The 56,471-nt window shown below is 71.8% G+C and carries 53 protein-coding genes, 1 pseudogene and 1 riboswitch (2 of these 55 cut by a window edge); of the genes and pseudogenes, 38 read left to right on the top strand and 16 right to left on the bottom strand.

The annotated features are described in order from the left end of the window. Positions 1-325, top strand: partial view of a hypothetical protein gene (locus tag FLX07_RS29780; RefSeq protein ID WP_142575007.1) — the 3' portion only. 275 nt of this gene lie to the left of the window's left edge; the window shows 325 of its 600 coding nt (coding positions 276-600); the start codon falls outside the window, past its left edge; it ends in the stop codon at positions 323-325. A gap of 19 nt (positions 326-344) precedes the next feature. Here FLX07_RS29780 and FLX07_RS29775 read toward each other — a convergent pair whose 3' ends face one another. Continuing rightward, positions 345-1,769 (bottom strand): alpha,alpha-trehalose-phosphate synthase (UDP-forming), encoded by a 1,425-nt coding sequence (locus FLX07_RS29775; protein ID WP_142575006.1) that lies wholly within the window; start codon positions 1,767-1,769, stop codon positions 345-347. A gap of 103 nt (positions 1,770-1,872) precedes the next feature. Here FLX07_RS29775 and FLX07_RS29770 point away from each other — a divergent pair, with 103 nt between their 5' ends. The 5 genes from FLX07_RS29770 (at position 1,873) to groL (ending at position 7,057) form a co-directional block, all read left to right on the top strand. Beyond that, complete coding sequence (locus FLX07_RS29770; RefSeq protein WP_142575005.1) at positions 1,873-2,424, top strand: RNA polymerase sigma factor; 552 nt, start codon at positions 1,873-1,875, stop codon at positions 2,422-2,424. Between the two features lie 254 nt (positions 2,425-2,678). After that, a riboswitch (SAM riboswitch) is annotated at positions 2,679-2,818 on the top strand. 14 nt (positions 2,819-2,832) lie between these two features. Then, on the top strand, positions 2,833-4,119 hold the full coding sequence (gene thrC, locus FLX07_RS29765) for a threonine synthase (RefSeq protein ID WP_142575004.1): 1,287 nt from the start codon (positions 2,833-2,835) through the stop codon (positions 4,117-4,119). A 45-nt stretch (positions 4,120-4,164) separates the two neighbouring features. Continuing rightward, positions 4,165-4,440 (top strand): MoaD/ThiS family protein, encoded by a 276-nt coding sequence (locus tag FLX07_RS29760; protein WP_030509193.1) that lies wholly within the window; start codon positions 4,165-4,167, stop codon positions 4,438-4,440. A 256-nt stretch (positions 4,441-4,696) separates the two neighbouring features. Continuing rightward, positions 4,697-4,897, top strand: coding sequence for a cold-shock protein (locus FLX07_RS29755; RefSeq protein WP_142575003.1), 201 nt, complete (start codon positions 4,697-4,699; stop codon positions 4,895-4,897). A gap of 537 nt (positions 4,898-5,434) precedes the next feature. After that, positions 5,435-7,057, top strand: coding sequence for a chaperonin GroEL (gene groL / locus FLX07_RS29750; protein WP_142575002.1), 1,623 nt, complete (start codon positions 5,435-5,437; stop codon positions 7,055-7,057). 72 nt (positions 7,058-7,129) lie between these two features. Here groL and FLX07_RS29745 read toward each other — a convergent pair whose 3' ends face one another. Continuing rightward, the gene (locus tag FLX07_RS29745) at positions 7,130-7,558 is read right to left on the bottom strand and encodes a GNAT family N-acetyltransferase (protein ID WP_142575001.1); all 429 of its coding nucleotides are present in this window, start codon (positions 7,556-7,558) and stop codon (positions 7,130-7,132) included. Next, on the bottom strand, positions 7,555-9,540 hold the full coding sequence (locus FLX07_RS29740) for a HelD family protein (RefSeq protein WP_142575000.1): 1,986 nt from the start codon (positions 9,538-9,540) through the stop codon (positions 7,555-7,557). Before FLX07_RS29740 ends, FLX07_RS29745 begins: the two co-directional genes overlap by 4 nt. Positions 9,541-9,677: 137 nt before the next feature. Here FLX07_RS29740 and FLX07_RS29735 point away from each other — a divergent pair, with 137 nt between their 5' ends. After that, complete coding sequence (locus FLX07_RS29735) at positions 9,678-9,986, top strand: hypothetical protein (RefSeq protein ID WP_142574999.1); 309 nt, start codon at positions 9,678-9,680, stop codon at positions 9,984-9,986. Positions 9,987-10,595: 609 nt separating this feature from the next. Here FLX07_RS29735 and FLX07_RS29725 read toward each other — a convergent pair. The 3 genes from FLX07_RS29725 to FLX07_RS29715 all read right to left on the bottom strand — a co-directional run bounded on the left by FLX07_RS29725 (position 10,596) and on the right by FLX07_RS29715 (position 15,259). Further along, complete coding sequence (locus tag FLX07_RS29725) at positions 10,596-12,251, bottom strand: DNA repair helicase XPB (RefSeq protein ID WP_142574998.1); 1,656 nt, start codon at positions 12,249-12,251, stop codon at positions 10,596-10,598. Between the two features lie 75 nt (positions 12,252-12,326). Continuing rightward, positions 12,327-12,830, bottom strand: a complete 504-nt coding sequence (locus FLX07_RS29720; protein ID WP_142574997.1) for a DUF3824 domain-containing protein — start codon at positions 12,828-12,830, stop codon at positions 12,327-12,329. A 47-nt stretch (positions 12,831-12,877) separates the two neighbouring features. Continuing rightward, complete coding sequence (locus tag FLX07_RS29715; RefSeq protein WP_142574996.1) at positions 12,878-15,259, bottom strand: helicase-associated domain-containing protein; 2,382 nt, start codon at positions 15,257-15,259, stop codon at positions 12,878-12,880. A gap of 206 nt (positions 15,260-15,465) precedes the next feature. On the opposite strand from FLX07_RS29715, the gene FLX07_RS29710 reads away from it, so the two are divergent. Next, entirely contained in the window at positions 15,466-15,864 is a 399-nt protein-coding gene (locus FLX07_RS29710) for a cold-shock protein (RefSeq protein ID WP_142574995.1), read from the top strand. Positions 15,865-15,968: 104 nt separating this feature from the next. Here the strand turns inward: FLX07_RS29710 and FLX07_RS29705 are convergent, their stop codons facing one another. Continuing rightward, positions 15,969-17,228: an MFS transporter gene (locus FLX07_RS29705; protein WP_229689945.1), complete on the bottom strand. Its 1,260-nt coding sequence runs from the start codon at positions 17,226-17,228 to the stop codon at positions 15,969-15,971. Positions 17,229-17,334: 106 nt separating this feature from the next. On the opposite strand from FLX07_RS29705, the gene FLX07_RS29700 reads away from it, so the two are divergent. Beyond that, positions 17,335-18,132 (top strand): DUF3027 domain-containing protein, encoded by a 798-nt coding sequence (locus FLX07_RS29700; protein WP_142574993.1) that lies wholly within the window; start codon positions 17,335-17,337, stop codon positions 18,130-18,132. A gap of 2 nt (positions 18,133-18,134) precedes the next feature. Then, a complete protein-coding gene (locus FLX07_RS29695; RefSeq protein ID WP_142574992.1) occupies positions 18,135-21,161 on the top strand; it encodes a sacsin N-terminal ATP-binding-like domain-containing protein in 3,027 nt (1,008 codons plus the stop codon). Positions 21,162-21,389: 228 nt separating this feature from the next. Here the strand turns inward: FLX07_RS29695 and FLX07_RS29690 are convergent, their stop codons facing one another. Then, positions 21,390-21,599: a DUF2530 domain-containing protein gene (locus FLX07_RS29690; protein WP_229689944.1), complete on the bottom strand. Its 210-nt coding sequence runs from the start codon at positions 21,597-21,599 to the stop codon at positions 21,390-21,392. Positions 21,600-21,735: 136 nt separating this feature from the next. Here FLX07_RS29690 and FLX07_RS29685 point away from each other — a divergent pair, with 136 nt between their 5' ends. After that, a complete protein-coding gene (locus FLX07_RS29685) occupies positions 21,736-23,199 on the top strand; it encodes an NCS2 family permease (protein WP_208762452.1) in 1,464 nt (487 codons plus the stop codon). A gap of 90 nt (positions 23,200-23,289) precedes the next feature. Here the strand turns inward: FLX07_RS29685 and FLX07_RS29680 are convergent, their stop codons facing one another. Together FLX07_RS29680 and FLX07_RS29675 are read right to left on the bottom strand one after the other, a co-directional pair. Beyond that, positions 23,290-23,760: a hypothetical protein gene (locus FLX07_RS29680; protein ID WP_142574990.1), complete on the bottom strand. Its 471-nt coding sequence runs from the start codon at positions 23,758-23,760 to the stop codon at positions 23,290-23,292. A 38-nt stretch (positions 23,761-23,798) separates the two neighbouring features. Continuing rightward, positions 23,799-24,362 carry a TetR/AcrR family transcriptional regulator gene (locus tag FLX07_RS29675; RefSeq protein ID WP_142574989.1) on the bottom strand — a complete coding sequence of 188 codons (564 nt, stop codon included), beginning with the start codon at positions 24,360-24,362 and terminating at the stop codon, positions 23,799-23,801. Between the two features lie 101 nt (positions 24,363-24,463). Between FLX07_RS29675 and FLX07_RS29670 the strand changes: the two genes are divergently transcribed. The 5 genes from FLX07_RS29670 (at position 24,464) to thpR (ending at position 27,977) form a co-directional block, all read left to right on the top strand. Beyond that, on the top strand, positions 24,464-24,946 hold the full coding sequence (locus tag FLX07_RS29670; protein WP_229689943.1) for a helix-turn-helix transcriptional regulator: 483 nt from the start codon (positions 24,464-24,466) through the stop codon (positions 24,944-24,946). Positions 24,947-24,956: 10 nt separating this feature from the next. After that, entirely contained in the window at positions 24,957-25,382 is a 426-nt protein-coding gene (locus FLX07_RS29665; RefSeq protein ID WP_142574988.1) for a VOC family protein, read from the top strand. 360 nt (positions 25,383-25,742) lie between these two features. Next, complete coding sequence (locus tag FLX07_RS29660) at positions 25,743-26,186, top strand: MarR family winged helix-turn-helix transcriptional regulator (RefSeq protein ID WP_142574987.1); 444 nt, start codon at positions 25,743-25,745, stop codon at positions 26,184-26,186. 5 nt (positions 26,187-26,191) lie between these two features. Continuing rightward, complete coding sequence (locus FLX07_RS29655) at positions 26,192-27,445, top strand: MFS transporter (RefSeq protein WP_142574986.1); 1,254 nt, start codon at positions 26,192-26,194, stop codon at positions 27,443-27,445. Beyond that, positions 27,408-27,977 (top strand): RNA 2',3'-cyclic phosphodiesterase, encoded by a 570-nt coding sequence (gene thpR, locus FLX07_RS29650; RefSeq protein ID WP_142574985.1) that lies wholly within the window; start codon positions 27,408-27,410, stop codon positions 27,975-27,977. The genes FLX07_RS29655 and thpR overlap by 38 nt, the downstream gene beginning before the upstream one ends. A 100-nt stretch (positions 27,978-28,077) precedes the next feature. Here thpR and FLX07_RS29645 read toward each other — a convergent pair whose 3' ends face one another. Next, positions 28,078-29,046 carry an aldo/keto reductase gene (locus FLX07_RS29645; protein WP_142574984.1) on the bottom strand — a complete coding sequence of 323 codons (969 nt, stop codon included), beginning with the start codon at positions 29,044-29,046 and terminating at the stop codon, positions 28,078-28,080. 50 nt (positions 29,047-29,096) lie between these two features. Next, positions 29,097-29,666 carry a PadR family transcriptional regulator gene (locus FLX07_RS29640; RefSeq protein WP_223854339.1) on the bottom strand — a complete coding sequence of 190 codons (570 nt, stop codon included), beginning with the start codon at positions 29,664-29,666 and terminating at the stop codon, positions 29,097-29,099. A 55-nt stretch (positions 29,667-29,721) separates the two neighbouring features. On the opposite strand from FLX07_RS29640, the gene FLX07_RS29635 reads away from it, so the two are divergent. From FLX07_RS29635 to FLX07_RS29620, 4 genes are read left to right on the top strand one after another with little or no spacing between them, the layout of a single operon-like run. Next, positions 29,722-30,894, top strand: coding sequence for an FAD-dependent monooxygenase (locus FLX07_RS29635; RefSeq protein ID WP_142574983.1), 1,173 nt, complete (start codon positions 29,722-29,724; stop codon positions 30,892-30,894). A 37-nt stretch (positions 30,895-30,931) separates the two neighbouring features. Next, positions 30,932-31,513 (top strand): TetR/AcrR family transcriptional regulator, encoded by a 582-nt coding sequence (locus FLX07_RS29630; protein WP_142574982.1) that lies wholly within the window; start codon positions 30,932-30,934, stop codon positions 31,511-31,513. 26 nt (positions 31,514-31,539) lie between these two features. Then, positions 31,540-32,940, top strand: coding sequence for an MFS transporter (locus FLX07_RS29625; protein ID WP_142574981.1), 1,401 nt, complete (start codon positions 31,540-31,542; stop codon positions 32,938-32,940). Continuing rightward, positions 32,941-33,693, top strand: a complete 753-nt coding sequence (locus tag FLX07_RS29620; RefSeq protein WP_142574980.1) for an SDR family NAD(P)-dependent oxidoreductase — start codon at positions 32,941-32,943, stop codon at positions 33,691-33,693. A 17-nt stretch (positions 33,694-33,710) separates the two neighbouring features. Here the strand turns inward: FLX07_RS29620 and FLX07_RS29615 are convergent, their stop codons facing one another. Then, complete coding sequence (locus FLX07_RS29615) at positions 33,711-34,706, bottom strand: helix-turn-helix transcriptional regulator (RefSeq protein ID WP_142574979.1); 996 nt, start codon at positions 34,704-34,706, stop codon at positions 33,711-33,713. 62 nt (positions 34,707-34,768) lie between these two features. Here FLX07_RS29615 and FLX07_RS29610 point away from each other — a divergent pair, with 62 nt between their 5' ends. Both FLX07_RS29610 and FLX07_RS29605 read left to right on the top strand, forming a co-directional pair. Then, positions 34,769-35,878 (top strand): epoxide hydrolase family protein, encoded by a 1,110-nt coding sequence (locus tag FLX07_RS29610; RefSeq protein WP_142574978.1) that lies wholly within the window; start codon positions 34,769-34,771, stop codon positions 35,876-35,878. 94 nt (positions 35,879-35,972) lie between these two features. After that, the gene (locus tag FLX07_RS29605) at positions 35,973-37,118 is read left to right on the top strand and encodes a hypothetical protein (RefSeq protein ID WP_142574977.1); all 1,146 of its coding nucleotides are present in this window, start codon (positions 35,973-35,975) and stop codon (positions 37,116-37,118) included. A 173-nt stretch (positions 37,119-37,291) separates the two neighbouring features. Here the strand turns inward: FLX07_RS29605 and FLX07_RS29600 are convergent, their stop codons facing one another. Then, entirely contained in the window at positions 37,292-37,726 is a 435-nt protein-coding gene (locus FLX07_RS29600; protein WP_142574976.1) for a CBS domain-containing protein, read from the bottom strand. A gap of 62 nt (positions 37,727-37,788) precedes the next feature. Further along, positions 37,789-38,151 (bottom strand): hypothetical protein, encoded by a 363-nt coding sequence (locus FLX07_RS29595; protein ID WP_142574975.1) that lies wholly within the window; start codon positions 38,149-38,151, stop codon positions 37,789-37,791. Between the two features lie 88 nt (positions 38,152-38,239). On the opposite strand from FLX07_RS29595, the gene lhgO reads away from it, so the two are divergent. The 7 genes and pseudogenes from lhgO (at position 38,240) to FLX07_RS29560 (ending at position 44,495) form a co-directional block, all read left to right on the top strand. Then, a complete protein-coding gene (lhgO, locus tag FLX07_RS29590; RefSeq protein WP_142574974.1) occupies positions 38,240-39,424 on the top strand; it encodes an L-2-hydroxyglutarate oxidase in 1,185 nt (394 codons plus the stop codon). Between the two features lie 18 nt (positions 39,425-39,442). Further along, positions 39,443-40,165, top strand: a complete 723-nt coding sequence (locus tag FLX07_RS29585; RefSeq protein WP_142574973.1) for a response regulator transcription factor — start codon at positions 39,443-39,445, stop codon at positions 40,163-40,165. Between the two features lie 3 nt (positions 40,166-40,168). Continuing rightward, positions 40,169-41,560, top strand: a complete 1,392-nt coding sequence (locus tag FLX07_RS29580) for a sensor histidine kinase (RefSeq protein ID WP_280116558.1) — start codon at positions 40,169-40,171, stop codon at positions 41,558-41,560. 60 nt (positions 41,561-41,620) lie between these two features. Next, on the top strand, positions 41,621-41,992 hold the full coding sequence (locus FLX07_RS29575; RefSeq protein WP_208762451.1) for a hypothetical protein: 372 nt from the start codon (positions 41,621-41,623) through the stop codon (positions 41,990-41,992). Then, a pseudogene (locus FLX07_RS38750) lies at positions 41,967-42,425 on the top strand (HAMP domain-containing protein); the annotation flags it as partial. The gene FLX07_RS29575 and the pseudogene FLX07_RS38750, both read left to right, overlap by 26 nt. A 397-nt stretch (positions 42,426-42,822) precedes the next feature. After that, positions 42,823-43,920: a helix-turn-helix domain-containing protein gene (locus FLX07_RS29565; RefSeq protein WP_142574971.1), complete on the top strand. Its 1,098-nt coding sequence runs from the start codon at positions 42,823-42,825 to the stop codon at positions 43,918-43,920. After that, a complete protein-coding gene (locus FLX07_RS29560) occupies positions 43,917-44,495 on the top strand; it encodes a PIN domain-containing protein (protein ID WP_142574970.1) in 579 nt (192 codons plus the stop codon). Before FLX07_RS29565 ends, FLX07_RS29560 begins: the two co-directional genes overlap by 4 nt. Positions 44,496-44,523: 28 nt before the next feature. Here FLX07_RS29560 and FLX07_RS29555 read toward each other — a convergent pair whose 3' ends face one another. After that, positions 44,524-46,533 carry an efflux RND transporter periplasmic adaptor subunit gene (locus FLX07_RS29555; protein WP_142574969.1) on the bottom strand — a complete coding sequence of 670 codons (2,010 nt, stop codon included), beginning with the start codon at positions 46,531-46,533 and terminating at the stop codon, positions 44,524-44,526. Between the two features lie 144 nt (positions 46,534-46,677). Here FLX07_RS29555 and FLX07_RS29550 point away from each other — a divergent pair, with 144 nt between their 5' ends. The 9 genes in view from FLX07_RS29550 to FLX07_RS29510 are tightly spaced (at most 48 nt apart) and all read left to right on the top strand, a layout consistent with a single transcriptional unit that may run on beyond the window. Then, positions 46,678-47,829 (top strand): efflux RND transporter periplasmic adaptor subunit, encoded by a 1,152-nt coding sequence (locus FLX07_RS29550; protein WP_142574968.1) that lies wholly within the window; start codon positions 46,678-46,680, stop codon positions 47,827-47,829. Beyond that, positions 47,826-48,581 (top strand): ABC transporter ATP-binding protein, encoded by a 756-nt coding sequence (locus FLX07_RS29545; RefSeq protein ID WP_142574967.1) that lies wholly within the window; start codon positions 47,826-47,828, stop codon positions 48,579-48,581. Before FLX07_RS29550 ends, FLX07_RS29545 begins: the two co-directional genes overlap by 4 nt. Further along, a complete protein-coding gene (locus tag FLX07_RS29540) occupies positions 48,578-49,864 on the top strand; it encodes an ABC transporter permease (protein WP_142574966.1) in 1,287 nt (428 codons plus the stop codon). The genes FLX07_RS29545 and FLX07_RS29540 overlap by 4 nt, the downstream gene beginning before the upstream one ends. Positions 49,865-49,892: 28 nt before the next feature. After that, complete coding sequence (locus FLX07_RS37205) at positions 49,893-50,516, top strand: hypothetical protein (RefSeq protein WP_189105081.1); 624 nt, start codon at positions 49,893-49,895, stop codon at positions 50,514-50,516. After that, positions 50,516-51,202, top strand: coding sequence for a response regulator transcription factor (locus FLX07_RS29530; protein WP_208762455.1), 687 nt, complete (start codon positions 50,516-50,518; stop codon positions 51,200-51,202). Before FLX07_RS37205 ends, FLX07_RS29530 begins: the two co-directional genes overlap by 1 nt. Beyond that, the gene (locus FLX07_RS29525; protein ID WP_142574964.1) at positions 51,177-52,793 is read left to right on the top strand and encodes a sensor histidine kinase; all 1,617 of its coding nucleotides are present in this window, start codon (positions 51,177-51,179) and stop codon (positions 52,791-52,793) included. The genes FLX07_RS29530 and FLX07_RS29525 overlap by 26 nt, the downstream gene beginning before the upstream one ends. A 5-nt stretch (positions 52,794-52,798) precedes the next feature. After that, entirely contained in the window at positions 52,799-53,350 is a 552-nt protein-coding gene (locus FLX07_RS29520; RefSeq protein ID WP_142574963.1) for a hypothetical protein, read from the top strand. A gap of 48 nt (positions 53,351-53,398) precedes the next feature. After that, entirely contained in the window at positions 53,399-55,126 is a 1,728-nt protein-coding gene (locus FLX07_RS29515) for a P-loop NTPase family protein (protein ID WP_142574962.1), read from the top strand. Continuing rightward, positions 55,123-56,471, top strand: the 5' portion of a protein-coding gene (locus FLX07_RS29510; protein ID WP_142574961.1) for a YfjP family GTPase. 334 nt of this gene lie beyond the right edge of the window; 1,349 of the gene's 1,683 nt are visible here — the first part of the coding sequence; its start codon is at positions 55,123-55,125; the stop codon falls past the right edge of the window. Before FLX07_RS29515 ends, FLX07_RS29510 begins: the two co-directional genes overlap by 4 nt.

Here is a 56,471-nt window from a genome sequence, read left to right as displayed (position 1 = left end):
GGCGCTCGCGATCGGGCTCCACACGTTCCAGGCGTACAAGTCGAAGTACGGCTACGACCCCGCGACCGACGTCGGCATCTGCCCCAAGAGCTACAAGCTGTACAAGGGCGAGTGGAAGCTCGCGGACAAGGGGCTGCGGCAGGTCGGGCGCGGACACAAGGCGGACTACCACAGGTGGGCGGCGACCTGCGTGGACAAGAAGTGGCGGGTGAAGCTGCACTACAACCAGCGCGAGTGGTATCTGCCCACCTCGAAGATCCTGGTCCTCGACCAGTGGGACAACCCGCGGCTGAGCGCGATCCTCAAGAACGCGACCTGGAGCTGACCAGCCTTCGCCGGCCGGGTCAGCGCAGCGCGGCGAGCTGGTCGTCGAACCAGCGCTGGGGCGGCAGGGCGCAGGCGGCAGCACGCAGCCGCTGACCGCGCGCGAGCCGCTCCTGCTCCGGCAGCGTCAGCGCCTCGTGCAGCGCCGCCGCCGTGCCGGACACGTCGTAGGGGTTGACGAGCAGGGAGTCGGCCCCCAGCTCGGCCGCCGCGCCGGCCTCGCGGGACAGCACCAGCGCGCACCGGGGCGACAGGATCGGGCCCTCCTTGGCCACCAGGTTCATGCCGTCCCTGATCGGATTGACGAGCAGGACGTCGGCCAGCCGGTAGGCGGCGAGCGAGCGCGGGTAGTCGTCGTTCACGTTGAGGATCAGCGGGTCCCAGTCCTCGGTCGCGTACTCGTCCTCGATCTCCTTGGCGCAGCGCTGCACGGCCGCCGTGTACTCGCGGTACTCCGGCAGGTCGTGGCGGGAGGGATAGGCGAACGCGAGGTGGACGACCCGGCCGTGCCATTCGGGATGGGCGGCCAGGAACTCCTGGTAGGCCCGCAGGCCGCGCACGATGTTCTTGGACAGCTCGGTGCGGTCGATGCGCACGATCAGCCTGCGGTCGCCCACGAGGTCCTTGATCACGCTCATGTGCGACTCGACGTCCTGCTCGGCCGCCCGGGCCAGCAGCGCCTCGCCGTTCACGCCGAGCGGGTGGACGCCGATCCTGGTGGTCCGCCCGTCGTGCGTCACCGTCCGGGCGGCGTGGTCCACCCGGGCTCCGAGCAGCGTCTCGCAGCAGTCCATGAAGGCGCGGGCCCAGCGCGCGGTGAGGAATCCGGCGTGGTCGGCCCCGAGGATGCCGGTCAGCACCTCCGCCACGACGTCCTCGGGCAGCAGCGCGAAGTATTCCGGCGGCGCCCAGGGCGTGTGCGAGAAGTGGGCGATGCGCAGGTCGGGCCGTTCGGCCCGGAGCATCGCCGGGGTCAGCGTCAGGTGATAGTCCTGCACCATGACGCGCGCCCGGTGGGCCGCCTCCTCGGCCAGGGCCAGCGCGAAGGCGCCGTTGTACGTGCGGTACGACTCCCACTCGCGGCGGAACCGCGTGCCGAACTCGGGGGAGAAGGGCGTGTTGTAAAGCAGGTGGTTGACGAACCAGAGGGTCGAATTGGCCACGGCGTTGTAGGCCCGGTGGAATACCGCGGGCGGGATGTCCAGCATGCGGATCGGCCCCGTCGCGAAGGCCCGGTCGAGCCGCCCGCCGGCCGCCTGGCGCACCGCGCCCCGGTCGCCGTCCGACAGCGCCGCGCAGACCCACAGGACGTCGGCCTCCCTGACCACCTCGGACAGGCCGGAGACGAGCCCGCCCCCGCCCCTGCGCATGGTCAGGCCGCCGTCGTCCGACAGCGTGAAGGACACCGGGCCCCGGTTGGACGCGATCAGAACGGTGCTGCTCATCCTGGGATTCCCTCGATCAGAGCGGGCGCGCATGCCGGAAGATTAATAAAAACCGGCCTCCGTCAATAGGATGTCAACCGATCGCGGGAGGGCTGAATACGGCATGGCACTGGACGACACGACCGAGGACCTGGCCCGATCGGCTGCCCAGGGGGACCATCGCGCGCTCGGCGAACTGCTGCGGCGCATCGAGCCCGACGTGCTGCGGCACTGTGAGCGGCTTCTACCGTATCGGCAGGACGCCGAGGAGGCCGCGCAGGACACGCTTCTCGCCGTGGCGCGCAACATCGCGAGGTTCGAGGGGCGGGCCAGGTTCAGCACCTGGCTGCACATCGTGACCGTGAACTGCGCCAGGACCACCTACCGCTCGCTGAAGCGGCGCTCGTCGGAGCAGGCGGAGGAACTGCCCGAGCAGCGGCCCGATCCCCGGCGGGTGAGCGTCATCGCGGGGTCGCGGCTCGATCTGCTCGACGCGATGGAGGCGCTTGAGACCGAGCGGCCCGACCTCGCCCAGGCGCTCGTGCTGCGCGACATCTGCCAGCTCGACTACGCGGAGGTCGCCGACCAGTTGAAGATCCCCCTCGGGACGGTCAAGTCCCGTATCCACCAGGCGCGCAAGTACGTGCAGAACGCCCTCGGCGAGGCGTACGGCTGATACAGATCGTCTCGCGGTGTGAGACGCGGGAACGGACACCGAGGACGCCGGGGTACAGTGCTAGTGCCGCGACTGACAAGATTTGCCCGTACGGAGCGGTGGCCGCAGTGGTGTGTCGCAAGGCGGAGGAGCTCGTAGCCGGAGGCTGCGGGCGACGACGCCGCCGCGAGGTGCCGCTCTGGGCGACGCTCCGGGGCAGAGATCGGCAGGAGGGGCGCACAAGGACCTTCCTCGGAAGATCCCACAACTGAACATGCTCATCCAGAGGGGTGGAGGGACCGGCCCTGCGAAGCCCCGGCAACCTCCCCGGTGTCGAACTCGTGCCCACGAGGCCCGGCCGGGACAGGTGCCAATTCCGGCTCGCGGCCAGGGCGGTCGCGAGCGAAGATGAGGGAAAGGCCTCGCTTCATGGCGCATACCAGCACCGCCGCTAACACCGCCGCCGACACCTCTGTGAACACCGTCGAGTTCGGCCCCGCCACCGGTCTTTCGTGTCGCGAATGTGGCGCTCTCTACGATCTCGGCCCGATCTTCGCCTGTACGGAGTGTTTCGGCCCTCTTGAGGTGGCGTACGACTTCGGCGAGGTTCGTCGGGAGGACATCGCGTCCGGCCCGGCGAACATCTGGCGGTACCGCTCCCTGCTCCCCGTCCCCGCAGGTGTGGCGGCCAAGCCCAACCTGCAGCCCGGCTGGACCAAGCTCGTGAAGGCCGACAGGCTGGCGGCCGAGCTGGGCCTGCGGTCGCTGCACGTCAAGGACGACTCCGGCAACCCGACCCACTCCTTCAAGGACCGGGTCGTCGCGATCGCGCTGGAGGCCGCGCGCAACTTCGGCTTCCACACCCTGTCGTGCTCCTCCACCGGCAACCTCGCCGGCGCGGTGGGCGCGGCCGCCGCCCGGGCCGGGCTGGACTCCTGCGTGTTCATCCCCGCCGACCTGGAGCCGGCCAAGGTCACCATGGCCGCCGTGTACGGCGGACGCCTGGTCGCCATCGACGGCAACTACGACGAGGTCAACCGCTTCTGCTCCGAGCTCATCGGTGACGAGCTGGGCGAGAAGTGGGGCTTCGTCAACGTCAACCTCCGGCCCTTCTACGCCGAGGGCTCCAAGACGCTGGCGTACGAGATCGCCGAGCAGCTCGGCTGGCGACTGCCCGACCAGATCGTCATCCCGGTGGCCTCCGGCTCGCAGCTCACCAAGATCGACAAGGGCTTCCGTGAGCTGATCAAGCTGGGGCTGGTCGAGGAGCGGCCCTACCGGATCTTCGGAGCGCAGGCCGAGGGCTGCTCGCCGGTCTCCCAGGCGTTCAAGGCCGGGCAGGACGTCGTGCAGCCGGTGCGGCCCGACACCATCGCCAAGTCCCTCGCCATCGGCAACCCGGCGGACGGGCCGTACGTGCTCGACATCGCGCGGCGGACGGGCGGCGCGGTGGAGGACGTGAACGACCAGGAAGTGGTCGAGGCGATCCGCCTGCTCGCCAGGACCGAGGGCGTCTTCGCCGAGACCGCGGGCGGCGTCACGGTCGGCGTGCTGCGCAAGCTGGTGCGCGAGGGCCGCCTCGACCCCGACGCCGAGACCGTGGTGCTGAACACCGGTGACGGACTCAAGACGCTCGACGCGGTGGCCGAGCACGCCCGTCCCGCCGCCGTCATCCGTCCCTCTCTCGACGCCTTCCGTGCGGCATTCGCCAACTGAAAGCGTTTCAAAAAGCCCATCGGCAGCAACGAAAGCGAGCGAACAATGAGCGTTTCCGTGCGGATTCCGACGATTCTCCGGACGTACACCAACGGCGCCGCGGAGGTGAGCGGCGAGGGGGGAACGCTCCGCGAGGTCCTGCAGAAGCTGGACGCGGACTACCCCGGCATCGGCGGCCGCATCCTGGACGAAACGGGTAAGATCCGGCGTTTTGTCAACGTCTACGTCGGAGAAGAGGACGTCCGATTCGCCGACGGTCTGGACACCGCCACGCCGGACGGGGTGCAGATTTCGGTCATCCCCGCGGTCGCCGGAGGCTGAGCCGCCGCACCGCGCCCGAGCATCTGACATGCGCTTCTGCCGATGAAGAAGTCATGCGATGCCATGGCAAAAGGTGCAGCTCTCAACTATTCAACAGTAAAGTGAATATTCTGCGATCCTGCTTTGAGCGAACGCCAAGTAGTAGTTTGCGGATTGACTCTGTTGTCCTACGCCTTGACACGGGTATGGTCGAAGACGATCGACAAAACCGGGGGCTTCTTGGGTGTGGTCCCCAGCCCAGCAAGAGGAGTCGGAAGTGGCGCAGGGCACCGTCAAATGGTTTAACGCGGACAAGGGCTACGGCTTCATCGCGGTGGACGGTGGTAAGGACGTGTTCGTCCATTACTCGGCAATCATGATGGACGGCTACAAGGCCCTCGAGCAGGGTCAGCGGGTTGAGTTCGACATCACGCAGGGTCAGAAGGGCCCGCAGGCGGAAGCCGTACGATCCGTCTGATCCCGTCATCGACCTTGGAAGGCCCGGCACGCGGATTTCGCGAGCCGGGCCTTCCGCTGCTGTGTCGCCCGCTTCTTGCTGGGTCGCCCGGCTGCTCGGGTCGCCACACCGGCCGCGTCGTGCCGGAGGGGAGCGGAGAGCACGGCCTCGTCGCGGTTGATCGCTTCGCTCCTCGGTCCAGAACGCGGCCGTGCTCCTCGCCGCTCCCGTGCGCTCCTCGTCCGGAGGCTGGCAGCGCCGCTCGCGGCACCTGGGCGCTTCTCGGTCCGGGCCGGCGGCACGTCCTTTTGGGCACGTCGGTGCCCCCCGCTCCGCTCGTCGACTCGCTGATCTGGACATAACGTCCAAGCTGGTCAGCATGGCTCCCGCTTGCACTCGCAGGGGTAGAGTGCTAAATACTTGTTTGGCACTCTGAGGTCGAGAGTGACAACAACCGGGATCGGGGCGATGGGGCTCGCGCAGGGATAGCGGGTCCGCGCCGTCGCGGGCGTCGGCTCGGTCCGTTGAAGACACCCTGCTACTGGGAGGTCTAGCCTAATGGCAGCCAAGATGATCGCGTTTGACGAGGACGCCCGGCGCGGTCTTGAGCGCGGGATGAACCAGCTCGCCGACGCCGTGAAGGTGACCCTCGGCCCGAAGGGCCGCAACGTCGTGCTGGAGAAGAAGTGGGGCGCCCCCACGATCACCAACGACGGTGTCTCCATCGCCAAGGAGATCGAGCTCGAGGACCCGTGGGAGAAGATCGGCGCCGAGCTCGTCAAGGAAGTCGCCAAGAAGACCGACGACGTCGCCGGTGACGGCACCACGACCGCTACCGTGCTCGCCCAGGCGCTGGTCCGCGAGGGTCTGCGCAACGTGGCCGCCGGCGCCAACCCGATGTCGCTGAAGAAGGGCATCGAGGCCGCCGTCGAGCGCGTCAGCGAGGAGCTGTCGAAGCTCGCCAAGGACGTGGAGACCAAGGAGCAGATCGCCTCCACCGCCTCCATCTCCGCCGCCGACCCCGAGATCGGCGCCCTCATCGCCGAGGCGATGGACAAGGTGGGCAAGGAAGGCGTCATCACCGTCGAGGAGAGCAACACCTTCGGCCTGGAGCTGGAGCTCACCGAGGGCATGCGCTTCGACAAGGGTTACGTGTCCGGCTACTTCGTGACCGACCCCGAGCGCATGGAAGCGGTCTTCGAGGACCCGTACGTCCTGATCGTCAACTCCAAGGTCTCGGCGAACAAGGACCTGCTGCCGCTGCTCGACAAGGTCGTGCAGTCCGGCAAGCCGCTGGTCATCATCGCCGAGGACGTCGAGGGCGAGGCTCTGGCGACCCTGGTCGTCAACAAGATCCGTGGCCTGTTCAAGTCCGTGGCCGTCAAGGCTCCGGGCTTCGGCGACCGCCGCAAGGCCATGCTGGGCGACATCGCCACCCTCACCGGTGGCCAGGTCATCTCCGAGGAGGTCGGCCTCAAGCTCGAGAACGCCACCCTCGACCTGCTCGGCCGCGCCCGCAAGGTCGTCATCACCAAGGACGAGACCACGATCGTCGACGGCGCCGGTGACGCCGAGCAGATCGCCGGCCGGGTCAACGAGATCCGCGCCGAGATCGAGCGCACCGACTCCGACTACGACCGCGAGAAGCTCCAGGAGCGCCTCGCCAAGCTGGCCGGCGGCGTTGCCGTCATCAAGGCCGGCGCGGCTACCGAGGTCGAGCTCAAGGAGCGCAAGCACCGCATCGAGGACGCCGTCCGCAACGCCAAGGCCGCGGTCGAGGAGGGCATCGTCCCCGGTGGTGGCGTGGCCCTGCTGCAGGCCGGCGCCAACGCGTTCGACAAGCTCGAGGTCAACGGCGACGAGGCCACCGGTGCCGCGATCGTCCGCAAGGCCCTTGAGGAGCCGCTGAAGCAGATCGCCGTCAACGCCGGCCTCGAGGGCGGCGTCGTGGTGGAGAAGGTCCGCAACCTCCCCGCTGGTGAGGGCCTCAACGCCGCGACCGGCGAGTACGTCAACATGTTCGAGTCCGGCATCATCGACCCGGCCAAGGTCACCCGCTCGGCGCTGCAGAACGCGGCGTCCATCGCGGCGCTGTTCCTGACCACCGAGGCCGTCATCGCCGAGAAGCCCGAGAAGGAGAAGGCCCCCGCCATGCCCGGCGGCGGAGACATGGACTTCTGATCCATCTGCCTGCTTCGTCTCAACGGAAGGGCGGTTCCCCCTCGGGGGAGCCGCCCTTTCCCGTGGTGTGCCTCAGGCGAGGCCCCTGACCCAGCGGGCGCAGTCGGTCTGCATCGCGTATCCGGCAGAGGCCCAGGCGTGGTGCGCCAGCGTGTTGTCGTGCAGGACCATCGCGTCGGCACGGAACGCGCCGAACTTCCGGAACCGCTCCTCGGCGGCCCGGATCAGCAGCGATCCGATGCCCATGCGCCGGTGGGCGGGGTCCACGGCGAGCCGGTAGAGGTGGGCGCGCCAGCCGTCCCACCCGGCGATGAGCGTGCCGACCACGCGGCCGTCGATCTCCGCGACGAGCAGCGCCTCGGGATCGCGTTCGATCAGGGCCACGACCTTGCCGGCGTCGTCGTGCCTGTCGGTGTTCTCCGCGGCGTCCAGCCAGAACCGCAGCACGGTGGGGACGTCGTCGAGCGCTCCATGGCGGACGCGCACGCCGGGCGAGGTCATCGCAGCTCCTCGGGAAGGTCGCGGCTGTGCAGGACGGTCAGTGACGTTACCGCCCGGGTGAGGACCACGTAGAGACGGGCGAGGCCGCGCTCCTCGGCCTCCGCGATCGCGGCCGGCTCGGCGACGATCACGTGGTCGTACTCCAGGCCCTTGGCGAGCGTCGCCGGCACCAGCAGCACCCGGTCGTCGCCCGTCGAGTCCGGGTCGAGCACCGTGTGCGGCACCGCGGCGGTCTCCAGGGCCGCGGAGAGCGCGGGAAGGGCGGAGTCCGTCGCGATGACCCCGATGGAGCCCTCCTGTGCGATGGCCTGCCGTACGGCCTCGGGGAGGGCGGCGGTGACGTCGCTCTCACGGCGTACGGACAGGGAGCCGGCGCCGGCCCGCAGCGAGCGCGGCGGGGCGAGCTCCGGCGCGACGGAGGGCAGCAGCCGCGCGGCGAAGTCGAGGACCTCGCGGGGCACGCGGAAGCCGAGCGTGAGCTCGGTGACCTCGCCCGAGGGCTGGCCGAGGTGGTCGAGCACGGTCTTCCACGAACGCGCCGACCAGGGCGTGGTGCCCTGGGCGAGGTCGCCGAGCACGGTCGCGGAGCCGGTGCGGCAGCGGCGTCCGAGCGCGCGCAACTGCATCGCCGACAGGTCCTGCGCCTCGTCCACCACCAGGTGTCCCTGCGACGGTGTCCGCTCGATCAGGTCGCCCAGTTCGTCGAGCAGCGCCGCGTCGGCGGCCGTCCACTTGGCCGACCGGTGCGACTTGTACGGCTTGCGCCACACGATGAGCTGCTGCTCCTCCGGGGACAGGTCCGACCGGGCCGCTTTGGCCAGGAACTCGGGGTCCGACAGCAACCGGAACAGCACCTGCTCGGGAGTCAGCCGCGGCCACGCGGCGTCCAGCACGGCCTTGACCGGCTTCGACCGGGCCACCGCGTCCTGCACCCGGTCGTCGGGCGACTCGCCGCGCCGTTCCATCTGGACGAGCACGGCGTGGGCGAGCCGCTGGGCCAGGGTGGCGCGGCCCGGGCCGTACCTCGTCGTGCCGCGCAGCGAGGCGACGATCTCACTGACCTCGTGGTCGGCCACCCGGTAGCGGTTGATGCCCTTGGTGAAGAGCACCCCTTCGGCCGGCTTGGTGACGTGCAGCCACAGCGCCCGCCTGAGAACCTCGGCCATGCGGGCGTCGCCCTTCACGGCCGCCACCCCGGGGTCCTCGGGATGGGCGTGGTCGCCCAGGGCGCCGGCCACCGTCGTCTGGTTCACCTTCACCTCGCCGAGCGCGGGCAGCACCGAGGAGATGTAGGAGAGGAAGGCCCGGTTGGGCCCGACGATCGTCACGCCCGAGCGCGACAGCTTCTCGCGGTGGGTGAACAGCAGGTAGGCCGCGCGGTGCAGGCCCACGGCCGTCTTGCCGGTGCCCGGTGCGCCCTGCACGCAGACGGTCACGCCGAGGTCGGCGCGGACGATCTCGTCCTGGTCGGGCTGGATCGTCGCCACGATGTCCCGCATCGGGCCGGTGCGGGGCCGCTCGATCTCCTCGGTCAGCAGCCTGCTCTGCCCGAGCGCCCGGCCGTCGAGCGGTTCGTCCTCGTACGCGGTGAGGTCGCCGCCCTGGTAGCCGAACCTGCGGCGCAGCGCCACCCCCATCGGGTCGGCGGGGCCGGCCTGGTAGAAGGCGCGGGAGATCGGGGCGCGCCAGTCGATCACGAGGGGCCGGCTGCTCTCGTCGTGGACGTGCCTGCGGCCCACGTAGACCGTGCTCGGCAGGTCGTCGCCGGCCGTGCGGTCCAACCGGCCGAAGAACAGCGGCGCGTCGGGGTGGTCGGCCAGCGCGGCCACCCGCTGGTCGAGCAGACCCTGCAGAACCTGCTGCGACACCCAGTCGCCGGCGGCGTCGGCCGACAGCGACTGCGCGTGCTCGCGCATCGCTCGCAGCGCGGCGCGGGAGGCCGCGAGATGGGCGCGCTCGGCTTCGAGCACATTTCCGGGCATGCGGATGCTCCTCCGGGCATGGTGGGGACGGGACTGGTGGAAGCGGAAAGCACAAGAGCCTAGCTCTGGGCAGCGCGATGCCCAAACGGTATTTCTCTCGCGTGTCGTCGTTTCCCGGGACGGGTATCTGAACCCGGGTGACGCGCACCGTGGTTCCTCCGGCGATCCCGGCCGCGGCGAGCCTGCTGCTCGCCACGCTGTGGGGGTTCGCGATCTTCGGCGACTGGGGCAGACAGGCCTTCTGTATGACGAGCCTGGGAGCGTCGCCGGGCTGCGCGGACCGGATCGCCTCGGTGATCGCGCTGTCCGTGATGGTCGGGGTGGTCGCGGCGTGCGCCACGGGGGTCGCCTGGTTCGCCAGGCGCACGTCCCTGTACGGCCTCGCCGTGGCGGCCTGGGTCGTCGCGCTGGTGGTGCTGTTCGTCGGCGGCCTGGTCGCCCAGTGACCGCGTCCCGATGACCGGCACGAGAAGCTTCGCGACGGCGACGATGGAGCACTCCGTCGTCGCGCCGCCGGAGAAGCGGTTGCAGTGGGGTGTTTTGTCCTGATATGCCGCGCGTTGTCTGAGTCGCGAGTATGTGAGTCGCGAGCTCACCGGCGGCCAAGGTAGCGGGCAGCGAGAAACCAGGAGTAGGGCGAAAAATGCGTATATTGCGTGATTCGCCTTATTGCTGGGTATTGCCGCCATCACGACTGCATCATGTGAGGGTAAGGCGCGAGGCGAGGGGGGTGATGGGGTGACAAGGCCAAAGGGCATCTCCTGGACCTAGGCCGTGTCCGCGCAGGTTCCCAGGTCCGTGGGTGCGCGCACGGTCAGCGGGTCCGTGCTCGTTCGCCGGGTCCGCGGGTGCGCGCACGCTCGCCGGGTGCGCGCGACGTTCATCCGTTGCGCGGAGGTTCGCCGGGTCCGCGTGCGCAGGCGTTCAGCGCAGCGCCAGGTGCGCGCGGTGCGCCAGGCGAAGGAGCACCATGCGTCGGTTCTGCGGCCTGTCGTGCCGGAACCGGGCCAAGGCCGGCGTCTACCGCGCCCGGCGCCGTACGTGACCGGAGAGGGTCAGCGCGCCGGGTCCTCCTCGCCCACGTCGTCGGCGTCGATGATGTGGTAGGCGTACCCCTGCTCGGCCAGGAACCGCTGCCGGTGCGCGGCGAACTCCTGGTCGACCGTGTCGCGGCTGACCACTGAGTAGAACCGCGCGCCGCCGCCGTCCGCCTTGGGGCGCAGCACCCGGCCGAGCCGCTGGGCCTCCTCCTGGCGCGAGCCGAACGTGCCGGAGACCTGGATCGCCACGGCCGCCTCGGGCAGGTCGATGGAGAAGTTGGCGACCTTCGAGACGACCAGCACCCGGATCTCCTTGTCACGGAACGCCTGGAACAGGCGCTCGCGCTCCTTGACCCTGGTCTCGCCCTTGATGACCGGTGCGTTCAGGTGCTCGCCCAGCTCGTCGAGCTGGTCGATGTACTGCCCGATGACCAGCACCTGCTCGTCCGCGTGCAGCCGCACCAGCGCCTCGGTCACCCTCGTCTTGGCGGGCGTGGTCGAGCAGAACCGGTAGCGCTCGTCGCTCTCGGCCATGGCGTAGGCCAGCCGCTCGTCGTCGCCCAGCGTCACCCGGACCTCGACACACTCGGCGGGGGCGATGTAGCCCTGGTTCTCCATCTCCTTCCAGGGCGCGTCGTAGCGCTTCGGCCCGATGAGCGAGAAGACGTCGCCCTCCCGGCCGTCCTCGCGCACAAGCGTGGCGGTGAGGCCGATGCGCCGCCGGGCCTGCAGGTCGGCGGTCATCCGGAAGATCGGCGCGGGCAGCAGGTGGACCTCGTCGTAGACGACGAGCCCCCAGTCGCGGGCGTCGAACAGCTCAAGGTGCCGATAGGTGCCCTGCCGCCGGGTCGTCATGACCTGGTAGGTGGCGATCGTGACCGGCCGGATCTCCTTCTTGGTGCCGGTGTACTCGCCGATCTCGTCCTCGGTCAGCGAGGTGCGCTTGATCAGCTCCTGCTTCCACTGGTGGGCCGAGACCGTGTTGGTCACCAGGATCAGCGTGGTCGCGCTGGCGTGCGCCATCGCCGCGGCGCCCACGATCGTCTTGCCCGCGCCGCACGGCAGCACCACGACGCCGGAGCCGCCGTGCCAGAACGCGTCGGCCGCCTCCTTCTGGTACGGCCGCAGCGACCAGCCGTCCTCGCGCAGGTCGATGGGGTGGTGCTCGCCGTCGACGTACCCGGCCAGGTCCTCGGCCGGCCAGCCGAGCTTGAGCAGCGTCTGCTTGACGTTGCCGCGCTCCGAGGGGTGCACGGCCACCATGTCGGCGCCGTGGCGCTCCCCGACCAGCGGCTGGATCTTCTTGGAGCGCAGCACCTCCTCCAGCACGGCGCGGTCGATGCTGGTGAGCACCAGGCCGTGGACGGGATGCTTCTCCAGCCGCAGCCTGCCGTAGCGCGCCATGGTCTCGGCGACGTCCACGAGCAGCGCGTGCGGCACGGGATAGCGGCTGAAGCCGATCAGTGCGTCGACCACCTGCTCGGCGTCGTGCCCGGCGGCCCGGGCGTTCCACAGCGCGAGCGGGGTGACCCGGTAGGTGTGGACGTGCTCGGGCGCGCGTTCGAGTTCGGCGAACGGGGCGATGGCCTTGCGGCACTCGCCCGCCCTCGGGTGGTCGACCTCCAGCAGCAGCGTCTTGTCCGACTGGACGATCAGAGGCCCGTCACTCAATGCCTTGCTCCCCCACTCGTACGGCTGTCGCCTATCAAACACGAGGCCGGGCCGAATCAGTCCCAGTCGCGGGAATCAGTCCAGGTAGCCGTTGACCCCCGCCCACACGACCACGCCGATCCCGACCACGAACAGGACGACGTTGATGCCGATGGCGATCCACGCCCACTTCAGCAGCTTGCGCGCATGGTCCGGCGCGGTGTCCACCTTACTGAGCGCGATCCCGGACAGGATCGCCCCGGCGATGCCGCCGAGGGAGATGTAGCAACTCAACGTCAGCACGATGCTGATGACCAGGGCCACGATCGCGTGCGTGCGCGGGCCCTCCTGCCTCGGCGGATAACCGCCGGGCGGGTAGTAGCCGTACTGCTGCTGGTAGCCGTACGGCCCGTACTGCTGGCCTGGGTCGGGTCCCGGTTGCCCGTACGGTCCGTACTGCTGGCCGGGGTTCGGCCCCGGTTGGCCGTACGGCCCGTACTGCTGCTGTCCGTAGGGGTTGGAGCCGGGGGGCGGTCCGTAGGGATTGGACGGGGTCTGCCAATCCTGGGGTCCCTGCCCCGGCTGCTCTGGAGTCGTCACCCTGAAATCCTTTACTACGGGGGGCTTCAAGGTTTACCACGGATAGGTCATCGGCCGATCTCGGCGATGCCGGTGATGCGGTGCAGGGCGAAGCGGTGGACCGTCGCCCGGGTCTCGTCGTAGGCGGTGAGGTAGCCGCCCTCCATCCGGGCCGGTTCGAGGATGCGGCTGGTGGCGTGCCCCTGGGAGTCGAGGTAGCCGATCCACACCCGCGACCCCTGCCGGATGGCCTCCTGCAGCGCGCTGATCGTGGCGGTCGCGGGGGAGCGGGGCACCTGGCCCTCCGGCGCCTCCACGGGCCGCCGCCGCGAGTCCCCCGCCCGCATCGCCCGCACGGCCGCGTCGATCACCTCGGGATCGGGAGCATTGCTCGCGGTCACGCGCGCGGCGAGCTGCCCCTCGGTCCGCCGGGCGTCGGCCCGCGCGACGACCACGTCGCCCTCCAGCGACTCGGCCACCGGCGCGTACCCCATCGCCCGAAGGGAGTCGACCAGCGCGGCCCTGGACGTCTTGGAAGCCAGCACGGTCGGCGCGAGCCGCCGCAGTCGCAGCAGGTGGGCCCGCTTGTCGGCGAGCACCTCGTCGAGCAGGGCCGGGTCGTCGCACCGGATGTACGCCGACGCCGTGCCGACCCGGATGCGTCCGTGGCGGCGGGCGACATCGGCGACCAGATACCTCAGCGGCTGCGGGACCGGGGTGGCCGAGTGCCGTTCCAGCACGGCGAGCAGGTCGTCGGCGGAATGACCGGCGTCGAGCGCGCGGCGGACCGACTGCTCGGAGAAGCGGTACACCGTCGCGCCGCCCTTGCTCTCCACGTCGGCCGTGAGCGCGAGCCTGCGGCCGAGGTCGGTGGTCAGCGGGCCCGGCGCCACGGCCGTGAGGTCGGCCTGCAGCAGCACGTGGTCGACCGGCTCCGGCAGCAGCGGCGCCAGCAGGCCTGCCGCCGTGCCGTCGCCGCGGGCCACGGCACGGCCGTGCGTGGCCGGCACACCGAGCCCGGTCACGCCGATGTGCTCGGCCTCGCGCAGCGCGAAGCGTACGAGCCGGTCGCGCAGCGCGGGACGGCGGCGGGGCTGCTCCCAGGCGAGCCGGGCCAGCACCGACTCGGGCGTCGGCGCGAGGCCGGGCGGGGCCGACTCCAGCACGGCGAGCATGCGCGCCCGCATCTGTGCGGCGCCCGGCCTGCGCAGGTCGGGATGGAGGGCGTTCAGCGGCCGGTCGCGGTCGTCCCGTTCGCCGATCAGGCCGGGGGCGCGTTCCATGGCGGCCCACGCGACGGCGAGCACGGCCCAGCGGTCCTCGGTGGCCTTGATCCGCCAGCCGTCGTAGCCGCCCGTCGGCAGCCATTCCCCCTCGCCCGCCGCGACCAGCCCGGCCGCGTGCGCGACCTCGACCACCAGCCCCGCCGCCCACTCCGGCAGGTCGAGAAGCTGGGCCGTCCGCCTGAGGTCCCGTACGGCGAGGCCGCCCGCGCGCAGCACGCCCGGCGGGTCCACGCTCCACACCTCGCACAGATCCTCGACCGTGCGCACGAACGTGAACGCCTGCCCGGCGGCCGTGCGGTCGGCCAGGTCCTGGTCGCGTACGGGCCCTTCCAAAGCGGGCGGGCCGGGGGACAGGTCGCGGTGCACCCGGCCGTCGCGAAGCACGAGGGCGACCTCACGGGGGAGCGCGACGGTCTCCTCCCCGGTCGCGCCGAGCAGCCCGCGGGCCAGCAGTTGCTCGATGGGCGAGTGGGCGCTCGCGGCGTCCACCTCCCGGCGGGCGTTCGGCAGCCGCCCGCTCGACGGGCCCCAGACGAGCTCGTCCAGGGCCGCCCGCGCCTGGGGGGAGACCTCGCCGACGAGGCGCGCGACCGTCGCGGGGTCGGCCAGCAGCGCCGCGAGCCGCTCTCCGGCCGGTCGTCCGCCGTCCGGCTGTTCACCGCCGCTGCCGCCCTCGCCCGCCGGGTCGATGTCCCGCAGGAGCACGTCCAGCCGTTCCGGCGAGTGGTGGCGGAACACCTCGGCGGCCGGCGGCCCCAGGGCCGCCGGGGGTTCGAGCGCGTCGGTCACGCCCGGCGCGGGCAGCAGCGCATCGCCGGGCCCGTAGACCAGGGCGCGCGTGGTCAGCACGTCGAGCGCGGCGTCGAGGGCGCGACCGAGGGTCTCGTCGTCCCGGTCGCCGGGAACGGCACGGCGGAGCAGGGACGAGAGCGTCTCACGGCCGGCGGCGCCGGGCCGCAGGGCCAGCGTCTCCAGCACGGCGAGCGAGAAGCGGTCGAGCCGGTCGAGCGCCCGGCCGATGGCCGAGGGACTGCAGGCGCGCGCGGCCAGACCGTCGATGTGCGCGGGGACGGGCGTCACGAGTTCGGGCCGCGCCGCCACGAGCGCCCGCAGTCGCTCGTCGGAACGGCCGCGTAGCCACTCGCTGAAGTCCGTGCCCGTCATTCTCTCCATGGTAGGGCGGGAGCTTCGTCCGGCCGCCGGAGCGCCGGTGTGGCAGGGGTTCCGCGCGTCTGGGCGGCGCCGCGGGGAAAGATCCACACGAATCTGGTCATGGGACGCTTGAATCGCTTCTGGGTGGGTCCACGGGGCCGGTCTTGGGCATAACCTACATCCATCACCTTCACGACAGTCTGAACGAGGTCACCCCTGTGCCGAGTGGCAAGGTCAAGTGGTACGACGCCGACAAGGGTTTCGGCTTCCTCACCCGCGACGACGGCGGTGAGGTCTTCGTGCATTCCTCCGCTCTGCCCAAGGGAGTCGAGGCGCTCAAGCCCGGGCAGAAGGTCGAGTTCGGTGTGGCCGAGGGCCGCCGCGGACAGCAGGCGCTCTCGGTGCGGGTGATCGACCAGCCGCCGACGCTGGCCAAGGCCGCCAAGGGCAAGACGAAGCGGAAGAAGCCCGACGAGATGGTCGTGATCGTCGAGGATCTGATCAAGCTGCTCGACGACATCTCGAACTCCTACCAGCGGGGCAAGCACCCGGACGCCGCGCACGCCAAGAAGATCGCGACCGTGCTGCGCGCCGTCGCCGACGACCTCGACGCCTGATCTCCCGGCGGATCCCGTACGTCCCCGCCGCCAACGTCCCCGCCGCCCGTGCAGGTCACGGACGGCCAGGTCACGGACGGCGGGGCCACGGACGGCCCGCGAGCTCAGCCGGCCGTGGCGGCGCGGGCGGTGAGCCTGCGGCGGCGGAGCATGACGAGGCGGCCGAAGGAGAGCGCGAGGGCGGCGGACATCACGCCGAACCCGGCGGGGCCGGCCACGAACAGCGACATCACCAGGCCCAGCAGGCCGCCGAGCACCCAGGCGATCTGGAGCAGCGTCTCGGCGACGCCGAACGCCGAGGAGCGCACCTCCTCGCCGATCTCGCGCTGCACGATGGCGTCGAACGCGAGCTTGCCGAGGCCCTGGGCGAACGCGCCCACGAGGGCCACGGCGGCGGCGGTCCACAGGGTGAAGAAGAACGCCGCGGCGACGGTGGCGACCGTGGCCAGCGCGAGCGTGGCCATGACGGTCAGGTGCGGCGACCGGGAGCGGGACCGGGAGCCGGCGGCGGCCCCGGCCAGGCCGCCCGCGCCCGCGGCGGTGGCCAGCAGCGCCAGCGCGACCTTGGGGTCCACGCCGCGCAGGTGACCGTCCTGGACGAGGAACAGCAGGAAGAACACGAGGAAGCCCGACTGCACCCGGATCGCGGCGTTGGCGCCCATGGCCTCGCCCACCACGGGGCCCAGGTTGAGCACGGTGCGCCAGCGGGGGCGTGGCTCGGTCTGCTCCAGGTCGGGCGCGTCCACGTGCCGCGGCAGCCGTACGGCGAACATCCCGGACAGCAGGAACAGCGGCACGGCGCCGCGCAGCACCCAGTCGGCGCCGGCGACGGTCGACACGCCGGCAGCGACGCCGGCGCCCACACCGGCCGACACCAGCGCGAACAACGCGACCCTGGCGTTGGCCGTCACCAGCGGGATGTCGGCGGGCAGCACGCTCGGCATGATCGCCGCACGGGACACGTTGTAGGCCTTCGACAGAACCAGTACGGCGAGCGCCGAAGGGAACAGGGTGACCGCGTCGGAGGTGTGGACGGCGCCGGCCATCCCCCAGCACAGCAGGCCCCGCGCGAGCAGGGTGCCGGCCATGATGTAGCGGCGGCCGGAGCGGAGCCGGTCGAGCACCGGCCCGACGAAGGGCGCCACCACCGCGAACGGCAGCATGGTGATCAGCAGATAGGCCGCGACCTGACCGCGGGCCTGGCCGACCGGCAGCCCGAACAGCAGCGCCCCGGCGAGGGCCACGGTGACCAGTGCGTCCCCGGCGGAATGGGCGGCCGTCAGCTCGATGAGACGGCCGAGACCGGTGCGGCCCGCTCCCTGGGCGTGCGTCAGCCGGCGCGTCGCCCGCGCCGGCGCTCTCACAACACGCGCGACTTTCGCCCAAATCTTCACCATAGGCACCGAGGGTCCTTCCATGTTTGCCCATCGAGCCGGTGCGGTCCGCTCGCGGCGTGGGTGAAAATGGAGTGTGAGTCGTACCCGAATCCGTAGCACTCCAGTCGACCAGGCCTGTGCCGCGGCGGTCGACCTCGCCCGCCGGGCCGCGGAGAACATCGCGCGCCCCGGGGAGGTGGGAGAGCACCTGGGCTTCGACAACGAGGGCGACCGGGTCGTCACCCACTACTTCGAGTGCCTCGACCGCGCCTACCGCGGCTGGCGCTGGGCGGTCACCGTCACCCGGGCCGCCCGCGCCCGCGTCGTGACCGTGAGCGAGACCGTGCTTCTGCCCGGCTCGGGCGCGCTGCTCCCTCCCCGCTGGGTGCCGTGGAACGAGCGGCTGCGCCCTGGTGACCTCGGTGTGGGCGACCTGCTGCCGGTCGAGGCCGACGACGACCGGCTCGTGCCCGGGTTCGCCTCCGCCGACGAGGACATCGACAAGCAGGCGATCTTCGAGCTGGGCCTGGGGCGCGCGCGCGTCCTGTCGGTGCTCGGCCGCGACCTCGCCGCGCGGCGCTGGACCGCCGGTGAGCCGGGACCGCACACCCCGATCGCGCACGCCGCCCCCGCGCAATGCTCCACCTGCGGCTTCTACTGGCCGCTCGCCGGAGCGCTGGGCCTCGGCTTCGGCGTCTGCGCCAACGAGTACGCGCCGGACGACGGCCGCGTGGTGTCCGCCGATCACGGCTGCGGGGCGCATTCCGAGGCGACCACCGTGCCCTCGATGGTCGTGGACGCGGCGCCCCCGATTCTGGACGACATGGGATACGACATCATCGAGTCAGGCTCTGTGGACGAGGCCGGCTCCGAACCCCTGGGTCACGCCTGATCATGTTTGACACCGCACGCCTGCGTGACACCGTTCTCGCGGCCTGGACGGCCTCGCCCGCCCGCTTCCGCGAGGACGCCAACGCCGAGGAGGACTTCGCCCTCGGCGGCTACCGCGACCGGCTGGTCGTGGAGCTCGCCCAGAACGCCGCCGACGCCGCGCTGCGGGCCGGCGTGCCGGGCCGCCTGCGGCTGACGCTCGCCGACGGCGTGCTGCTGGCCGCCAACTCCGGGGCGCCGCTCGACCAGACCGGCGTCGAGGGCCTGTGCACGCTGCGCGTCTCGGGCAAGAAAGACGAGGCGGGAGCGGCCGGCCGGTTCGGCGTCGGCTTCGCCGCCGTGGTGTCGGTGACCGACACCCCCTCGGTCGCCTCCCGCGCGACCGGGAGCGCGTCTCGGGCCATCAACGGAGTCCGCTGGTCCCGGAAGGAGACCGCCGCGCTGGTCGCCGCCCGGCCGGAGCTCGCCGCCGAGCTGGAGGGCCGGGAGGGGCACGTCCCGCTGCTGCGGCTGCCGTTCTCCGACGACTCCTTCGACGTGCCCGAGGGTTTTGACACGCTCGTCCGGCTCCCGCTGCGCGACCAGGCCGCCGAGCAGGCCGTACGGCGGATGCTGGAGGAGGCGGGGCCCGCGCTGCCGCTGTCGATGCCGGCGCTGGAGACCGTCGAGATCGAGGTGGACGGGCGGACCCGCACGATCTCGGCCGAGGGCTGGCACGTGGTCGCCGAGTCGGGCACGTTCGGCCCCGAGCAGGTGGCCGAGCTGTTCGCCGACCGGCCGACCGAGGAGCGGGCCCGGCCCTACTGGGAGGTCCGCTGGGCCGTCCCCGCCGACCGCCGCGGCGATTCTCCCAAGGTGGTCCCCGGGGCGGTGCCCAGGGTGGTGCACGCGCCGACGCCGAGCGACGAGCCGCTCGACCTGCCCGCCCTGCTGATCGCGTCGTTCCCGATGACCACCGACCGGCGGCACGTCGCCCCCGGGCCGCTCACCGACTTCCTGGTCGCCAGGGCCGCCGAGGCGTACGTGCGGCTGCTGGGGGAGCTCCCGGCGACCCCGGACCTGCTCGACCTCGTGCCCGGCCTGATGGGCAAGGGCGCGCTCGACGCGGCGATCAGGCGGGAGATCGTCAAGGCGCTGCCGGACACGCCGCTGCTGCCGACGATCTCCGAGGGCGTCGTGCCGGGAAGCCAGGCGCGGGCGGTCGACGGGACGGCCGGCTTCCTGGCGAAGATCGCCGGCCTCGTCCCCGGGCTGCTTCCGGCGGGCTGGGCCTCCCGGCACCCGGCGCTGACCACGCTCGGCGTACGCCGGGTCGACCTGGCGGACGTCGTGGACATGCTGTCCGGCGAGGCGGTGGAGGACAAGGACCCGGCGTGGTGGCGGTCGCTGTATGAGGTGCTGCCCGCCGACGACCCGGAGGCGATCGGCGCCGTCGCGGTGCCGCTGGCCGACGGCCGCCTGGTGCGGGGCCCGCGCGGCACGCTCGTGCTGTCGCAGGAGTCGGGCACCTTTGACCCTGCCCTGCTCGCGCCGCTCGGGCTGCGGATCGTCCACCCGGACGCCGTCCACCCGCTGCTGCTGCGGCTGGGCGCGGCCGAGGCGGCCCCGCGTACGGTGCTGGAGGACCCGCTCACCCACGCGGCCGTGTCCGAGTCGCTGAACAGCGCCGACCCCGAGCCGGTGGCCCAGGCCGTGCTGGCCCTGGTCGACGCGGCGGGCCTGACCGCGGGGGAGGCCCCGTGGCTGGCCGACCTGGCGCTGCGCGGCGCCGACGGCGAGATGTACGCGGCGGGTGAGCTGCTGCTGGCCGAGGGCTCGCTGGCCGGGCTCATCGACCCGGAGGTGCCGTTCGGCGTCGCCGCCCCCGACCTGGTGGAGAAGTTCGGCCCGCACGTGCTGGCGGCGGCCGGGGTGCTCGACGGCTTCGCCGTGGTCAACGACTCCGACGTGCTGCTCGACCCCGCCGAGTGCGACCACGATCTCGACCTTGAGGACGAGTGGCTGGAGGCCGTGCTCGACCTGCTGCCCGGCCTGCTGAACTCCAGCCTGCCGAACCCCGGTTCGCCGAACGCCGGCCTCGACGTTCCGCCGGTGGTCCGGGAGTTCACCGCCGTACGCGACCTGGAGTACGTCGCCGACTGGTCCGACGCGCTCGCGCTGCTGTCGCGGCCCCCGCTGCGCGCCGCCCTGCGGCCCATGCGGGTGCTCGCGGCGGGGGAGACCGTCGAGGTGCCGTCGTACACGGCCTGGTGGCTGTCGCGGCACCCGGTGCTCGGCGGGCGCAAGCCGACTGAGCTGCGGCTCGCGACGGGCGACCCGCTGCTGTTCGGCCTGTACGGCGAGGCGCCGGCGGGGATCGACGAGGACGCACTGAAGATGATCGGCGTCCGGTCCACCCTCGCCGAACTGCTCGGCTCGCACGGCGGCCCGGAAGAGCTGCTCGACCTGCTGGCCGACCCGTCGCTTGAGGTCGACCGGGTTCAGCTGCGGTCCCTGTGGATCGCGCTGGCGGCCGTCGACCCCGCCCGGGTGAGCCCGCCCGAGGCCGTACGCGCCGTGCTGAAGGGCACGATCACGGTCGCGGACGCCGAAGACGGCCCGGTCGTGGTGGAGGCGCCCGACCTGCTCGCCCTGGTCGAGGACCGGCCGCTCGTGCTCGCGCCGTTCGACCTCGCCGAGGCGCTGTCGGAGGTGCTCGACCTGCCGCTCGCCGGGGAGGTCGTCACCGGCGCGGTCACCTCGGCTGGAGCCGACACGCCCGTGCCGCCCGAGGTGCGCTCGCTGCTGCCCGGCGCCCCCGCGACGTACGTCGAGCACGACGAGCTGCTGGTGGACGGCAGGCCGGTGCCGTGGCGGTTCTTCGAGGGCGTGGTGCACGCGACCGGCGTCGACGGCCTGGCCAGGGGTCTCGCCTGGGCGGCCGGCCAGTGGGGCGACCGCCTCGCCGTCGCGGCGCTCCTGCGTGACCCCGCCAGGGTGCCCCTGCTGCTCGCCGAGTCCGACCTCGACCCCACAACCTCACTGTCGTGATCTTGTAGTTTGTCGCGGGGAAGGCTCTGAACTGGGCCTCCGCCCTTCGTGATCTTGCAGTTGTGTCACGGTCGTGTGGCATGGCCTGTGTGTACGCGCTCCGTGATCTTGCAGTGCAAGATCACGGAAAGGGAGTGTGCAGGTCGGGCCAGGGCACCCATGACGGAGCGCAAGGTCACACACCGCATATGCGCAGGTCGGGCGTGGTGTCTGCAACAAACTGCAAGATCACGAGCGGGAGTCGCGGCGGCGGACGTAGAGGATGCCGAACAGGCCGAGGCCGATCCCGGCGACGCAGACCCAGGCCGGCCGCGGGTCGGCCGGTCTGACCACCAGCAGTACGACGGCCAGGGCGATCACCCACGCTGCCGTCCCGGCCAGGATCGTCACGGTGTCCCTCGTCCTGAGAGGCATGGGGTCCGGCCGGCGCTCGCTCACGTCAGCCAGCTTAGAAGGTCGCGGCAGTGCGCCGGTATCTTCATGACAAACCAGTCACGAAAGGACAACGCTGGTCCCCTGGCTCTTTCCGCGGATGGTAAGGGCCTGCGACTCTGCGCGCGTGAATGCGAACCCTATGAAGACCCCTGATTTCCTCGATCGATACTTCTCCATCTCAGCCCGTGGATCCTCCGTCGGACAAGAGGTCCGCGGCGGCTTCGCCACCTTCTTCACGATGGCCTACATCGTGGTGCTCAACCCGCTCATCATCGGCACCGTCGCCGACAAGACGGGCCAGTTCCTCGGCGACGGGAAGAACCCCAGCATCGCCCTGGTCGCCGCGGCCACCGCGTTCGTCGCCGGCATCCTCACGATCGTCATGGGCGTCTTCGGCCGGGTGCCGTTCGCCCTGGCCACCGGCCTCGGACTGAACGCCTTCCTCGCCTTCGGCATCGCCAGCCAGATGTCGTGGGAGGACGCGATGGGCCTGGTGGTCCTTGAGGGCATCGTCATCGCGATCCTCGTGGTGACGGGTTTCCGGGTGGCGGTGTTCCACGCGATCCCGGCCCAGCTCAAGACCGCGATCAGCGTCGGCATCGGCCTGTTCATCGCGTTGATCGGGTTCGTCGACGCCGGGTTCGTCCGGCGCATGCCGGACGCGAGCGGCACCACGGTCCCGGTCAAGCTCGGCGCGCTGGGCAACGGCTCGCTGACCGGGTGGCCCACGCTCGTCTTCGTCGTCGGCCTGCTCGTGACGGCCTTCCTCGTCGCCCGCAGGGTCAAGGGCGCCATCCTGCTCGGGATCGTCGGCACGACCGTGCTCGCCGTGATCGTCGAGGCGATCGGCAAGATCGGGCCGCAGACCCCGGACGGGAGCAACCCCAACGGATGGTCGCTCAACGTGCCCACGTGGCCGAAGAACTTCATCGAGCTGCCCGATCTGTCGCTGCTCGGCCAGTTCAGCCTGTTCGGCAGCTTCGCCAAGATCGGCGGACTGGCGGCCGTGATGTTCGTCTTCACCCTCATGCTCGCCGACTTCTTCGACACGATGGGCACGATCGTCGGCGTGGGCCGCCAGGCGAACCTGGTCCAGGAGGACGGGACCGTCGAGCGCACCAAGGAGATCTTGCTCGTCGACTCGCTCGCGGCGGCGGCCGGCGGCGCGGCCGGCGTCTCGTCCAACACCACCTACATCGAGTCGGCGGCGGGCGTCGGCGAGGGCGCGCGCACCGGTCTGGCGAGCATCGTCACCGGCGTGCTGTTCCTGCTGGCCATGTTCTTCGCCCCGCTGACGGAGATCGTGCCGTTCGAGGCGGCGACTCCGGCCCTCGTGGTCGTCGGCTTCCTCATGATGACCCAGGTCAAGGAGATCGACTTCAGCGACTTCGAGACCGCGATCCCCGCGTTCCTGACCATCGTGCTCATGCCGTTCACGTACTCGATCACCGCCGGAATCGGCGCGGGCTTCGTGAGCTACATCGTCATCAAGGCGTTCCGCGGCAAGGCACGCGATCTGCACCCCCTGATGTGGCTGGTGGGCGCGCTGTTCGTCGTGTACTTCGCGCTGGAGCCCATCAAGAGCCTGCTCGGCCTGAGCTGATCCGTGCCGTGGGGAGGCCGCCGTGGCGACGCCGGGACGACACCGGGACGACACCGGGACGACGCCGGGACGATGCCACGGCGGCGCGCGTCACAGGGTCATGGCGGCGGCGAGCGCGCAGCAGGCGGCCGTGAGCATGAGCGCGTGCAGGATCATGTGCTCAAGGTTGGGCCGCGGCGCGTCGCCCCGCCGGGGGAGCACGATGACGGTCTTCGCGTAGGTGCGCGCGTGCAGCGCGGCCCAGGTCTCGCCCGTGCCCGCCGTCGCCCACGGCACGGTCACCCCGGCCAGGTACGGCAGCCACCACAGGGCCAGGCCGCTCAGGACCGCGAGCAGTTCGACGGCCGCCCCGGCGTAGGCGAGGGCGGGCAGCCCGGCCGCGGCCGCCCAGACGAGCAGCAGGGCGGGGAGCGCCATGATCGGCCCGTTCACGGCCACCTCGGTCAGCTTCTCCGACCTCTTCGCCTCCCGCACGTTGTTGAACGGGAACAGGTCGGCGAGCGTGGTGACGATGAAGTAGGCGTCGGTGGCGACGACGAGGATCAGCGCGGCGAGAAACATGGTCGGACGTCCTTACTGAGCGGGGATCATCGGGGGAATCACGCGCCGTGCCGCGCCTGGATTCCGTCCAGGAACGTCGAGACGGCGGTGTCGAACCAGGCGTCGTAGTAGGCGGCGGGTGCGGCCGGCGGCTCCGGCGTCTCGCCGAACTCGGCCAGGGCGAGGCCGTTCACCAGGACGTACAGCGCCTGGACCAGGTGCAGCGCCTCGTCGTCGGTGACGCGCAGCCCTTCGTGCATGGCCGACAGGACGAGGGGCACGGCGTTCTCGAACACCTCCGGCGACGCGTTCCGCACGGCGACGACGGCCGCGGCCCCGGGATGGGCCCGCAGGGCCTCGCGCAGGTCGCGCGCCATGCGGTGAAGCAGCTCCCGCCAGGGCCGGCCGGGAACGAACGCCGTGACCACCTGACGCGCGACGCGGTCCGCGACCAGCTGGAGCAGGGCCGCCTTGTTCGGCACGTGGTAGTAGAGCGACGCCGCCTTCACCTCGAGGTGCGCGGCCAGCGTGCGCATGGAGAGCGCGGCGAAGCCCTCCCGATCCAGGACGTCGAAGGCGGCGTGGACGATCGCCTCGGTGTCGATACGTGCGGCCGGGCTCATGTCGCTCCTTTCTAACGTTGTTAGAATGACATCAACCTAACATCGTTAGAAAGCGGCGGCAAGTGCGGAAATCTGTCGGTGGGTCGGGCTAGGGTCGTGACGTGGCCGTGAGGGGACAGCGTTCGGTGCCGGTGGAGTTGCTGCCGCGGCTGCGCCTGGCGAGGGACCGCATGGACCGCGACTACCGGAGCGAGCTCGATCTCGACCGGCTCGCGGCCGTCGCCGGGGTCTCCAAGTTCTACTTCGTCCGCTGCTTTGAGGCGGCGTACGGCGAGACGCCGATGCGCTACCTCACCCGGCGGCGGCTGGAGCGCGCCCAGGACCTGCTGCGTTTCGCCAACCTGACCGTGACCGAGGTCTGCATGACCGTCGGATTCAGCAGCCTGGGCTCGTTCTCGGCCAAGTTCCGCCGGATGGTGGGGGAGAGCCCGAGCGAATACCGCGACCGGTGGGCGGCGCGCGGCGGCCCCCGCGTCCCCGGCTGCTACCTGTTCATGAATGGAGTGCTCCACCTCGGGGGCGCGCCGAAGCGGGACGACGATTGCGCAATTTCGGAGAAGCCCAGGTCAGAGGGGGCGCAGTAGCGTCTTCCGCATGATTCGGAACGTCTCCTTGATCACGCTCTACTGCCAGGACCAGGATGAGGCCCGCGACTTCTACGTGGACGTCCTCGGCTTCGTCTCCAACACCGATATCCAGATGGACGGGTTTCGCTGGGTCACCATCAACCACCCGGACCACCCAGAGCTCGAGATCACGCTGATGAAGCCGGGGCCTCCGCTCGACGACGAGGGCACCGACTTCTACCGCAGGCAACTCGACAAGGGCCAGGCGGGCGGCCTGGGACTGCGCGTGGACGACTGCCGCAAGACCTGCCAGGAGCTCACGGCCAAGGGCGTGACGATCCTGCAGGAGCCCTCGGAGCGGCCGTACGGGGTGGAGGCGGTCATCCGCGACAACCAGGGCAACTGGCTCGTCCTGGTCGAGCCGAAGGAGTTCACGCCGGAGGACTTCGCCTGACGCGATGCAGGTACGAGGCCCGGCCCCCACGCGGGGGCCGGGCCTCGATCGTTCGTGGGACCGTTCGTGGGACCCTTCGAGGGACGTTGGTGAGGCCGTTCGTGGGATCGTTCGTGGCCGGGATCGCGCCGGTACGGTGTGTCGCGATCACCCTGCAGAGCGGAAGCGCCCTGCAGAGTGGAAGCGCTGTGCAGAGCGGAAGCATCATGCGGAAGCATCGTGCGCAGCAGGGAGCATTGTGCGGAGCGGGGAGCATCGTGCGGAGCGGGGAGCATCGTGCGGAGCAGGGAGCATCGTGCAAAGAAGGACGATTTGGAGGAATGCGGACATGCGCCATATAGTTAGCAAAGGTAATGAGTCATGCTAACGAACGCCCAGAACTTGCGCAGCGACGCCGCTCTCGCGTCCGCCTTACGCGTGTCCCTCGCTCGGCTGACGCGACGGATGCGCAAGCAGGCCGCGCACCACTCACTGACGCCCACACAGCTCGCGACGCTCGTAGCCGTCGAGCGCCACACCGCGATGACCCCCGGCGAGCTCGCGGAGCACGAGAAGGTACAGCCGCCCTCGATGACCCGCGTGATAGCCAAGCTGGAGGATCGGGGTCTGCTGGAACGCAAACCTCATCCGACGGACCGCCGGCAGGTGACGGTGAGCGTGACGCCGCAGGGGGCGGCGCTGCTCAAGGAGGAGCGCCGGACCAAGGAAGCGTGGCTGGCGCAGCGGCTCAAGGACCTGACGCCGGAGGAGAGGGCGGCGCTGCGCGCGGCGGCGCCGATCCTGGAGAAACTGTCCACGATGTAGGCGGCATGTTCCGCTCGCTGCGGAACTACAACTACCGCCTGTTCGCCTCCGGCGGTGTGATCTCCAACGGCGGCACCTGGATGCAGCGCACGGCCCAGGACTGGCTGGTCCTCGACCTCGCGCACGGCCGCGGCTCGGCGCTCGGCGTCACCGTGGCGCTGCAGTTCCTGCCGACGATGCTGTTCGGGATGTTCGGCGGAGTGATCGCCGACCGCTACCCCAAGCGCCGGATCCTCGTGGTGGCCCAGACCCTCATGGGGGTGCTGGCGCTCACCATGGGCGTGCTGGTCATCACGGGGACGGCCCAGGTCTGGCACGTGTACGCCATGGCGTTCACGCTTGGACTGGTGTCCTGTGTCGAGGTGCCCACCCGGCAGTCGTTCGTGGTCGAGATGGTGGGCCGGCAGGACCTGCCGAACGCCATCGCGCTGAACAGCTCGACCTTCAACCTCGCCCGCGTCGTCGGACCGGCGGTGGCCGGCCTGCTGATCTCCTGGATTGGCACCGGCCCGATCTTCGTGCTGAACGCCGTGTCGTTCGCCGCCGTGATCACCGGGCTCGCGCTCATGCGGACGTCCGAGCTGCGCTCGCCGGAGCCCGTGCCGCGCGGCAAGGGCCAGTTGCGTGAGGGCCTGCGCTACGTCGGCGGCCGGCCCGACCTGCTGCTGCCGCTGCTGCTCGTGGCGTTCATGGCGATCTTCGCCCAGAGCTTCTCGACCAGCATCGCCCTCATGGCCAAGCAGGCGTTCGGCGCGGGCGCGTCCTCCTTCGGCGTGGCGTCCAGCGCGTTCGCCGTCGGAGCGTTCGGCGGGGCGCTGCTGGCCGCGCGCCGGGTCAAGCCGAGCCGCAGGTTCCTGATCGCCGGTGCGCTGTGCTTCGGGTTGTTCCAGGTCCTCGCCGGGCTCGCGCCCGCGTACGGGGCGTTCCTGCTGCTGCTCGTCCCCGCGGGCATGGCGATGATCACGGTCAACACGACCGCGAACACGATGGTGCAGCTCGGCGCCTCGCCCGAGATGCGCGGCCGGGTCATGGGCATCTACGTGCTGGTCTTCACCGGGGGAGCGCCTATCGGGGCGCCGCTGGTGGGCTGGCTGTCCGAACTGGCCGGTCCCCGGGTCTCGGTCGTGGCGGCCGGTGTGCTGAGCATGTGCGGCGTCTGCCTGGCGGTGCTGGTGACCCGGATGGTCGCGGCACGCGCGGCGGCCAGGGAAGAATCGGCACGTGAGCAGATTGTTCGTGGCGCTGCTGCCGCCGCCTGAGGCGCTGGCGGAGATCGCCACGGCGGTCGAAGCCGTACGTGCCGAGTGGGCGGAGCTGCGCTGGGTCGATCCGGCGCTGTGGCACGTGACCGTGGCCTTCCTCGGTGAGGTGCCCGACGAGGCCCGGCCCGAGCTAGGCCTGCGGCTGGCCCGTGCGGCCGCCCGGTATTCCCCCGAAACGGTCGCGTTCGGCGGCGCCGGGGCCTTCCCCTCCGCCTCCCGGGGACGCATCTTCTGGGTCGGCCTGGACGCCGGACCGGCCCTGACGAGGCTCGCCGGGTCGGTGGCGGCCGGCGCCCGGCGGGCCGGGGCGGCGCAGACGGACCGCAAGCGGTTCCATCCTCACCTCACCCTGGCCCGCTCCAGGACCCGTTCACGCCACGGCGACGACCTGCGGCCCCTGGTCGGCGCCCTGAGCGCCTTCGGCGGGCGGCGCTGGGAGGTGGCGTCGGTGCACCTCGTACGCAGCCACATCGGGGCGAGCGTGCGGTACGAGCAGGTCGAGGCGTACCCATTGGCAGTGCGCGACTAGGCTCCATGACGTGGATCGTCCTCGTCGCTGGTTGCTGCCCACAGTGCTCACGCTGCTCGTGGTCATCGTGATCGTCGGCGCGCTCATCAACAACGCCTGATCACCAGGCGTACTCCTCCGGGGCGGTCTTGTAGCCGGGGAAGATCTCGTCGAGCCGGGCGAGCGCCTTGTCGTCCAGCTCGATCTCCAGCGCCCGGATCGTGCCGTCGAGCTGCTCGATCGTGCGGGGACCGATGATCGGCGCGGTGACCGCCCGCTGGTGCAGCAGCCACGCCAGCCCGACGTTGGCCGGGTCCTCGCCGAGCTCGTCGCAGAACGCCTCGTACCGCTCGATCTTGTCGCGGTGCTTGTCGAGCTGGGCGGCGATCTGGTCGGTGGCGGAGCGGCCCTTGTCGATCTTGCGCAGGATGCCGCCGAGCAGGCCGCCCGCCAGCGGGCTCCACGGGATCAGCCCGAGGCCGTAGTCCTCACAGGCCGGGATGACCTCCAGCTCGGGCGCGCGGACGAGCAGGTTGTAGTGGGACTGCTCGCTGACCAGGCCGAGGGTGCTCCGGCGGCGGGCCGACTCCTGGGCCTTGGCGATGTGCCAGCCGGCGAAGTTCGACGAACCGACGTACAGGATCTTGCCCTGCTGCTTGAGGATGTCCATGGCCTCCCAGAACTCCTCGAACGGGGTGTCCCGGTCGACGTGGTGGGCCTGGTAGACGTCGATGTAGTCGGTCTGCATCCGGCGCAGCGAGGCCTCCGCCGCCCGCCGGATGTTCAGCGCGGACAGCTTCTCCTCGTTCGGCCAGTCGCCCATCGAGCCGAACAGCTTGGTGGCGATGACCGTACGCTCACGACGGCCGCCGCCCTTGGCGAACCAGCGGCCGATGATGTTCTCGGTGATCCCCTCGCCCTTCTTCCAGCCATAGACGTTGGCCGTGTCGAAGAAGTTGATCCCGAGCTCGTGGGCGCGATCCATGATCGCGAAGGAGTCCTCTTCCGTGGTCTGCGGACCGAAGTTCATGGTCCCCAGGCAGAGCTTGCTGACCAGCAGGCCGGTGCGGCCAAGGTGTCCGTATTCCATGCCCTCCACCCTAGATACCTGGAGTGGACTCCAGGCGAGCCCGGCACGCGTCAGATCTGGAAGTCCCAGGTGAGGCGGCCCTCGCTCAGGTCGTCGGCGAGGCCGCGGGCGAACTCCAGCTCCGTGGCGACCTGGGCCCGCTGATACTCGGACTCCACGAGGAAGAGGCGGGGCACGAAGCTCAGGTTGTCGGCCATCTCGGTGTCGAGTGCGGACAGCCGTGCCTCCAGCGCCGCGATCCGCTGCCGCAGCGCGGCCAGGGCCTCCTCCGGCCTCAGCACGGGCAGGAAGGCGAGCGCGGCGGGGAATTCGGGGAACTCCCTGGCCGGGGTGGACAGCATGGTCCGCATCCACTGCTTGAGCGTCTCACGGCCCGTCTCGGTGGCCTCGTAGACCGTCCGCTCCGGCCGGTTCTCCTCGCGGGTGGTCTCCCGGATCGCCAGCAGCCCGTCGCGGACCAGGCGCTCGATCGTCTGGTAGACGCTGTTGCGCTGCGCGACGTTGACCACGTCGTCCTGGTGCCGTTCCTTGATCAGCTGCTGCATCCGGTAGGCGTGCATCGGCGACTCGCAGACCAGGGCGAGCACGGCCGTGGCCAGGGGAGAGCGCCGCGTCGACATGGCGCCCATCATAGGGGCCCTGTCGTTGATTAGTCATAATATGTATAGTCATCTCATGACCAAGAAAGCTCTGATCATCGGCGGCGGGATCGCGGGTCCCGTGACGGCCATGGCGCTGCGGCGCGCCGGAATCGACAGTGAGGTCTTTGAGGCCTACGACCGGGGGGCCGAGGGCGTCGGCGCCTTCCTCACGCTCGCGGTCAACGGGCTGGAGGCCCTGCGCCTGCTCGACCTGCACGACCTCGTCTGCGGCCTCGGCATGGACACGCCGGTCATGGAGATCCGCAACGCGCGCGGCAGGCTGCTGGCGACCACGAGCCAGCCGAGCCGTACGCTCAGGCGCGCCGACCTCTACCGGGCGCTGCGCGACGAGGCCGTACGGCGGGGCGTGCGGATCCACCACGGCAAGCGGCTCGTGGACGCCTCGGTCACCTCCGGCGGGGTGCGGGCGGTCTTCGCGGACGGCGGCGAGGCCGCGGGCGACCTGCTGGTCGGCGCGGACGGGCTGCGCTCGCGCACCCGCGCGCTCATCGATCCCGGAGCCCCCCGCGCCCGGTACGTCGGGCTGCTGAACACCGGTGGTTATGCGAAGGGAGTGCGGCCGCCGGGCAGGCCGGGGGTCTGCTACTTCATCTTCGGCAGGCGGTGCTTCTTCGGCTACATGATCCACCCGGACGGGCAGGTGTGGTGGTTCGCCAACCCGCCGAGCCGCAGGGAGCCCACCTCCGAGGAGCTCGCGGCGATCACTCCCGAGCGGTGGCGGGCCCGGCTGATGGACCTGTTCGAGGGCGACGCGGGGCCGATGCGCGAGATCATCGCCGCGACCCCGCACATCCTGCCCGGCTGGAACACCTACGACTTCCCGAGGGTGCCGAAGTGGTTCACCGGGCGCATGGTCCTCGTCGGAGACGCCGCCCACGCCACCTCCCCGTCCTCGGGGCAGGGCGCGTCGATGGCGATCGAGGACGCGGTGGTGCTCGGCAAGTGCCTGCGCGACGTGCCGGATGTCGCGGGCGCGTTCGCCGCCTTCGAGCGGCTGCGGCGCGAGCGGGTCGAGCGCGTCGTGGCACAGGGCAAGCGCAACGGAGACGGCAAGGCGCCGGGGGCCGGCGGGGCCTTCGTCCGCGACCTGATCCTTCCCGTGATCATGCGGCAGGTGGAGAAGCGGAACGCGCTGGCCTGGATGCACGACTACCGGCTCACGTGGGACGACCGCGTCGCGGTTTGATTGACCGATCGTTCCAGATTGGTCTAGGGTCGAGGGCATGGCGAGGACCAAGGAGTTCGACCCCGACGTCGTGCTGGAGCGGGCCCTGGATCTGTTCTGGCGGCGCGGCTACGAGGCCACGTCGATGGCCGACCTGGTCGAACACCTCGGCATCGGCCGCGCCAGCCTGTATGCCACCTTCGGCGGCAAGCACGACCTCTACGTGAAGGCGCTGGAGCGCTATGCGCAGACGCGCGACCCGAACCTCGTCGAGCTGCTGTCGCAGCCCGGCCCCGCCCTGCCGGCCGTACGAACCCTGGTCGAGCGCTACACCGAGGAATCGATCCGCGACCGCGACCGGCGAGGCTGCATGATCGTGAACGCGGCGACCGAGCTCCTCCCCGACGACGAACCGGTCGCCCGGCTCGTCGAGGCCAGCTGGACGGGCCTGGAGACGGCGCTGACCTCGGCCCTCATCCGCGCCCGCGCCCAGGGGGAGATCTCCGCCGAGTCCGACCCCCGGGTGCTGGCGCGGTTCGTGCTCGTCTTCCTGCAGGGGGTGCGGGTGATGGGGAAGGGGCACGGCGACGCCGCCCGTCTCCGCGACGCCGCCGCCCAGGCCCTCGCCATGCTCCGCTGACCTCTCCGTGAGGAGTGCGCTTTTTCATGCCCTCATTCTTGACCGACCGATCCAGAAACGTGGCGGCGTTCGCCGTGCTCGGCGGGGCGCAGGTCACGCTCGTCGCGGCGATCACTCTTCTCACCGTGCCGCTGCCGGCCGTCCAGCGGGAGTTCGGCCTCGGACAGGGGGACCTGGCACTGCTGACCTCGGCGTACGGGCTGACCTTCGGGGGGCTGCTGCTCCTCGGGGGCAGGCTCGCCGACCGGTGGGGCGCCCGGGAGGTCTTCCTCGCCGGGATGGCCCTGCTCGCGCTGGCGTCGGCGGCGGGCGGGCTGGCTCCGGACCATGTCGTCCTGCTCGCCGCGCGCTTCGTCCAGGGAGTGGGCGCCGCGATGGCCGCCCCCGCCGCCGTCTCACTGGTGACGCGGCTCCGCCCGGACGCCCGGGAGCGCGAGCGCGCTCTGGCGGTGTGGGGCACCCTGTCGGTCACCGGGGCCGTCGCCGGCAGCCTGCTGTCCGGCCTCGTCGCCGCGGTGACCTCGTGGCGCTGGTCGTTCCTCCTGCCCGCCGCCGTCGGCGTCGCGGCCGTGGCCGCCGGAGCCTTCCTGCTGCCGCCCGCGACGCGGACGGCGGCCCGCCTCGACGTGCCCGGCGCGCTGCTCGCCACGGCCGGGCTGGTCGCGTTCGCCTACGGCCTGCTGGAGGGCGCGACGGCCGTCACCGCGACCGGCGTGTTGCTGGCGGCCGGGTTCGTCGTCCTCCAGGCGAGGACGCCGCATCCGCTGCTGCCGCTCCGGCTCGTGGCGCACCGCCGCAGGGGCGCCGCGCTGCTCGTCGTCTTCGTCACGGCGGCCGCCAGCGCGACGACCACGTTCCTGCTGAGTCTCTACATGCAGCAGGTGCGCGGGCTGTCGCCGATCTCCACGAGTCTGGCCTTCCTGCCCTTCCTCCTGGTCGTCGTCATGGGCCCGTTGAGCGGCCGTCTGCTGCGCCGATTCGGCGTGCGGCCCGTGCTGGTCGCCGGGCTGCTGCTCGCAGCGGTGTCGATGCTGCTGCTCGGCCGTGTCGCGTCCGAGGGAAGCGTGCTTGCCGGGCTGCTGGTCTTCCCGGTCGCCTCGGGACTGGCCTTCTCCGGCGCCACCGTGGCGGCCCTCGACGGCGTGCGCGCCGAGGACGCAGGGGCGGCCGGGGCGCTGGTCAACACGGCCATGGAGGCGGGGCCGACGGTGGGCCTCGCCGTGCTCGTGGCGCTCGCCGCCGCCCGCACGGGCGGCATACCCGCGGGCGGCGCCCGGGCCATGACCGAGGGCTACGGATTCGCCCTCACCGCCATGGCCCCGGTCTTCCTTCTCGCGGCGGCGACGGTCGCCGTCGCGTTCACGCACACAGCGTTCACACACACAGCGGCCGGGCGAACAGCGTTCGCGCAGACAAGGGAGCGATAGATGAGGTTCACGGACATGGTCGTGCTGGTCACCGGGGCGGGCACCGGCGTCGGCCGGGCGGTCGCCCGCGGGTTCGCCGGGGAGGGCGCCACCGTGGTGGCGGCCGGGCGGGGGCGGGAGTCGCTGGAGCAGACCGTCAAGCTGATCGAGGCCGGGGGAGGCCGAGCCGCCGCGATCACGGTCGACGTGACCGACTCGGCCGCCGTGGCCCGGCTCATCCGGGAGATCGTCGCGCGGTTCGGCCGCCTCGACGTCGCGGTCAACAACGCGGGGATCTTCGCGGCAGGAGCCGTCGCCGACATGCCGGAGGAGGACTGGGCGCGTGTCCTCCAGGTCAACACGACGGGCGTCTTCCTCGCCCTGAAGCACGAGATCGCCGCGATGCGCGCGCAGGGCTCCGGCGTGATCGTGAACATCGCCTCGAACATCGGGGCGCACATCCGGGTGCCCGGGGTGGGTGCGTACGCCGCGTCCAAGGCGGCCGTGAGCGCCCTGACCCGCACGGCCGCGCTGGAGAACATCGGGGCAGGCGTGAGGATCAACGCGGTCAGCCCGGGTCCGCTGGACACGGCGATGTCCCTGCGCCCCGGAGAGACCGAGGACGACCGGGCCGCCCGGGTGCGGGAGTCGCTGCCGATCGGCCGCGTCGGCGCTCTCGACGAGATCACCGGCACCGTGCTCTGGCTCGCCTCGGACGACGCCGGTTTCGCGGTGGGCCTCGACCTGGTGCTCGACGGCGGCGCCTCAGCCTGACCTCGCAGCCTGACCTCTCAGCGCGATCTCTCAGCCTGACCCTTAGGCCGATCTTCGGCGGCGGCGGTCGCGCGGGCGTAGCGGGCGGTGAGGGCGCGTAGCCGTTCCACCAGTTCCGGCGGGCCGGTGACCTCGAAGTCGAGGTCGAGCAGGCCGAGGTGGACGGCGAGCGAGTTCACGCTGTCGGCCCCCGTCACGAGCACGCAGGTATGGCCGTCGACGTCCTCCACGACGCCGACGGCGGGGTTGATCCGCGCGGCGACCACCTCGGCGGGGGCGTGGACGAGCACCCGGGCGTGGTGCCGCCAGGCCGCCGCCGACACGCCGCGGGCGACGTACGCCGCCGCGCCGCCCTCCGGGGGGTCGCGGGGCGGGAAGCGCGGGCCGGTGGGAGTGCGCGGCGCGATCCGGTCCACCCGGAACGTACGCCAGTCGTCGCGGTCGACGTCCCAGGCCACGAGGTACCACCGGCGGCCCCAGGACACGAGCCGGCAGGGCTCGGCCACCCGGGCGCCGGAGGAGCCGTCGTGGCCGCGGTAGTCGAACCGCAGCCGTTCACGGTCGCGGCACGCCGCGGCCAGCACGCTCAGCACGGCGGGGTCGACCGCCGGACCCGGCCGGTCGGGCGGCACCGGCTCGGTGTAGGCCTGCAGCGCGCCGACGCGGCGGCGCAGGCGTGACGGCAGCACCTGTTCGAGCTTGGCGGCGGCGCGATCGGCCGTCTCCTCGATGCCTGCCACGCCGGCGGCGGCCCGCAGCCCGATCGCCACGGCCACCGCCTCGTCGTCGTCGAGGAGCAGGGGTGGCATCGCCGTCCCGGCGACCAGCCGGTAGCCGCCGTCCGTGCCGCGGGAGGACTCCACCGGATAGCCGAGATCGCGCAGCCGGTCGACGTCGCGGCGTACCGTGCGCTCGCTCACGTCCAGCCGTTCGGCCAGGATCGCGCCGGGCCAGTCGCGTCTGGCCTGGAGCAGCGCCAGCAGGCGCAGCAACCGCGCCGAGGTTTCCAGCATGTTCTCAGTCTGGCGGGACTTCAGGACAGTACCTGTCCTGAAGGGTCCGTAATGTCGGCGTCATGAGCGAGAACACGCAGATCAGGCCCTTCCGCATCGACGTCCCGCAGGCCGATCTCGACGACCTGAAGGACCGGCTCGGCCGGACCCGCTGGCCCGACGAGATCCCGGGCGCCGGTTGGGAGTACGGCGTGCCTGTCGCGTACGTGAAGCGGCTGGCCGAATACTGGCGGGACGGGTACGACTGGCGTGCGCACGAGGCGGAGATCAACAAATATCCGCAGTTCATCACCGAGATCGACGGGCAGGACATCCACTTCCTGCACGTGCGGTCGCCCTATGAGGACGCCCTTCCGCTGATCCTCACCCACGGCTGGCCGGGCTCGATCGCCGAGTACCTCAAGGTCGTCGAACCGCTGACGAACCCCGAGGACCCGGCCCGGGCGTTCCACCTGGTGATCCCGTCGCTGCCCGGCTTCGGCTTCTCCGGCCCGACGCGGGAGCGGGGCTGGAACCGGTTCCGTACGGCCCGGGCGTGGGCGGAGCTCATGCGCAGGCTCGGCTACGACCGGTACGGCGCGGTGGGCAACGACGGCGGCTCGTTCGTCTCGCCCGAGGTGGGCCGGGTGGACCCCGAGCACGTCGTCGGCGTCCACGTCACGCAGATCTACTCCTTCCCCTCCGGCGACCCGGCGGAGATGGCGAACCTCACCGACGAGGAGCGGAAGGGACTGGAGGTGCTGCAGTGGTTCTACGAGAACAAGATGTCGTTCAACATGGTCCACTCGCAGCAGCCGCAGACGTTGTCGTACGGGATCTTCGACTCGCCGGCCGGGCTGCTGGGCTGGAACGCGCAGTTGTTCGGTGAGGACGTGGACGACGACTTCATCCTGACCAACATGATGCTCTACTGGGTGACCGGCACCGCCACGTCGGCCACGCGGTTCTACTACGAGGACGCCCGCGCCGAGCACCCCAAGGAGCCGACGACGGTCCCGCTCGGCCTGGCGATGTTCGAGGGCGACTTCGTGTCGATGCGCACCTTCGCCGAGCGCGATCACAAGAACATCGTCCACTGGCGGTCGTATGACGCGGGCGGCCACTACGCCGCCCACCTGCGGCCGGACGTGCTCGCCGCCGACCTGCGCGACTTCTACGCCGCTCTGCGGTGACGGATCGCCCGCAGACCCGCTCCTGACCGATTCCGGGACGACCGGGGGCATGCCGCCCGCCGCACGCAGGGCGGGCATCGGGAATGATGGCCGCATGGGGAGCGCAACGGGGCGGACGCGGACGAGCAGGATTCCGCGGGCCGCCCTGGCTCTCCTCGCGGTCGCGGTCGCGGGCACCGTGCTTCCGACAGCGACAGCGACAGCGACAGCGACGGCGACGGCAGCGGCGGACGCGGCGGACGCGGAGACGGCGGACGCGCAGACGGCTGAGACGGCGCAGACGGCGGCGCGGGCGGACGACCGGGAGCGGTTGCTGTTCCGGATCCGGGACGAGCGCGTCGGCGAGTCGAGCGGCCTCGCCGTCTCGCCCACCCACAAGGGCATCGTCTACACGCACAACGACAGCGGCAACGGACCGCAGATCTACGCGATCGGCCAGGACGGCCGCACGCGGGCGACCTTCACGATCGGCAACGCCGAGGCCAGGGACTGGGAGGGCATCGCGGCCTCCACCGATCGCGCGACCGGGCGCGGCGTGCTGTGGATCGCCGACACCGGGGACAACCTCGCGGACGGCGGGGGAGGCGGCTGGCCGGACGTGTCCGTCTACAAGGTCGCCGAGCCCGGGACGATGAGGGACGCGACGCTGCGGGCCGTGCGGTATCGCCTCCGCTACGCCGACGGCCCCCGCAACGCCGAGGGGGTGATGGTCGACCCCCGCACGGGCCGGCTGTACATCGTCAGCAAGGAGTTCTCCGGGGGCGTCTACGCCGCCCCCGCGAAGCTGCGCACCGACAAGGTGAACGTCCTGCGCCGGGTGGGGTCCGCGCCCCTCATGGCCACCGACGCGGCGTACGCCCCCGACGGGTCGAGCTTCGTGATCCGCACGTACTTCTCGGCGTCCGTCTATCGCTCGCCCGGCAAACTGATCGCGCATGTCACGATGCCGCCCCTCCGGCAGGCCGAGTCGATCGCGTACACGCAGGACGGCGCGGCCCTGCTCACCGGGAGCGAGGGGAAGGACAGCCCGGTCTACCGGGTGCCGCTGCCCGCCGCCGCCCGGCCGGCTCCGTCGCCCCGTCCGGCGCGGACCTCCGCCCGGCCGAGGGCGGTCAGTGCGACGAGCGGAGCGGACTCGGGGGACGGCGCGCTCGGCGTGCCGATGCCGGTGTTATGGCTGGCGGTCGCTCTCGGGGCGATCGGGATCATCGGGTTCATCGCCCACCGCGCGGGCCGCTGAAGGCTCTCGGGCGACCTCGGGCGGACTCGGGGCGGACGGGGAGATCCAGGCAGGCGGAGGGCCGACCAGTGGGAGGTCCGGGCAGAGAGGGGTTCAGGCGGGCGGAGGGCCAGGCCTGCAGAGGGCCGGGCCGCCGTTCCCGGCGACACCCGGCCCGAAGATCGCCGCGAGAGTCAGCCCCGCGCGTAGATCTGGTGGACGAACTCCGCGAGCTTGCTGTCGGGCAGCTCCTTGGCCAGGTCGGCCTCGGTGATCATCCCGACGATCCGGTGGTTGTCGATCACCGGCATGCGCTTGATCTGGTGCTCCTCCATCTTCGCCAGGGCGTCCTCGACGCCGGCGTTCGCGTCGACCCAGACCAGGCCGCGGGCCAGTTCGCTCGTCGTGGTCTGGTCGAGGTCCTTGCCTTCGGCGACACACTTGATCACGATGTCGCGGTCGGTGATGATGCCCTTGAGCCGGTCGTCCTCCCCGCAGATGGGAAGGGCGCCGACGCTCATGTCCCGCATCATCTCCGCGGCCCTGCGCAGGCTCTCGTGCTCGCCGACGCATTGCGCGCCCTCGTGCATGACCTGGCCGGCGGTCTTGTTCACTCCCTCAGTGGTCATGGCTAACCCCCGATTCCGTCTTTTGGGGTGTTATGCCCCATTTGTCCAGAAGTAAGAGCGGTTCACAGGCGAGGCAGGAAGTGCTCCCCGCGCAGGGCCCGCTCCACGAGCGCGACCGACTCGGCCAGCCGCACGAGCCGGGGGCCCTCCTGCCGGTAGGCGTCGAGGACCGCCTCGATCGCGTGCGGGGGCAGGTGCTCCTTCAGGTCCACCGCCGCCCCCCGGTATCCCTCCCTGGCCGCCTGGATCGAGGCCGCCACCTGCTGGCGGGCCATCCGGGCGAGCGCGAGCGGGTGACGGCGCAGCACGCCGTACGCACGGTAGTCCGGGGGCACCGCGTCGAGCAGCCACGACACGGCCGAGACCTTCCAGTCGGGGCTGCCGGGAGGGCGCACCTCCGCTGGCCAGCCGGGTGGGACGTACACGCCGTCATCGTACCGAACACAGGTTCGATCACCGTGGAGCGACTCCGGCTGCGACAATGTCCGACATGCTGTCGAGAGCCGTACAGACATGAGGATCGGGATCGTCGGCGCCGGAATCCTCGGTCTGGCCGTGGCCCGGCAGATGGCGCGGGCGGGCGCCGAGGTGACCGTGCTGGAGAAGGAGCCCCGGATCGCCGCCCACCAGACCGGGCACAACAGCGGGGTCGTGCACGCCGGGATCTACTACCAGCCCGGCTCGCTCAAGGCGACCCTCTGCCGGGAGGGCGCCGCCATGCTGCGCGAGTACTGCGCCGAGCACGGCCTGCCGTACGACGAGGCGGGCAAGCTCGTCGTGGCCTCCACCCGGGCCGAGCTGTCCGGGCTGCGCCGCATCGCCGAGCGGGCCAGGGAGAACGGCGTGCCCGGCATCGCCGAGCTCGACGCGATCGGCCTGCGGGAGGTGGAACCGCGCGCGGTCGGAGTCGCCGCCGTCCACTCGCCGCACACCGCGATCACCGACTTCCCCGCGGTCGCCCGCCGCCTCGCCGCCGACGTGACCGAGGCCGGCGGGTTCGTACGGCTCTCGCGTCCCGTACGCGCGATCAGGCAGACCACCGACGGCGTGGCGGTGGCGGCCGGGCCGGAGAGGCTCACCTTCGACCGGCTGATCTCCTGCGCCGGCCTCGGCACCGACGGCGTGGCGGACCTGGCGAGAGCGGGCGGCGACGTGCGGATCGTCCCGTTCCGGGGTGAGTACTACCGGCTCGCCGGCCCGGCGCGCGGCCTGGTGAAGGGGCTCATCTATCCCGTGCCCGACCCCCGCTACCCCTTCCTCGGCGTCCACCTGACCCGCAGGATCGACGGAGAGGTCCTCGTCGGGCCCAACGCCGTGCCCGCGCTCGCCCTGGAGGGCTACTCCTGGCGGTCGGCGTCGCTGCGCGACCTGCGGCGGATCGCGGCCTGGCCGGGCGCCCGGCGCATGGCGGCCGAGCACTGGCGCACCGGCCTGCGCGAGGTGTACGGCTCGCTGGCCAAGCGGGCCTTCGTGGCCGCCGCCCGGAGATACGTGCCCGAGCTGGCCCCGGCCGACCTCGTACGCGCCGGAGGCGGCGTGCGGGCCCAGGCCGTGGCGCGGGACGGCAGGCTGCTCGACGACTTCGTCATCGACGTGCGCGGGCGGATCGTACTGGTGCGAAACGCGCCCTCACCTGCCGCGACGAGCAGCCTGGCGATCGCGCGGCACATCGCTTTAACGGTTCCCTTAACTTTCTAGGTCTAGAGTGCTGCCGCAATGGTCGCTGAATCTTCCGAAGCCCGGCTGCTGGTCGTCGAGGACGAGCCGAACATCCTCGAACTGCTCGCGGCGAGTCTCCGGTACGCCGGATTCGAGGTCCACACCGCATCGAACGGCGGTGAGGCGGTCCTGGCGGCGCAACGGCACCGGCCGGATTTGATCGTGCTCGACGTCATGCTGCCCGACATGGACGGGTTCGACATCGTGCGCCGGCTGCGCGGCGGCGGAACCCACACCGCCGTGGTTTTCCTCACTGCGCGGGACGCCACCGAGGACAAGATCCGGGGCCTGACGCTCGGCGGCGACGACTACGTGACCAAGCCCTTCAGCCTTGAGGAGGTCATCGCCCGGATCCGGGCCGTGCTGCGCCGCACCGCCGGAGACCCGATGATCACCCCGCCGCGGCTGACCTTCGCCGACATCGAGCTGGACGAGGAGTCCCACGAGGTCTGGCGCGGCGGCCGGGCGGTGCCCCTGTCGCCGACAGAGTTCAAGCTGCTGCGTTACTTCATGTGCAACGCCGGCCGGGTGCTGTCCAAGGCCCAGATCCTCGATCACGTGTGGGACTACGACTTCCGCGGTGATGCCGGCATCGTCGAGTCGTACGTGTCGGTGCTGCGCCGCAAGCTCGACACCGCCCATTCCCGGAGCCACCCCCGGCTCATCCACACCCTGCGCGGCGTCGGCTACGTCATGCGGACACCGCCCAGCGGCGCCTGAGCCGTGTCGGGGCGCACGCCGCTGCGGATCCGGCTCAGCGCGGCCATGCTCGCGCTGGTCGCGGTCGCCCTCGCGGTCATCGGCGTGGGCAGCGTCTCGGTGCTGCGCGACTACCTGGTCGGCCGGGTCGACCGGAAGGTCGCCCTGCTGGCGCACGAGGCCGAAAGACGGCTCGACCGGGGTCCGGCGGTGTTCGCACGGCTCAGGCTGCCGCCCGAGGGCCGGGTGGAGATCCGCGACGGCGCAGGCAGGACGCTGCTCGCGCAGGCGGCCCTGGGGGCGGAGACCCTGCCGGGCCCCGGCGTCGTGACCTCCCGGAACCCCACAACGGTGCCCGCGGTGTCGGGTGACGGCCAGTGGCGGGCCCGGGTGGTGCCCGTGGAGGGTTTCGGTACGGTCGTCGTCGCGGTGGACATGGCCTCGGTCGGGCAGATCACCGGCCGGCTCGCCCTCATCGAGGCGCTGGTCGGCGGCGCCCTGATGGTCCTGCTGGCCGTCGTCGGCGTCGTGATCGTACGGCGCAGCCTGCGGCCGCTGGCGGAGATCGAGGCGACCGCCGAGGCCATCGCCCGGGGGAACCTCGGCAGCCGGATCCCCGACCGCGACCCGCGCACCGAGGTCGGGCGGCTCGCCCGCGCGCTGAACGGCATGCTCGCCCAGATCGAGGCGGCGTTCCAGGCCCGGGCGGCCTCCGAGACCGCGGCCAGGGAGTCGGAGGCGCGCATGCGCCGCTTCGTGGCCGACGCCTCGCACGAACTGCGTACGCCGCTCACCTCGATCAGGGGCTTCGCCGAGTTCCACCGGCAGGCGCCGGACGCCGACACCACGCGGCTGATGTCGCGCATCGAGAGCGAGGCCGCCCGCATGGGCCTGCTCGTGGACGACCTCCTGCTGCTCGCCCGGCTCGACCAGCAGCGCCCGCTGCGCACGCAGCCCGTGGACCTGCTGGCCCTGGCGGCCGACGCGGTCCACGACGCGAGGACCCTCTGCCCCGGCCGCGACGTGTCGCTGGTGGTCGAGGGAGACGCGGCGCTGATCGTCTCGGGGGACGAGGTGCGGCTGAGGCAGGTCGTGGGCAACCTGATGAGCAACGCCACGACCCACACGCCCGAGGGAACGCCGATCACCGTACGCGTCGGCAGCCTGGACGGCACGGCGTTCGTCGAGGTGGCCGACAAGGGGCCCGGCCTCACACCCGAGCAGGCCGGCCGGGTCTTCGAGCGCTTCTACCGCGCCGACCCCTCCCGCAGGCGGCCGTCCGGCGGCAGCGGCCTCGGGCTGGCGATCGTGGAGTCCCTCGTCCGGGCCCACGGCGGCGAGGTGGGCGTGGAGACGGCCCCCGGCGCCGGCGCCGCCTTCCGCGTCACCCTCCCCCTCGCCCCCGAGGCCCTTTGACCGTTGAATTGCGTTGACTCACGCGTCCCCAAGCGTGGAGGTTGAGGGGCGGAGGTGTTCGTGACGATTCCCAGGAAGGGTTCACGGCCCATCACCGTCGACGGTGTCGCCTATCGATGGCGGATCCGCCACAAGCCCACGTACTCCCAGGGGAACGGCTGGTCACCGTTGACATTCGCGGTCCAGCCGGCGGAAGGGCCGGGCCGGGTGCTCCTGGTGTCGCTTCCCTTCTTGCGCCCTGACGCCTGGTTGGGAGAGCGAACGATGGCCGTACGGCCGGCGCTCGTGGCGGCGGTCATCCGCATGGCCCTGCAGCACGGCTGGGACCCCCGGCAGGCGGGCCTTGCCGTCGACCTCGGCGTCACCGAGGACGATCTGGCAGAGATGCGGGGCGGACCGCCCGTCTATGAAGTCCCCTCAGCCCGCGGGTGACCGCCTCCCGCACTCGGCGACCCGGCGAATCGTCGCCGCACCGGGTTCGGCGGAACAGAATGACGCGGTTTGGTTTGCTCCGCAACGAATAATCCCCGCCAGTCCGGGCGATTGCCGGACGGCGGGGAGCAGTGGTTTCTTTTACGAGAGTAGCGAGGACAGCGTCAACTCGCGGGGAAATCACGTGTCCCCGTCTGTGCCCGGGAGTTGCGCGGTGACCGTGCTGAACGGCGCACGGGCCGGGTCGCGTGGCCAGCGTCAAGCTGGCCGGCTCGCCCTCATCGAGGCGTTGGTCGGCGGCGCCCTGATGGTCCTGCTGGCCGTCGTCGGCGTCGTGATCGTACGGCGCAGCCTGCGGCCGCTGGCGGAGATCGAGGCGACCGCCGAGGCCATCGCCCGGGGGAACCTCGGCAGCCGGATCCCCGACCGCGACCCGCGCACCGAGGTCGGGCGGCTCGCCCGCGCGCTGAACGGCATGCTCGCCCAGATCGAGGCGGCGTTCCAGGCCCGGGCGGCCTCCGAGACCGCGGCCAGGGAGTCGGAGGCGCGCATGCGCCGCTTCGTGGCCGACGCCTCGCACGAACTGTGGAGTCCCTCGTCCGGGCCCACGGCGGCGAGGTGGGCGTGGAGACGGCCCCCGGCGCCGGCGCCGCCTTCCGCGTCACCCTCCCCCTCGCCCCCGAGGCCCGCACCTGATCCTGCAGGAATTGGTCAGGAGCTCTACGACCTGGAGAAACGGCCACTCCGGACAAAGGTGAATTGGGATAACGATTCCCTAGGACCAGCTTCGTCACCTCGCATCGCGAGAGGCTGTGTGCGAATATCGCACTATGAAAGAGCCTGAGGAGTGGGCGGATATCGGCGAGCGCGTACGCGAATGTCGTTTGGCTGCGGACATGTCGCAGGAGCAGTTGGCGGCGGCGCTGAGGCTCGACCGGACGATGGTCGCCAAGATCGAACGGGGAGTGCGTCGGGTGGACGCGCTCGAACTCGCCAAGCTGTCTTCGGTGCTCAAGGTGCCCCTGACCTATTTCCTCAGCTCGTCGCCGCAAGTCGTGTCCCGTCGTACGGAACTGGCCGACGACACGCTCACCGACGCGGCGCGGCAGTCCTACCATCTGGAAGTTGCTCTTACCACCTGGCTGGCCGATATCCGGCAGCTCATCGGCATGGGGAAGTTTCACCCGCAGAGAATCGAGCGATATCCGGATGCGATTCAGGACGCACCGAGCGCTCGACGTGCGGCTCTCTGGGTCAGGGAGCACCTCGGCCTCGGGCCCGGGCCCATCGACTCGCTCATGAGCGTGTGCGAACGGTTGGGGCAGCTCGTCGCGGTGGTCGAAGTGCCCGGTGAGGGCGCTTCACTGATCGACGGCGACCTCGCCGTGGCGGTCGTGAGCAGGAGAGGCGATCCCGGGCGCCGCCGCGCGACCGCGGCCCACGAGCTGGGGCATCTCATCGTCGGCGACGAGTACTCCACCGACATAGGCGTTCACGTATCGCGCGACGACAGAGAGGCGATGATCGACGCCTTCGCCGCGGAGCTTCTTCTGCCGGCCGAAGCATTCCGCGCAACCAGTCGTCCGGGCGGAAGGATGAGGCGAGAGGACCTGGTGATTCTCGCCGCGCGTTTCCGGACCTCGTGGTCGTTGACCGTCCGGCAGGCCGTAGAGGCCGGAGCCGTCGACGGCAGCGCCGCGAAAGAGATGCGCAGGAAGAATCCGACCCGAGCGGAGCTGATGGAGGCGGTCGGCTGGGCACCGCAACCCGATCTCGAAACGATCCGGGTGCCTCCCGGCTATGCCCACGCGGTGGTGGAGTGCTACAAGAAGTCGCTCATCACGGCGTCCCGCGCCGTCGAACTCATGCGAGGTCAGATCGTGGCAGCGGATCTCCCGCTGCGAGACGATGCGGACCTCGACCTTTGAGCAGCGCTGAGTCGGCCTGCGTCTTCGTGTTCGACGCCATGTGCCTCAACCATTTCGCCCGTGCGGAACGTCTCGACGTGCTACGCGACCTTCTGGCGGGCGACACCTCCGTGACCACTCATGTGGTCAGGGAGGAGCTGCGCGCCGGAGTGCAGGAGCACCCCCTGCTGAGGACGGTGCTGGACACAGATTGGCTTGGCCTGGCGCGACTCGATTCGTTCGACGAGATCAGGTGCTTCGCGAAATGGACGCAGCGCATCGGCTGCTCGGAACGCGACTGGGGAGAGGCCAGTGTGTTCGCGGCGGCCGACCTGTTTCACGGGGTCGCCATCACCGACGACCGCGAAGCCGTCGCGGTGGGCAGGGCTCACGGGCTGGAGGTCCACGGCACTGTCTGGCTCCTGGCCCGTGCGTGCTTCAAAGGCAAGCTCAACGACGTGGCCGCCGGCAACATCGTTGATGCCCTGAGAGCCACGGGAATGCGCTTACCGTGTTCCGGCTCCACGTTCGGATCCTTTGTTCGTCGCAATATCGGCTCATGCCGCTGCGTGCCGATGTGGAAGACAACACCGTGACCAGGGGGCCAAGCTCGAGTCTTCACTCTCAGCGGGCGGCGGGGAAGCCTTCGTCGGGGAAGGCGGTGGAGGCGCCGGGCAGGACGACCTGGTCGCCTTCCGAGAGGCCGCCCGTGATCTCCACGTAGCTGTCGCCGCGTACGCCGACCTTGACCGTGCGGGGCGAATGCGTTCCGCCGTCGGCCACGGTGACCACGGCCGTGCCGTCGCCCTGGGCGCGTACGGCCTGCGAGGGGAGGTAGAGCGCGTCGGCCGCCTGGCCGGTCGTCACCCGTACGGTGGCGCTCTGGCCCAGCAGCAGCCGGGCGGGGCGGCTGTTCAGGACGATCGTCACGCCGTAACGGACCAGGCGGTCGCTGGTGGTCGCGGTCGGGTCGATGTGGGCGACCGTTCCCGGATACTCCTGCCCCGGTCGCGTGGCCAGCGTCACGGTGGCCGCCTGACCGACCTTGAGGAAGCGTATGTCCGACTCGGTGAACATCGCCTGCACCTGCAGGTCGTCGAGGTCGCCGAGGGTGATGAAGGTCCCCGAGGTATAGCGGGAGCCGACGGTCCCCGCGACGGACATGACCGTGCCGTCCGCCGGAGCCTTGATCCTCACGCCGGCGAGCGCCTCCTTGGCCTCGGCCAGTTCGCTCGTCGCCTGGCTGACCTGTGCCTCGGCCTGTGCCTCGGTGAGCCGGGCACCGCCGCCCTGGCCGCGCTGTCCACCCTGGCCGCCCTGGCCGCCCTGCCCTGCCTGAGCGCCCTGTCCGCTCTGCCCTGTCTGGCCGCCGCCGAAGCCCGCGCGCCGGTGCGCGCCGCCGCCCTGCCCCTGCGAGCCCTGCCCCTGACCGCCCTGTCCTTGTCCGCCCTGCCCCTGACCACCCTGTCCCTGCGAGCCCTGTCCCTGGCCGCCCTGGCCTTGACCGCCCTGCCCGGGTGCGCAGGCGGAGGAGGAACCGCCGGAGGGGCTCGGCGTGGCGGACGGCTGCCGCGACGGCGCCGTAGGCAGGATCGAGACGCTCACCTCGGGGTTCGGCGCGCTCGCGCCGTGGGGGCGGGCCGGACGGTGCGGCCTGGACGGTTTCGGGTGCGGATGCGGGCGTGGCGTGGCCGTGGGCGCCGGACCGGGCTGGGGATCGGCGCCGCCGTGGTCACCACCCAGGTACGCCACCAGGCCGATGCTCGCCGCGCTCGCGCTCGTGTTCGCCGTGCTCGCGCCCTCGTCCGCCGCCGCCGCCGCAGCGGCGGCGGCAGGCCGGCTCGAAGGCCGGGCGGTCGCGGAAGACTGTGACCAGGGCGGCGAGGAGGGGCGTGTGGTCACCTGCCCGGAAGGCCGGACGGAAGGGGTCGGACACGCGACCGGGCCACCACCGCCGGTGGACGTACCGGACCCGGAGCCGCCCGCGTTCCCCGCTCCCGCTCCAGTTCCGCCCGTGTTTCCCGATCCGGCTCCGCCCGCGTTCCCCGATCCGGGCCCGGAGCCGCCCGCGTTTCCCGCTCCCGATCCCGCTCCGGCTCTGCCCGTGTTTCCCGCTCCGGCTCCGCCACCCGTTCCGCCGCCCCGGGGCCTGGCCCCGCCCGCGCCTCCCGAGCCGGTTCCGCCGCCGAACGCGCCGGCCCCGGAGCCACCCGCGCCACCCGCACCACCCGCACCCGGCGCGGCGGCTCCGCCCGTGGCGGCGGTGCCGTTCTCGACGTCGTCGAGGGTCTCCTGCGCGGCGGCGAGGGCGGCCTTGGCGGCCTCGTAGTTCTCCTTGGCGATGGTGTCGTCGATCTGGGCGAGGACCTTGCCGCGCCGGACCTTCTGGCCCACCTTGACGTAGACCTTCTCGACCGTGCCCTCCGCACCGAACGCGAGATCGCGTACGCCGGTGTCGATCGTGTTACCGGCGGCCGAGACGTACGACGCGACCGTGCCCCGCTTGACCGAGGCGAGCGCTATCCGGTCGGCCACGGAGGTGTCGCCGCCGGTGGCGGAGATCACGGCGACGCTCGCGATGACGATCCCCGCCAGCGCGAGCCCTCCGACGCTGAGTGGAGTGCTCGATCTCATGCGGACATCCTGCTGACGTCACGTGACCGGTGGCTTGGCCGTACCTGAGAGTTGTCTGTGGATGCGCCTCCTGATGCGGACTGTCAGCAAACCCTCAGCATCGGCCTAGGTTGCCCGAAGCGGGGTTTGCCATGGTTCGACGTCGTGAAGCTGTCGACGAAGCGCAGGACGCTGATCATCAACGGTGTCCTGGTGGTACTGCTGCTGGGCGGGATCGCGGCGGCCTGGGCGTCCGTGGGAGGCGACTCCTCCGGAGACGGCGCCGCGCCGCTGACGACCCGGGTGACCCGCGGGACCGTGCTCGCCTCGGTCTCGGCCTCCGGCTCCGTCGAGAGCGCCAGGACGCGCGCCCTCGACTTCAGTACGGCCGGCACCGTCGAGTCCGTCCTGGTCGAGAGCGGTGACAAGGTCAAGAAGGGTCAGGTGCTCGCGCGCATCGACGACACGGCCGCTCGGGAGAGCCTGGAGGCGGCCAAGGCGAGCCTCGACGCCGCCGAGGAGGCCGACACCTCGACCGCCTCGGGCTACTCGCAGTACATCAGCGCGAGGAACGCCTATCGATCGGCCGAACGGGCGGTGGCGGGCACGGTGATCAAGGCGCCCTTCGCCGGGGTTGTCACGGCGGTCAACGGAGCCGTGGGCGGCTCCTCGGGCGCGTCCGGCGGATCCGGAGGGTCCTCCAAGGGCGGCCAGGCGCAGTCGCAGAGCGGGTCCGCGGGTTCGAGTAGCACCGGCGGGGCCGGTGGTTTCATCGAGATCGCGGACCCCGCTCACCTGCGGATCGTGGGGAACTTCACGGAGGCGGACGTCAGCCGGATCAAGGTCGGTCAGGCGGCGACCGTGTCCTTCGACGCGCTCACCGGAGTCACCGCCTCCGGCAAGGTGACGGTGGTCGACCCGCAGCCGCAGACGAACAACAACGTCGTCCAGTACGCCGCGACGATCTCGCTGACCGGCGTGCCGTCCACCGTACGGCTCGGCCAGACGGCCACGGTCCAGGTGACCGTGGGCAAGGCCGACGACGTGCTCACGGTGGCGTCCTCGGCGGTCACCACGGCGGGCGGCCAGACCACGGTGACGGTGCTGGAGAACGGCAGGCAGGTCGTGAAGCGGGTGGAGGTCGGCCTGAAGGGCGACATCACCACCGAGATCAAGTCGGGACTCCAGGAGGGCGACCAGGTGGTGCGGCCCCAGGCGTCGACGACCGGCGGAGGCGGCATCCAGTTCCCCGGCGGCGGAGGCGGCTTCGGCCGCGGCTTCGGCGGAGGCGGCGGCGGCCGCGGAGGCAACCGATGAGGGCCGGCCCGCCGCCGGTGCTCGGCCCCCCCGTGCTCGATCTGAGCCACGTCACCAAGGTGTACGGCGAGGGCGAGACCGCGGTGCACGCGCTGCGCGGAGTGTCGCTCCGGGTGGAGCGCGGCGACTACGTGGCGATCATGGGCGCCTCCGGCTCCGGCAAGTCCACGCTGATGAACATCGTCGGCTGCCTCGACATCCCGTCCGGGGGGACCTACCACCTCGACGGCACCGACGTCGGCGGGCTCGACGAACGGCGGCTCGCGATCGTCCGCAACCGCAAGCTCGGCTTCGTCTTCCAGTCCTTCAACCTCATCCCCAGGATGAGCGCGGTCGCCAACGTCGAGCTTCCCCTGGCGTACGGCGGGGTCAAGGCCGCGGAGCGGCGCCGCAGGGCGCTGGCCGCGCTCGACCGGGTCGGGCTCGCCGACCGCGTCCACCACCAGCCCAACGAGCTGTCCGGCGGCCAGCAGCAGCGGGTGGCGGTGGCCCGCGCGCTCGTCACCGCGCCGACCCTGCTGCTCGCCGACGAGCCCACGGGCGCTCTCGACAGCAAGTCCAGCGAGGACGTCATGAACATCTTCGACCGCCTCAGCGCGAGCGGCCGCACCCTGGTCGTCATCACGCACGAGGAGGAGGTCGCCGCACACGCCAAACGGGTCGTCCGCCTCATGGACGGCCGGATCGTGGAGGACGCGCGCACCACGCCGGTCGGCGGACTGCCCCCGCGGCTCGCGGAGGTGGCCTCGTGAACGCCGCGGAGGTCCTGCGTTTCGCCCTGCGCGGCCTGGCCGCCAACAAGATGCGCAGCGCGCTCACCATGCTCGGCATCCTGATCGGCGTCGCCGCGGTGATCCTGCTGGTCGCGATCGGCGAGGGAGCCTCCCAGCAGATCCAGCAGAACATCCAGCGGCTCGGCGCCAACTCGCTGACCATCACGCCGTCCACCGCGGGCGGCGGAGGCGGGCCGGGCGGCGGGTTCGCCCGCGCCGCCGGCGGCAGGGGAGGCGGCGGCCAGGCCGGGCGGCAGAACAGCGGCCCCCGCATCCAGGCCAAGAACCTCACCGTCGACGACGCGCGGGCGCTGGCCGACCCGGCGAACGCCCCCTCGGTCAAGAGCGTCTCGCCGGTCGTGACGGCGCAGTCCCAGACCGCGACGTACGAAGGGGCCAGCTACTCGATCAGCCAGCTCGTGGGCACCTACCCCAGCTATTTCGAGGCGTCCAACAAGCCGGTGGCCAAGGGCGCCTACTTCTACAACGACGACGTGCTCGCCGCGCGCAAGGTGGTGGTGATCGGTCAGACGGTGGCCGAGAACCTGTTCGGCACGGTCGATCCCCTCGGCAAGCAGATCACCGTGTCGGGCGTGCCGTTCACCGTCGTGGGGGTGCTCAAGGAGGCCGGCTCGTCCGGGTTCCAGGACGCCGACGACGTGGCCATCGCCCCGCTGCCCGCCGTGCAGCAGAGCCTGACCGGATTCGGGCCGCTGGGACAGATCCTCGTCCAGGCCAAGAGCGCCGAGGCGGTGGACGCCGCGCAGACCGAGGTCACCGAGGTGCTCGACCAGCGGCACGGCATCACCAACGCGGCGGGCGCCGACTACCGCATCCTCAACCAGGCGACCCTGCAGGAGACGGTCAGCGCGGCGACGGGGACGTTCACGGTCCTGCTCGGCGCGGTGGCCGCGATCAGCCTGCTCGTCGGCGGCATCGGCATCACCAACATCATGCTCGTCACGGTCACCGAGCGGACCAGGGAGATCGGCATCCGTAAGGCGATCGGCGCGCCCAAGGGCGCGATCCTGGGCCAGTTCCTCGCCGAGGCGACGATGCTCAGCCTCGTCGGCGGCCTGATCGGCGTGCTGATCGCCGTGATCGGCGCCCAGTTCACGATCGCGGGCGTGCAGCCGGTGATCGTCCCCACGTCGATCGCGCTGGCGCTCGGCGTCTCGATCGCGATCGGCCTGTTCTTCGGCAGCTACCCCGCCAACCGCGCCGCCGGGCTGCGGCCGATCGAAGCCCTGCGCTTCGAGTGATGGCCGGGCCCATGGAAGGGAGACGAATGTGAGCAGGCACGACACCGAGGAGCTTCTGGAGACCTCGCCGTTCGACGACGACCTCCAGGAGGTGCTGGCGGCGCGTCCCGCTCGGCTGGGCGGGTCGAAGCTGACGCTCGCCCTGGCCGGAGGCGTCCTGCTCGTGGCCGGGCTGCTCCTCGGCATCCAGGTGCAGAAGCTCCTGGGCGGCTCCACGCCGGGCCGGTTCCCGTCCCGCGCGGCCGGTGCCGGTGCGTACGCCGGCGCCGGTCAGGCCCCCGGTGGTGGAGCAGGTGGTGGAGGAGCGGGCGGGTACGCCCGAGGCGCGGGCGGGGGCGGCGGATTCGCGGGCGCGGGCGGCGGAGCGGGAAGACGAGCGGGCGCGGGGGCGGGAGCAGGGCCCGGCGGCACGACCTTCGGCACGGTCAAGCTGGTCGACGGCGACAAGATCTATGTCCAGACCGTGAACGGCGGCGTGGTCACGGTGACGACGTCGGGCGGCACCAAGGTGCAGGTCACCAAGCAGGGGAAGATCTCCGACCTCAAGCCGGGCAGCTTCGTCACCGTCGCGGGGACCGCCGACGCCCAGGGGCAGGTGGCGGCGACGTCGGTCACCGAGGGCTCGGCGATGGGCCGGAGGGCGGGATCGTGATCAGGGAAGGCCGGCTGCTGGTCGTCGACGACGAGCCCGACATCAGGGAGTTGCTGTCGGCGAGCCTCCGATACGCCGGGTTCGAGGTGATCACCGCGTCCTCCGGCCGCGAGGCGGTCCAGATCGCCGCCAAGGTGCATCCCGATCTGATCGTGCTCGATGTCATGCTGCCGGATCTGGACGGCTTCGCCGTCTCCGACCGGCTCCACGCCTCCGGGCGGCGGATCCCCGTGCTGTTCCTCACCGCCAGGGACGCGAACGAGGACAAGATCACCGGGCTCGGCTGCGGCGACGACTACGTCACCAAGCCGTTCAGCCTGGAGGAGGTGCTCGCGCGGATCCGGGCCGTGCTGCGGCGCACGCGCGGCGGCGACGCCGTCCCCGCCCGGCTGCACGTCGCCGATCTGGAGCTCGACGAGGACTCCCGGCAGGTCTGGCGGGACGGCGTTCCCGTACGGCTGTCGCCCACCGAGTTCAAGCTGCTGCGCTACTTCATGATCAATCAGGGCCGGGTGGTGTCGAAGGCGCAGATTCTCGACCATGTCTGGCACTATGACTTCGGCGGCGACCGCAACGTGGTCGAGTCGTACGTCTCCTACCTCCGGCGCAAGATCGACACGGCCGGGCCGAAGCTGATCCACACGCTCCGCGGCGTGGGCTATGTCCTTCGTGCGCCGCGTCAGTGATCTGCTCCACGCCGGCGGGCGGGCCCGCGACGCCGGTGCGAAGACCGGTGAGCCCACCCGCGCCCGCCGGTGGCCCCGGCTGTCGCGCGCGGTCGGTGGGCTGCGCCTGCTGAGCGTCCGCGAGCTGCGGCGCCGGGCGGCGAGGAGCCCGCTCTGGCTGCGGCTCGTGGCGGGGACGCTGCTGCTCGTGACGCTCGCGATCGCGCTGACCGGCGGCTTCGCCGTGCAACTCCTGCGGGGTTATCTGGTGGACCGGGTCGACGGGCAGCTGATGGCCGTCGGCCGGCGCCCGGTGGAGCCGCAGCCTCCGTTGCAGGCCACGGGCAACCTGTCCCGGCCGCCGCGCCAGTTCGGCTCGTTCTACATCGTCCTGCTCGACCGCGACGGCGGTGTCGTCCGCACCGTACAGGAGCCGCCGAACGCCGATCCGCTGCCCGCGCTGCCCAGGCCGCGGCAGGACCGCAGGCTGTGGCTGTTCACGGTCGAGGGCCCCTCGGGAGCGCTGTGGCGGGCGATCGCCGTACGCGAGGAGGGCGGCGCCGGCTTCCGCGTCGCGGCCATCAGCCTGGCCGACATCGACGGCACGGTCTCCCGGCTGGCGGTGATCGTCATCGGGGTCGGCCTCGCGGTGCTCGTCGCGCTCGGGATCGCCTGCTACTGGCTCGTACGGCGCAGCCTGCGCCCGCTGGGGGAGATCGAACGGACGGCGGAGGCGATCGCGGCCGGAGACCTGTCGCGGCGCGTCCCGCTCCGGCACCGGCGCACGGAGATGGGCCGTCTCGGCCGGTCCATCAACGGCATGCTCACGCAGATCGAGACGGCGTTCCGGGAGCGGGAGGCGTCGCAGGAGCGGATGCGCCGCTTCATGACCGACGCGTCCCACGAGCTGCGCACCCCGCTCACCTCGATCCGCGGCTTCGCCGAGCTGTATCGGCAGCAGAGTTCGCAGGATCCCGTCCTGTTGCTGCGCCGCATCGAGGACCAGGCGGTGCGGATGGGCCTGCTGGTGGACGACCTGCTGCTGCTCGCCCGGCTCGACCAGCAGCGCCCTCTCGAACGCCGCCCGGTCGACGTGCTCAGCCTCGCGGCCGGGGCGGTGCTCGACGCGCAGACCCTCGCGCCGGACCGGGAGATCGACCTGCTGCGGCTGGACGACTCGGACGCGCCGGTGCGGGTGCTCGGCGACGAGGCGCGGCTGCGCCAGGTCGTCGGCAACCTCGTCAGCAACGCCTTGCGGCACACTCCCGCGGGCACCGCGTTCCGCGTCGGCGTGGGGATCGTGTCCGGATCGCAGGCCCTGATCGAGGTGGCCGACGACGGGCCCGGTCTGTCCCCCGGCGACGCCGAGCGCGTCTTCGAGAGGTTCTACCGCGCCGATCCCTCGCGCAGCCGGTCGGACTCCGGCGGCACGGGGCTCGGGCTGTCCATCGCCGCCGCTCTCGTCCAGGCCCACGGCGGCACCATCACGGCCGACAGCGAGCCCGGCCGCGGCGCGGTCTTCCGCGTCCGCCTCCCCGTATGCCCTCCTCGACCGGAGGTCCCTCGACGAGGGGCTCCTCGGCAAGAGGCTCCCGACGAAAGGCTAGGGTGATCCACTTGCGATACCTGTCCATCGCGGCCGCCGCGGCGGTCCTGGCGGTCACGGTGACCGGCTGCGGCGGGGGTGACGACACCGCCGCCACGACCACGACCACGACGCAGGCCGCCGCCGGCGGCGGTTCGAGCGCCGGGCCCCAGGCCGCGTTCACCGAGTGCCTGCGCAAGAACGGCGTCACGCTGCCGAGCGGGCGGCCTTGGGGAAGGCCCGGCGGCAGGCCGACGGACAGGCCGACAGCACGACCGACGGCCAGACCGAGCGGAGGCTTCGGCGGGTTCCGGTCGATGGACCCCGCCATGAGCAAGGCGTTCGAGGCGTGCCGCTCCCTGATGCCGCAAGGCGGCAGGGGCGGGTTCGGCGGCCGGCGCGGCGCCGATCCGCAGGCCATGCAGGCGTTCCGCACCTGCATGAAGGACAACGGCGCCGAGCTGCCCGCGGACGGGCGGGTGCGCCGCGATCCCCCGACGGCGGACCCGAAGGCGGCCAAGGCGTACGACAAGTGCAAGGTGCTGCTGCCCGCGCCGAATTCCGCGCCCACTCCCGCCGCCTGAGGGCCGGGGCGGCGGATTCGTCGGCCTTCCTCAGGGAAGGTCGGAAGCATGGCGGGGAGCGACAGGTTGCGGTCCGCTCTGGAGAGCCTGCGGCGTCACCTCGATCAGGACCTGTTCCCCCTGGAGGTCGGGGACGCCGCGGCCGACCGGCGCGTCCTGGCGGAGCTGCGCGGGCAGCTCGACGACTACCTGCTGCCCCGCCTGTCGGCCATCGACGCGCCGCTGCTCGCCGTGGTCGGCGGGTCCACCGGGGCCGGCAAGTCCACCCTGGTCAACTCGCTGGCCGGCATGCTCGTGACCGAGCCCGGGGTGCTGCGGCCCACCACGCTCGCGCCGACCCTGGTGTGCAGCCCGGACGACACCGCCTGGTTCACCTCCACCACGATCCTGCCCGGGCTGGCGAGGGTGACCGGCGGGGCGGCCGGCGGGGGACGCGGCGAGCCCGGCACCCTGCGGATCGCCCCCGTGGACGCCCTGCCGCCCGGGCTGGCGCTGCTCGACGCCCCCGACATCGACTCAATCGTCACGGCCAACCGCGAGCTGGCCGCGCAGCTGCTCGCCGCGGCCGACCTGTGGCTGTTCGTCACGACCGCCGCGCGGTACGCCGACGAGGTGCCGTGGAGTTTCCTGCGCCTGGCCCGGGAGCGGAGCACGGCCCTCGCGGTGATCCTGCAGAGGGTCCCGGACGAGGCACGCGGACCCGTGGCCGCCGACCTGACCCGCCTCCTGAGGGAGAACGGCCTGGGCGGCACACCGCTGTTCGCCGTCCCCGAGCTCGAGCTGCCGTCGGAGCGCGCCCGGCTGCCCGGCCACGTCGTGCAGCCGATCGCGACCTGGCTCGCCGACCTGTCCGTGGACGCCAAGGCGCGGGCCGAGGTCGTACGGCGCACCCTGTCCGGCGCCCTGGACAGCCTCGGCACCCGGGTGCCCGACCTGGCCGACCGGGTGGAGCGCCAGCGGGCGGGGATCGACGAGCTGCGCGACATCGCGGGCAGGGCGTACGACGTGGCGATGTCGGCGTTCGACGAGGGGATGCGCGACGGCAGGCTGCTGCGCGGCGAGGTGCTGGCCCGCTGGCAGGACTTCGTCGGCACCGGCGACCTCATGCGGGCCCTGGAGTCCCGCATCGGCTGGCTGCGCGACCGCCTCGCCGCCGCCCTCCGCGGCCGCCCGGCGCCCGACAGGGAGCTGCGGGTCGCGCTGGAGAGCGGGGTGGAGTCGCTGATCCGCGCCACCGCCGACGCCGCCGCGGAGCGTGCCGTCGAGGCGTGGCTGGCCCTGCCCGCCGGGCGCGACCTGCTGGAGAAGTCCGGCGTCGCCGTCTCCGGGCGGCTCGGCCGCGCGTCCGCCGATCTGCCCGCCCGGGCAGGCGTGGCCGTACGCGCCTGGCAGGGGCACGTGCTCGACCTCGTCCGCTCCGAGGGCGCCGACCGGCGCACGCTCGCGCGGGCGGCGTCGTTCGGCGTGAACAGCCTCGGCGTGCTGATCATGCTGGCGGTGTTCTCCACGACCGGCGGGATCACCGGCATCGAGCTGGGCATCGCCGGCGGCACCGGCGTGCTCAGCCAGAAGCTGCTCGAAGCCGTCTTCGGCGACCAGGCCGTACGCGCGCTGACGCAGGACGCGCGTGAGGACCTGCGGCGGCGCGTCCGCGCGCTGCTCGACGAGGAACGCGCCCGCTTCACCTCCCTGCTGGAGGGGCTGGGCCCGGCTCCGGAGACGGCGGCCCGGCTGCGGGAGGCCGACAAGGCCGTACGGGAGAGGGGCGTCCTGTGAAGCTCCCGCGCAGGAAGGCGGAGGTGCCGCTGGACGACCGGCTGGAGGCGCTCGCGGAGGCCGCGGACCTGGCGGAGGGCCGGCTCGGCCAGGAGGCCGTGGACCACGCCCGAGCCGTGGTCGCCCGGGCCGGCGCACGGCGCGGCCTGTCGGTGGAGCACACTGCGGTCGCCCTCGCCGGGGCGACGGGGAGCGGCAAGTCGTCGCTGTTCAACGCCCTGTCCGGGACCGAGCTGGCGGCAGTGGGGGTGACCCGGCCGACGACCGCCAAGGCGCAGGCGGCCCTGTGGGGCGCCGGCGGCTCTGGACCGCTGCTCGACTGGCTCGACGTCCCGTTGCGGCACACGGTCGAGGGCGACGCGTCCGGGCTGATCCTGCTGGACCTGCCCGACCACGACTCCATCGAACTGCCCCACCGCCGGGAGGTCGACCGTCTGGTCGCCGCGGTCGACCTGCTGGTCTGGGTGCTCGACCCGCAGAAGTACGCCGACGCGGCCGTGCACGAGCGCTACCTGCGCCCGCTCGCCCGGCACCGGGACGTCATGGTCGTCGTGCTCAACCAGGTGGACCGGCTGCCGGAGCGGTCCGTCAAGCGCTGCCTCGACGACCTGCGCGGCCTGCTGGCGGCCGGCGGGCTCGAAGGGGTGCCGGTGCTCGGGATCTCCGCCCGCACCGGCGAGGGCGTCCCCGAACTGCGGGCGCTGCTCGACCGTCAGGTCTCCCGCCGCCGCGCGTGGTCGTCGCGGCTCGCCGCCGACGTGGCCTCGGCCGCCGCCGCGCTCTGGGCCGACACCCGCCCCCCGGACGCCCGCCCCCCGGACACCCTGCTCCCGGACGCTCGCCCTCCGGACGCTCGGACCCGGGAGAGCCTGCCGGTCACCGCACCGCCCGCGCCGGGGCAGGTGGCGGTGCCGGAGGTCGCCGCGAACAGGGCGCTGACGCGGGCGCTGGCACAGGCGGCCGGGGTGCCTGCCGCGGTCGAGGCGGTCGCGAAGTCGCACCGGCACCGCTCGATCGCCGCGACGGGCTGGCCGGTGACGCGCTGGCTGCGCAGGCTGCGGCCCGATCCGCTGCGCCGTCTCCACCTGGCCAAGGGCGCCCGCTCCTCGCTGCCCGCGGCCACCGCCGTGCAGGTCTCGGCCGTCGACACCGCCCTGCGCGACGTCGGAGCCGCCGCCTCGGCCTCGGTGCCCGAGCCGTGGGCGACCGCCGTACGGCACGCGGCGCGGTCGCGGTCGGGGGAGCTGACCGACGCCCTGGACCGCACTGTCGCCGCGGCCACCTCCGGCGGCGTCTCCAAAGCCCCTCGGTGGTGGCGCGTGGCGGGGACCGCGCAGTGGCTGAC

The sequence above is a fragment of the Microbispora bryophytorum genome (genome assembly GCF_006874465.1).
In the GTDB taxonomy this organism is placed as follows: domain Bacteria; phylum Actinomycetota; class Actinomycetes; order Streptosporangiales; family Streptosporangiaceae; genus Microbispora; species Microbispora bryophytorum.
The sequence above is the reverse complement of the archived record's forward strand: the minus strand, read 5'-3'. Positions and strand labels throughout refer to the sequence as shown.

Coding starts and splice junctions, on each gene's coding strand:
- FLX07_RS29775 (WP_142575006.1), bottom strand. CDS start 1,769: ATGAGCAGCACCGTTCTGATCGCGTCCAACCGGGGCCCGGTGTCCTTC.
- FLX07_RS29640 (WP_223854339.1), bottom strand. CDS start 29,666: ATGTCGACGCGGCGCTCTCCCCTGGCCACGGCCGTGCTCGCCCTGGTC.
- FLX07_RS29615 (WP_142574979.1), bottom strand. CDS start 34,706: ATGCTGGAAACCTCGGCGCGGTTGCTGCGCCTGCTGGCGCTGCTCCAG.
- lhgO (WP_142574974.1), top strand. CDS start 38,240: ATGAGGATCGGGATCGTCGGCGCCGGAATCCTCGGTCTGGCCGTGGCC.
- FLX07_RS29565 (WP_142574971.1), top strand. CDS start 42,823: ATGAAAGAGCCTGAGGAGTGGGCGGATATCGGCGAGCGCGTACGCGAA.
- FLX07_RS29715 (WP_142574996.1), bottom strand. CDS start 15,259: ATGACGGGCACGGACTTCAGCGAGTGGCTACGCGGCCGTTCCGACGAG.
- FLX07_RS29600 (WP_142574976.1), bottom strand. CDS start 37,726: ATGACCACTGAGGGAGTGAACAAGACCGCCGGCCAGGTCATGCACGAG.
- FLX07_RS29770 (WP_142575005.1), top strand. CDS start 1,873: ATGGCACTGGACGACACGACCGAGGACCTGGCCCGATCGGCTGCCCAG.
- thrC (WP_142575004.1), top strand. CDS start 2,833: ATGGCGCATACCAGCACCGCCGCTAACACCGCCGCCGACACCTCTGTG.
- FLX07_RS29675 (WP_142574989.1), bottom strand. CDS start 24,362: ATGAGCCCGGCCGCACGTATCGACACCGAGGCGATCGTCCACGCCGCC.
- FLX07_RS29660 (WP_142574987.1), top strand. CDS start 25,743: ATGCTAACGAACGCCCAGAACTTGCGCAGCGACGCCGCTCTCGCGTCC.
- FLX07_RS29685 (WP_208762452.1), top strand. CDS start 21,736: ATGAAGACCCCTGATTTCCTCGATCGATACTTCTCCATCTCAGCCCGT.
- FLX07_RS29655 (WP_142574986.1), top strand. CDS start 26,192: ATGTTCCGCTCGCTGCGGAACTACAACTACCGCCTGTTCGCCTCCGGC.
- FLX07_RS29525 (WP_142574964.1), top strand. CDS start 51,177: ATGTCCTTCGTGCGCCGCGTCAGTGATCTGCTCCACGCCGGCGGGCGG.
- FLX07_RS29680 (WP_142574990.1), bottom strand. CDS start 23,760: ATGTTTCTCGCCGCGCTGATCCTCGTCGTCGCCACCGACGCCTACTTC.
- FLX07_RS29665 (WP_142574988.1), top strand. CDS start 24,957: ATGATTCGGAACGTCTCCTTGATCACGCTCTACTGCCAGGACCAGGAT.
- FLX07_RS29585 (WP_142574973.1), top strand. CDS start 39,443: ATGGTCGCTGAATCTTCCGAAGCCCGGCTGCTGGTCGTCGAGGACGAG.
- FLX07_RS29760 (WP_030509193.1), top strand. CDS start 4,165: ATGAGCGTTTCCGTGCGGATTCCGACGATTCTCCGGACGTACACCAAC.
- FLX07_RS29645 (WP_142574984.1), bottom strand. CDS start 29,046: ATGGAATACGGACACCTTGGCCGCACCGGCCTGCTGGTCAGCAAGCTC.
- FLX07_RS29630 (WP_142574982.1), top strand. CDS start 30,932: ATGGCGAGGACCAAGGAGTTCGACCCCGACGTCGTGCTGGAGCGGGCC.
- FLX07_RS29695 (WP_142574992.1), top strand. CDS start 18,135: ATGTTTGACACCGCACGCCTGCGTGACACCGTTCTCGCGGCCTGGACG.
- FLX07_RS29545 (WP_142574967.1), top strand. CDS start 47,826: ATGAGGGCCGGCCCGCCGCCGGTGCTCGGCCCCCCCGTGCTCGATCTG.
- FLX07_RS29625 (WP_142574981.1), top strand. CDS start 31,540: ATGCCCTCATTCTTGACCGACCGATCCAGAAACGTGGCGGCGTTCGCC.
- FLX07_RS29740 (WP_142575000.1), bottom strand. CDS start 9,540: ATGCCCGGAAATGTGCTCGAAGCCGAGCGCGCCCATCTCGCGGCCTCC.
- FLX07_RS29605 (WP_142574977.1), top strand. CDS start 35,973: ATGGGGAGCGCAACGGGGCGGACGCGGACGAGCAGGATTCCGCGGGCC.
- FLX07_RS29620 (WP_142574980.1), top strand. CDS start 32,941: ATGAGGTTCACGGACATGGTCGTGCTGGTCACCGGGGCGGGCACCGGC.
- groL (WP_142575002.1), top strand. CDS start 5,435: ATGGCAGCCAAGATGATCGCGTTTGACGAGGACGCCCGGCGCGGTCTT.
- FLX07_RS29610 (WP_142574978.1), top strand. CDS start 34,769: ATGAGCGAGAACACGCAGATCAGGCCCTTCCGCATCGACGTCCCGCAG.
- FLX07_RS29555 (WP_142574969.1), bottom strand. CDS start 46,533: ATGAGATCGAGCACTCCACTCAGCGTCGGAGGGCTCGCGCTGGCGGGG.
- FLX07_RS29635 (WP_142574983.1), top strand. CDS start 29,722: ATGACCAAGAAAGCTCTGATCATCGGCGGCGGGATCGCGGGTCCCGTG.
- FLX07_RS29745 (WP_142575001.1), bottom strand. CDS start 7,558: ATGACCTCGCCCGGCGTGCGCGTCCGCCATGGAGCGCTCGACGACGTC.
- FLX07_RS29515 (WP_142574962.1), top strand. CDS start 53,399: ATGGCGGGGAGCGACAGGTTGCGGTCCGCTCTGGAGAGCCTGCGGCGT.